The sequence below is a fragment of the Pseudolysinimonas sp. 10J20-29 genome, from assembly GCF_055809595.1.
Genome location: NZ_CM147917.1, coordinates 2,089,285 through 2,146,206 on the forward strand (window position 1 = coordinate 2,089,285; position 56,922 = coordinate 2,146,206).

The 56,922-nt window shown below is 71.0% G+C and carries 50 protein-coding genes, 2 pseudogenes and 1 riboswitch (2 of these 53 cut by a window edge); of the genes and pseudogenes, 19 read left to right on the forward strand and 33 right to left on the reverse strand.

The window, feature by feature from the left end:
* The 5 genes from AC0L6Y_RS10085 to AC0L6Y_RS10105 all read left to right on the forward strand — a co-directional run.
* Positions 1-811, forward strand: partial view of a pyridoxal phosphate-dependent aminotransferase gene (locus AC0L6Y_RS10085; RefSeq protein WP_473551741.1) — the 3' portion only. 380 nt of this gene lie to the left of the window's left edge; 811 of the gene's 1,191 nt are visible here — the last part of the coding sequence; the start codon falls outside the window, past its left edge; its stop codon occupies positions 809-811.
* Between the two features lie 82 nt (positions 812-893).
* Positions 894-1,769 carry an ABC transporter ATP-binding protein gene (locus AC0L6Y_RS10090; RefSeq protein ID WP_473551748.1) on the forward strand — a complete coding sequence of 292 codons (876 nt, stop codon included), beginning with the start codon at positions 894-896 and terminating at the stop codon, positions 1,767-1,769.
* Complete coding sequence (locus AC0L6Y_RS10095; protein WP_473551754.1) at positions 1,766-2,602, forward strand: ABC transporter permease; 837 nt, start codon at positions 1,766-1,768, stop codon at positions 2,600-2,602. The genes AC0L6Y_RS10090 and AC0L6Y_RS10095 overlap by 4 nt, the downstream gene beginning before the upstream one ends.
* 1 nt (position 2,603) lies before the next feature.
* Complete coding sequence (locus tag AC0L6Y_RS10100) at positions 2,604-3,755, forward strand: sensor histidine kinase (protein WP_473551759.1); 1,152 nt, start codon at positions 2,604-2,606, stop codon at positions 3,753-3,755.
* On the forward strand, positions 3,752-4,375 hold the full coding sequence (locus AC0L6Y_RS10105) for a response regulator (RefSeq protein ID WP_473551765.1): 624 nt from the start codon (positions 3,752-3,754) through the stop codon (positions 4,373-4,375). The genes AC0L6Y_RS10100 and AC0L6Y_RS10105 overlap by 4 nt, the downstream gene beginning before the upstream one ends.
* A gap of 10 nt (positions 4,376-4,385) precedes the next feature.
* Here AC0L6Y_RS10105 and AC0L6Y_RS10110 read toward each other — a convergent pair whose 3' ends face one another.
* The 10 genes from AC0L6Y_RS10110 to AC0L6Y_RS10155 all read right to left on the reverse strand — a co-directional run bounded on the left by AC0L6Y_RS10110 (position 4,386) and on the right by AC0L6Y_RS10155 (position 15,125).
* Positions 4,386-5,273, reverse strand: coding sequence for a ribokinase (locus AC0L6Y_RS10110; protein WP_473551769.1), 888 nt, complete (start codon positions 5,271-5,273; stop codon positions 4,386-4,388).
* Positions 5,274-5,291: 18 nt separating this feature from the next.
* Complete coding sequence (locus AC0L6Y_RS10115) at positions 5,292-6,470, reverse strand: UDP-N-acetylmuramate dehydrogenase (protein ID WP_473551771.1); 1,179 nt, start codon at positions 6,468-6,470, stop codon at positions 5,292-5,294.
* Complete coding sequence (locus AC0L6Y_RS10120) at positions 6,467-6,895, reverse strand: MaoC/PaaZ C-terminal domain-containing protein (protein ID WP_473551774.1); 429 nt, start codon at positions 6,893-6,895, stop codon at positions 6,467-6,469. Before AC0L6Y_RS10120 ends, AC0L6Y_RS10115 begins: the two co-directional genes overlap by 4 nt.
* On the reverse strand, positions 6,892-7,341 hold the full coding sequence (locus AC0L6Y_RS10125) for an FAS1-like dehydratase domain-containing protein (RefSeq protein WP_473551777.1): 450 nt from the start codon (positions 7,339-7,341) through the stop codon (positions 6,892-6,894). Before AC0L6Y_RS10125 ends, AC0L6Y_RS10120 begins: the two co-directional genes overlap by 4 nt.
* A gap of 405 nt (positions 7,342-7,746) precedes the next feature.
* A complete protein-coding gene (locus tag AC0L6Y_RS10130; protein WP_473551781.1) occupies positions 7,747-8,988 on the reverse strand; it encodes an ROK family protein in 1,242 nt (413 codons plus the stop codon).
* On the reverse strand, positions 8,985-10,565 hold the full coding sequence (locus AC0L6Y_RS10135; RefSeq protein WP_473551785.1) for a glycoside hydrolase family 5 protein: 1,581 nt from the start codon (positions 10,563-10,565) through the stop codon (positions 8,985-8,987). Before AC0L6Y_RS10135 ends, AC0L6Y_RS10130 begins: the two co-directional genes overlap by 4 nt.
* A gap of 32 nt (positions 10,566-10,597) precedes the next feature.
* Positions 10,598-11,476: a carbohydrate ABC transporter permease gene (locus tag AC0L6Y_RS10140; protein WP_473551789.1), complete on the reverse strand. Its 879-nt coding sequence runs from the start codon at positions 11,474-11,476 to the stop codon at positions 10,598-10,600.
* Entirely contained in the window at positions 11,466-12,347 is an 882-nt protein-coding gene (locus AC0L6Y_RS10145; protein ID WP_473551795.1) for a carbohydrate ABC transporter permease, read from the reverse strand. Before AC0L6Y_RS10145 ends, AC0L6Y_RS10140 begins: the two co-directional genes overlap by 11 nt.
* Positions 12,348-12,439: 92 nt before the next feature.
* A complete protein-coding gene (locus AC0L6Y_RS10150; RefSeq protein WP_473551800.1) occupies positions 12,440-13,681 on the reverse strand; it encodes an extracellular solute-binding protein in 1,242 nt (413 codons plus the stop codon).
* A 76-nt stretch (positions 13,682-13,757) separates the two neighbouring features.
* Positions 13,758-15,125, reverse strand: coding sequence for a GH1 family beta-glucosidase (locus AC0L6Y_RS10155; protein WP_473551805.1), 1,368 nt, complete (start codon positions 15,123-15,125; stop codon positions 13,758-13,760).
* Between the two features lie 219 nt (positions 15,126-15,344).
* Between AC0L6Y_RS10155 and AC0L6Y_RS10160 the strand changes: the two genes are divergently transcribed.
* The 3 genes and pseudogenes from AC0L6Y_RS10160 to AC0L6Y_RS10170 form a co-directional block, all read left to right on the forward strand.
* A complete protein-coding gene (locus tag AC0L6Y_RS10160; protein WP_473551810.1) occupies positions 15,345-16,082 on the forward strand; it encodes a 5-oxoprolinase subunit PxpA in 738 nt (245 codons plus the stop codon).
* On the forward strand, positions 16,079-16,693 hold the full coding sequence (locus AC0L6Y_RS10165; RefSeq protein ID WP_473551813.1) for a 5-oxoprolinase subunit B family protein: 615 nt from the start codon (positions 16,079-16,081) through the stop codon (positions 16,691-16,693). The genes AC0L6Y_RS10160 and AC0L6Y_RS10165 overlap by 4 nt, the downstream gene beginning before the upstream one ends.
* Positions 16,690-17,454: pseudogene (locus tag AC0L6Y_RS10170) on the forward strand (5-oxoprolinase subunit C family protein); the annotation flags it as partial. The gene AC0L6Y_RS10165 and the pseudogene AC0L6Y_RS10170, both read left to right, overlap by 4 nt.
* Positions 17,455-17,580: 126 nt before the next feature.
* Here the strand turns inward: AC0L6Y_RS10170 and AC0L6Y_RS10175 are convergent.
* From AC0L6Y_RS10175 to AC0L6Y_RS10185, 3 genes are all read right to left on the reverse strand, one after another.
* Positions 17,581-18,456, reverse strand: coding sequence for a bifunctional methylenetetrahydrofolate dehydrogenase/methenyltetrahydrofolate cyclohydrolase (locus AC0L6Y_RS10175; RefSeq protein ID WP_473551816.1), 876 nt, complete (start codon positions 18,454-18,456; stop codon positions 17,581-17,583).
* Positions 18,453-19,745, reverse strand: a complete 1,293-nt coding sequence (gene glyA / locus AC0L6Y_RS10180) for a serine hydroxymethyltransferase (protein WP_473551820.1) — start codon at positions 19,743-19,745, stop codon at positions 18,453-18,455. The genes AC0L6Y_RS10175 and glyA overlap by 4 nt, the downstream gene beginning before the upstream one ends.
* 41 nt (positions 19,746-19,786) lie before the next feature.
* Positions 19,787-19,872, reverse strand: a riboswitch (ZMP/ZTP riboswitch).
* Positions 19,873-19,875: 3 nt separating this feature from the next.
* The gene (locus tag AC0L6Y_RS10185; protein ID WP_473551824.1) at positions 19,876-21,102 is read right to left on the reverse strand and encodes an MFS transporter; all 1,227 of its coding nucleotides are present in this window, start codon (positions 21,100-21,102) and stop codon (positions 19,876-19,878) included.
* Positions 21,103-21,284: 182 nt separating this feature from the next.
* Here AC0L6Y_RS10185 and purU point away from each other — a divergent pair, with 182 nt between their 5' ends.
* The 5 genes from purU (at position 21,285) to AC0L6Y_RS10210 (ending at position 26,247) form a co-directional block, all read left to right on the forward strand.
* Positions 21,285-22,139 carry a formyltetrahydrofolate deformylase gene (gene purU, locus AC0L6Y_RS10190; protein ID WP_473551829.1) on the forward strand — a complete coding sequence of 285 codons (855 nt, stop codon included), beginning with the start codon at positions 21,285-21,287 and terminating at the stop codon, positions 22,137-22,139.
* Between the two features lie 16 nt (positions 22,140-22,155).
* Positions 22,156-23,304 (forward strand): N-acetylglucosamine-6-phosphate deacetylase, encoded by a 1,149-nt coding sequence (gene nagA / locus AC0L6Y_RS10195; protein WP_473551835.1) that lies wholly within the window; start codon positions 22,156-22,158, stop codon positions 23,302-23,304.
* Between the two features lie 122 nt (positions 23,305-23,426).
* A complete protein-coding gene (locus AC0L6Y_RS10200) occupies positions 23,427-23,837 on the forward strand; it encodes a hypothetical protein (RefSeq protein ID WP_473551840.1) in 411 nt (136 codons plus the stop codon).
* Between the two features lie 98 nt (positions 23,838-23,935).
* Positions 23,936-24,706, forward strand: a complete 771-nt coding sequence (locus AC0L6Y_RS10205; protein ID WP_473551846.1) for an FAD:protein FMN transferase — start codon at positions 23,936-23,938, stop codon at positions 24,704-24,706.
* Positions 24,703-26,247, forward strand: a complete 1,545-nt coding sequence (locus AC0L6Y_RS10210; RefSeq protein WP_473551851.1) for a ferredoxin--NADP reductase — start codon at positions 24,703-24,705, stop codon at positions 26,245-26,247. The genes AC0L6Y_RS10205 and AC0L6Y_RS10210 overlap by 4 nt, the downstream gene beginning before the upstream one ends.
* On the opposite strand, the gene AC0L6Y_RS10215 is transcribed toward AC0L6Y_RS10210, so the two are convergent.
* Positions 26,167-28,080 carry a heavy metal translocating P-type ATPase gene (locus AC0L6Y_RS10215; protein WP_473551856.1) on the reverse strand — a complete coding sequence of 638 codons (1,914 nt, stop codon included), beginning with the start codon at positions 28,078-28,080 and terminating at the stop codon, positions 26,167-26,169. The two genes, AC0L6Y_RS10210 and AC0L6Y_RS10215, sit on opposite strands and share 81 nt — an antisense overlap.
* 187 nt (positions 28,081-28,267) lie before the next feature.
* On the opposite strand from AC0L6Y_RS10215, the gene AC0L6Y_RS10220 reads away from it, so the two are divergent.
* Positions 28,268-28,693, forward strand: a complete 426-nt coding sequence (locus tag AC0L6Y_RS10220; RefSeq protein WP_473551858.1) for an Hsp20/alpha crystallin family protein — start codon at positions 28,268-28,270, stop codon at positions 28,691-28,693.
* A 97-nt stretch (positions 28,694-28,790) separates the two neighbouring features.
* On the opposite strand, the gene AC0L6Y_RS10225 is transcribed toward AC0L6Y_RS10220, so the two are convergent.
* Together AC0L6Y_RS10225 and AC0L6Y_RS10230 are read right to left on the reverse strand one after the other, a co-directional pair.
* On the reverse strand, positions 28,791-29,435 hold the full coding sequence (locus tag AC0L6Y_RS10225) for an SDR family oxidoreductase (protein ID WP_473551863.1): 645 nt from the start codon (positions 29,433-29,435) through the stop codon (positions 28,791-28,793).
* Between the two features lie 161 nt (positions 29,436-29,596).
* Positions 29,597-30,760, reverse strand: coding sequence for an NADP-dependent isocitrate dehydrogenase (locus AC0L6Y_RS10230; protein WP_473558446.1), 1,164 nt, complete (start codon positions 30,758-30,760; stop codon positions 29,597-29,599).
* Positions 30,761-30,938: 178 nt separating this feature from the next.
* On the opposite strand from AC0L6Y_RS10230, the gene AC0L6Y_RS10235 reads away from it, so the two are divergent.
* A complete protein-coding gene (locus AC0L6Y_RS10235) occupies positions 30,939-31,394 on the forward strand; it encodes a GNAT family N-acetyltransferase (RefSeq protein ID WP_473551868.1) in 456 nt (151 codons plus the stop codon).
* 22 nt (positions 31,395-31,416) lie between these two features.
* A complete protein-coding gene (locus tag AC0L6Y_RS10240; RefSeq protein ID WP_473551874.1) occupies positions 31,417-31,731 on the forward strand; it encodes an MGMT family protein in 315 nt (104 codons plus the stop codon).
* Here AC0L6Y_RS10240 and AC0L6Y_RS10245 read toward each other — a convergent pair.
* From AC0L6Y_RS10245 to AC0L6Y_RS10290, 10 genes are all read right to left on the reverse strand, one after another.
* Entirely contained in the window at positions 31,728-33,536 is a 1,809-nt protein-coding gene (locus AC0L6Y_RS10245; RefSeq protein WP_473551880.1) for an ABC transporter ATP-binding protein, read from the reverse strand. The genes AC0L6Y_RS10240 and AC0L6Y_RS10245 overlap by 4 nt on opposite strands.
* Positions 33,533-35,437 (reverse strand): ABC transporter ATP-binding protein, encoded by a 1,905-nt coding sequence (locus AC0L6Y_RS10250; protein ID WP_473551883.1) that lies wholly within the window; start codon positions 35,435-35,437, stop codon positions 33,533-33,535. Before AC0L6Y_RS10250 ends, AC0L6Y_RS10245 begins: the two co-directional genes overlap by 4 nt.
* A gap of 113 nt (positions 35,438-35,550) precedes the next feature.
* Positions 35,551-37,176, reverse strand: coding sequence for a bifunctional phosphoribosylaminoimidazolecarboxamide formyltransferase/IMP cyclohydrolase (gene purH / locus AC0L6Y_RS10255; RefSeq protein WP_473551888.1), 1,626 nt, complete (start codon positions 37,174-37,176; stop codon positions 35,551-35,553).
* Positions 37,176-37,760: a phosphoribosylglycinamide formyltransferase gene (purN, locus tag AC0L6Y_RS10260; protein WP_473551892.1), complete on the reverse strand. Its 585-nt coding sequence runs from the start codon at positions 37,758-37,760 to the stop codon at positions 37,176-37,178. Before purN ends, purH begins: the two co-directional genes overlap by 1 nt.
* 235 nt (positions 37,761-37,995) lie before the next feature.
* Entirely contained in the window at positions 37,996-39,213 is a 1,218-nt protein-coding gene (locus AC0L6Y_RS10265) for a cell division protein PerM (RefSeq protein WP_473551895.1), read from the reverse strand.
* A gap of 232 nt (positions 39,214-39,445) precedes the next feature.
* Entirely contained in the window at positions 39,446-40,996 is a 1,551-nt protein-coding gene (locus AC0L6Y_RS10270) for an alpha/beta hydrolase (RefSeq protein WP_473551899.1), read from the reverse strand.
* Between the two features lie 65 nt (positions 40,997-41,061).
* Positions 41,062-43,476 (reverse strand): phosphoenolpyruvate--protein phosphotransferase, encoded by a 2,415-nt coding sequence (gene ptsP / locus AC0L6Y_RS10275; RefSeq protein WP_473551906.1) that lies wholly within the window; start codon positions 43,474-43,476, stop codon positions 41,062-41,064.
* Positions 43,477-43,479: 3 nt separating this feature from the next.
* Positions 43,480-44,121: a dihydroxyacetone kinase subunit DhaL gene (gene dhaL / locus AC0L6Y_RS10280; RefSeq protein WP_473551911.1), complete on the reverse strand. Its 642-nt coding sequence runs from the start codon at positions 44,119-44,121 to the stop codon at positions 43,480-43,482.
* Between the two features lie 31 nt (positions 44,122-44,152).
* On the reverse strand, positions 44,153-45,151 hold the full coding sequence (gene dhaK / locus AC0L6Y_RS10285; protein ID WP_473551916.1) for a dihydroxyacetone kinase subunit DhaK: 999 nt from the start codon (positions 45,149-45,151) through the stop codon (positions 44,153-44,155).
* The gene (locus AC0L6Y_RS10290) at positions 45,148-45,909 is read right to left on the reverse strand and encodes an MIP/aquaporin family protein (RefSeq protein WP_473551920.1); all 762 of its coding nucleotides are present in this window, start codon (positions 45,907-45,909) and stop codon (positions 45,148-45,150) included. Before AC0L6Y_RS10290 ends, dhaK begins: the two co-directional genes overlap by 4 nt.
* Positions 45,910-46,089: 180 nt before the next feature.
* On the opposite strand from AC0L6Y_RS10290, the gene AC0L6Y_RS10295 reads away from it, so the two are divergent.
* The gene (locus AC0L6Y_RS10295; protein ID WP_473551923.1) at positions 46,090-46,887 is read left to right on the forward strand and encodes an IclR family transcriptional regulator; all 798 of its coding nucleotides are present in this window, start codon (positions 46,090-46,092) and stop codon (positions 46,885-46,887) included.
* Here AC0L6Y_RS10295 and AC0L6Y_RS10300 read toward each other — a convergent pair.
* From AC0L6Y_RS10300 to sucC, 3 genes are all read right to left on the reverse strand, one after another.
* Entirely contained in the window at positions 46,877-47,353 is a 477-nt protein-coding gene (locus AC0L6Y_RS10300; RefSeq protein ID WP_473551929.1) for a hypothetical protein, read from the reverse strand. The genes AC0L6Y_RS10295 and AC0L6Y_RS10300 overlap by 11 nt on opposite strands.
* Before the next feature lie 60 nt (positions 47,354-47,413).
* On the reverse strand, positions 47,414-48,304 hold the full coding sequence (gene sucD / locus AC0L6Y_RS10305; protein WP_473551934.1) for a succinate--CoA ligase subunit alpha: 891 nt from the start codon (positions 48,302-48,304) through the stop codon (positions 47,414-47,416).
* A 66-nt stretch (positions 48,305-48,370) separates the two neighbouring features.
* The gene (gene sucC, locus AC0L6Y_RS10310; RefSeq protein WP_473551940.1) at positions 48,371-49,534 is read right to left on the reverse strand and encodes an ADP-forming succinate--CoA ligase subunit beta; all 1,164 of its coding nucleotides are present in this window, start codon (positions 49,532-49,534) and stop codon (positions 48,371-48,373) included.
* A gap of 178 nt (positions 49,535-49,712) precedes the next feature.
* On the opposite strand from sucC, the gene AC0L6Y_RS10315 reads away from it, so the two are divergent.
* Positions 49,713-50,477, forward strand: a complete 765-nt coding sequence (locus AC0L6Y_RS10315) for an oxygenase MpaB family protein (RefSeq protein ID WP_473551945.1) — start codon at positions 49,713-49,715, stop codon at positions 50,475-50,477.
* Here the strand turns inward: AC0L6Y_RS10315 and AC0L6Y_RS10320 are convergent.
* Positions 50,456-51,049 (reverse strand): PadR family transcriptional regulator, encoded by a 594-nt coding sequence (locus tag AC0L6Y_RS10320; protein ID WP_473551950.1) that lies wholly within the window; start codon positions 51,047-51,049, stop codon positions 50,456-50,458. The two genes, AC0L6Y_RS10315 and AC0L6Y_RS10320, sit on opposite strands and share 22 nt — an antisense overlap.
* Positions 51,050-51,146: 97 nt before the next feature.
* On the opposite strand from AC0L6Y_RS10320, the gene AC0L6Y_RS10325 reads away from it, so the two are divergent.
* The gene (locus tag AC0L6Y_RS10325; RefSeq protein WP_473551956.1) at positions 51,147-52,406 is read left to right on the forward strand and encodes an MFS transporter; all 1,260 of its coding nucleotides are present in this window, start codon (positions 51,147-51,149) and stop codon (positions 52,404-52,406) included.
* A 299-nt stretch (positions 52,407-52,705) separates the two neighbouring features.
* On the opposite strand, the gene AC0L6Y_RS10330 is transcribed toward AC0L6Y_RS10325, so the two are convergent.
* The 3 genes and pseudogenes from AC0L6Y_RS10330 to AC0L6Y_RS10340 all read right to left on the reverse strand — a co-directional run.
* Entirely contained in the window at positions 52,706-55,078 is a 2,373-nt protein-coding gene (locus AC0L6Y_RS10330) for an ATP-dependent helicase (protein WP_473558449.1), read from the reverse strand.
* Between the two features lie 143 nt (positions 55,079-55,221).
* On the reverse strand, positions 55,222-55,956 hold the full coding sequence (locus AC0L6Y_RS10335) for a hypothetical protein (protein ID WP_473551958.1): 735 nt from the start codon (positions 55,954-55,956) through the stop codon (positions 55,222-55,224).
* A 121-nt stretch (positions 55,957-56,077) separates the two neighbouring features.
* Positions 56,078-56,922, reverse strand: a pseudogene (locus tag AC0L6Y_RS10340) (glycerophosphodiester phosphodiesterase family protein) (it continues 179 nt past the right edge of the window).

The window sequence follows — 56,922 nt, forward strand, 5'->3', positions numbered from 1 at the left end:
CACCTATCCGGAGGCGATCGCGCTGGCCGGCGGCGTGCCGGTCGAGGTGTTCGCGGGAGCCGACCAGAACTACCTGGTGACCGTCGAGCAGCTCGAAGCCGCGCGCACCCCCCGCACCAAGGTGCTGCTGTTCGTCTCGCCGTCGAACCCGACCGGCTCCGTCTACTCGCCCGAGCAGGCGGCCGCGATCGGCGCCTGGGCCGAAGAGCACGGGCTCTGGGTGATCAGCGACGAGATCTACCAGAACCTCGTCTACGACGGCGTGCGCGCCGCCTCGATCGTGGAGGCGACGCCCGCGCTCGCCGACCGCACCATCCTCGTCAACGGCGTCGCCAAGACCTACGCGATGACCGGCTGGCGGCTCGGCTGGATGGTCGGACCGAAGGACGCGATCACCGCGGCGGCGAACCTGCAGTCGCACCTCAGCTCGAACGTCTCCAACATCTCCCAGCGCGCCGCGCTCGCCGCCCTCACCGGGCCGCAGGACGCGGTGGACGAGATGCGCCTGGCGTTCGACCGCCGTCGCCGCGCGATCGTCGCCGGGCTCGGCGCGATCAACGGCGTCACCGTTCCGCTCCCGCAGGGCGCCTTCTACGTGTATCCGGATGTCTCGGGTCTGCTCGGCCGCGAATGGTCCGGCGTCACGCCGACCACGAGCCTCGAGCTCGCCGACCTGATCCTGGAGAAGGCGGAGGTCGCCGCCGTCCCCGGTGAGGCCTTCGGACCCAGCGGCTACCTGCGCTTCAGCTACGCGCTCGGCGACGCCGACATCGCCGAGGGCGTCGCGCGCCTGCAGGAGCTCTTCGGCTAGACCGCGCATCCACCGATCGGTGGAGGTGAGAACCCACCGGTCCGTCGTTGTCGGCGCTGCGCTCTGCGAGCAGAGTGGAGGCATGACAACGGACACAGTGGTGGAGGTGCGCGATCTCCGCAAGGTGTATCGCGGCGGCGCGGTCGCGCTGCGCGGCCTCGATTTCGACATTCATCGCGGCGAGACCTTCGCGCTGCTCGGCCCGAACGGGGCCGGCAAGAGCACGACCATCGAGATCCTCGAGGGCTACCGCGACCGCACCGGCGGGGAGGCGCGCGTGCTGGGCGTCGACCCGCAGCACGGCGGGCTCGCCTGGAAGGCCCGCCTCGGCATCGTGCTGCAGAGCAGCGGCGAGACCGGCAACGCGACCGTGCGCGAGCAGCTGCGGCTGTTCGCCGGGATGTACCCGAACCCGCGCGACGTCGAGCAGGTGATCGCCGCCGTCGGCCTCGAGTCGAAGGCGGATGTGCGGATCAAGAAGCTCTCCGGCGGCCAGCGCCGCCGCGTCAACGTCGCCCTCGGCGTGATCGGGCGCCCCGAGCTGCTGTTCCTGGACGAGCCGACCACCGGATTCGACCCCGAGGCGCGCCGCCAGTTCTGGGAGCTCATCCGCGACCTCAAGCGCGAGGGCACCACGATCCTGCTCACCACCCACTACCTCGACGAGGCCGCCCAGCTCGGCGACCGGGCCGGGATCGTCGCGGGCGGGCGCCTCGTCGCGCTCGGCCGCATCGACGAGCTCGGCGGCGCCGAGGCGCGCGTGCCGATCGTGCGCTGGATGGAGCACGGCCAGGTGCGCGAGGAGCACACCGACCGTCCCGCCTCGCGCGTGGCCGAGATCGTCGCCGCCAACGGCGGCGCCGAGCCGGACCGTCTCGAAGTGATCCGTCCCAGTCTGGAAGACATCTATCTCGGTCTCGTCGGCGAGACCGCGCTGCAGGAAGAGGCCCTCGCATGACCATCGCCACCGCACCGCTTCACCCGGGTCGCACCGTCCCGCTGGGACTCGCGCGCATCCGCTACGAGATCGCCATGTACTTCCGCCAGGGCGACACCGTCTTCTTCACGTTCCTGTTCCCGCTCGTGATGCTCACGATCTTCTCGGTCGCGTTCAGCGAAGCCAGCTTCGGGCTCGACCCGGACGGCGAGTCCGTCACCGCGGCCGCCTACTACCTGCCCGGCATGCTCGCCGCGGGAGTGCTGCTGTCGGGGCTGCAGAACATGTCCATCGACATCGCCATGGAGCGCAGCGACGGCACGCTCAAGCGCCTCGCCGGCACGCCGCTGCCGATGATGAGCTACTTCGTCGGCAAGATCGGCCAGGTGCTCGTCACCGGCATCCTGCAGGCGGCGCTGCTGATCCTCGTCGCCGGCGTCGCGTTCCAGGTGCCGCTGCCGACGGATGCGGAGAGCTGGGCGACCTTCGCCTGGGTGTTCTTCCTCGGCGTCGCCACCTCGGCGATCCTCGGCATCGGGCTGGCGAGCCTGCCGCGCAGTGGCAAGAGCGCCACCGCCGTCATCATCCCGATCGTGCTCATCCTGCAGTTCATCTCCGGCGTCTACCTGCGGTTCAGCGACCTGCCGGACTGGCTGCAGAACGTCGCGAGCGTGTTCCCGCTGAAGTGGCTGGCTCAGGGCATGCGCGCCGTGTTCCTGCCGGAGAACTTCGAGGCCTTCGAACCGGGTGAGAGCTGGAACCTGGTCGGCGTCGCGCTCGCCACGGGCATCTGGCTCGTCGTCGGTCTGGTGCTCGCGCGCCTCACCTTCCGCTGGATCCGGAAAGATAGCTGACATGAACAACCCGCGGTGGTGGGATCTCGCGATCCTCGGCACGAGCGCTGTGCTCGCCGTGATCGTCGCGTTCGCCGCCCCCGCGGGTCCTCGGCAGCTGGTCGGATTCCTGATCCTCGTCGCCTTCGCGGCCGCCTGGCTCGCGATCGGGCGCCCCGCGTATCGTCGCGAAAGCTATGCGCAGCTGTCGCTGTTCATGGCGGTCACCGTGCTCGTCGCGGGCGGGCTGACCGCCGTCCACCCGACGCTCGCGCTCAGCCAGTGCATCGCCTACCCGATCGTCTGGGCGCTCGCCCCGTCGACGCGGCGCTCGGTCATCGCCAACTTCGGGATCGCGCTCTCGGTCGGCGCCGGGTTCATCGTCAGCCTCGGCGCGAGTCCGGGCATGCTGCTGCAGACCGCGGTGACCGTCTCGGCATCGCTCGCCTTCAGCCTCGCCCTCGGCCTCTGGATCACCCGGATCGCGCAGTTCGGCGAGGAGAAGGCGCGCCTGCTCGAACAGCTCACCGACGCGCAGCGCGAGTTGGAGGTGCTGCACCGCGACCGCGGGGTGACCGCCGAGCGCGAGCGCTTCGCGCGCGAGCTGCACGACACGATCGCGCAGAGCCTCACCGGCCTCGTGCTGCTGACGCAGCGGGCCCGCCGCGAGTTCCGCACCGGACGCCTCGACGACGCGACGCTCGAGCTGCTCGAGACCGCGGCGCGCGACACCCTGACCGAGACCCGCTCGCTCGTGGCCGGCACCGCCCCGGTCGACCTCGGCGGCGGGATCGCCGCCGCCCTCGCCCGGCTCGCCGTGCGCTTCGAGCGCGAGACGGGGATGACCGTCACCATCGAGGCCGCCGAGGGCATCGCGCTGGACCGCGACGTCGAGGTGGTGGTGCTGCGCTGCGCGCAAGAGGGGCTGGCGAACGTGCGCAAGCACTCCGCGGCCTCGCACGCCCGCATCGAGCTGAGCATCGACGACGGCGCCGCCCGGGTGCGCGTCATCGACGACGGCGTCGGCTTCGACCCGACCGTGCGCCGCGGCGCCGGCTTCGGCCTCGACGGGCTCACCGCCCGAGTCGAGCTCGTCGGCGGCACGGTTTCCGTCAACGGAACCCCGGGCGCCACGACGCTCACGGCGCGCGTCCCGCTGGGAGCCGCCTCATGATCCGCATCCTGGTCGCCGACGACCACCCGATCGTGCGCGCGGGCCTGGTCGCCCTGCTGGAGGCCGAGGACGACATCGAGATCGTCGGCACCGCGACGACGGGCGTCGAAGCGGTCGAGCAGGCGCTGGCGACGCGACCCGATGTGGTGCTGATGGATCTGCGGATGCCGGAGCTCGACGGCGACGCCGCGACGGCCAAGATCCGGGCCGGCGCCCCCGAGGTGAAGGTCGTCATCCTCACCACCTACGAGTCGGACGACGCGATCCTGGCGGGTGTCGAGGCGGGCGCCAGCGGCTACCTGCTGAAGGCCGCCCCCGAGCAGGAGCTGCTGGCCGGGTTGCGCGCGGTCGCCGCCGGCGAGGTCGCCCTCGCGCCGCGCGTCGCCGCCATGCTCGTCACCCGGGTCTCGCGTCCGGCCGAACCGGCCGCGGCGCTCAGCCCGCGCGAGCTCGACGTGCTGCGGCTCGTCGCCGACGGCCTCAGCAATCGCGCGATCGGCGAGCGGCTGTTCGTCGGCGAGTCGACCGTGAAGACGCACCTGCTGCACGCGTTCGCAAAGCTCGACGTCGCCGATCGCACGCGCGCCGTCACGCGCGCGATGGAGCTCGGGATCCTGTAGCGCCCCGCGCTCAGAGCGCGGCCGCGACCTCGTCCCAGGTGGGGATGGAGCTGGTGGCGCCGGGTCGCGTCACCGCGATGGAGGCGGCCACGGTGGCCGTGCCGACCGCCTCCTCGAGCTCATCCCCGGCCACCAGCCGGGCCACCAGGGCCCCGACGAAGGTGTCGCCCGCCGCGGTCGTGTCGACCGGGGTCACCTTCCGCGCCGGAACCTCGGCCACGATCTCGCCGGCCCGCGCGATCACGGAGCCGTGCTCGCCGCGCGTCATGATCACGGTCGCCGCCTGCTGGCTCAGGGCGCGCGCCGCGGCGAGCTCGTCGTCGACGCCCGCCAGTTCGCACGCCTCCCCGGCGTTCGGAACCAGGATGTCGACGAGACCGAGCAGCTCGGCCGTCAGCGGGCGCGCCGGCGCCGGGGTGAGGACGGTGCGCACCCCGGCCGCGCGGGCGAAGGCGAGCGCCTCCGCGACAAGCTCCAGCGGGCGCTCCAACTGGAGCACGAGCGCGGCGGCCCCGGCGATGTGCGAGCGCGTCGTGTCGTCGAGCTCCGTGACGGCGGCGTTCGCGCCCGGGACCACGACGATCGAGTTCTCGCCGTCGTCGACGACCGCGATGTGGGCGGTGCCGGTGGGGCCGGAGACCTCGAGGAGCCCGGCCAGGTCAATGCCCTCACCCGCGAGGCACTCGCGAAGCACGCGACCCGCGTCGTCGGCGCCGACCGCGCCGAGGAAGGTGACATCGCCGCCGGCGCGGGCCGCCGCGACGGCCTGGTTGAGGCCCTTGCCGCCGGGGACGGTGACGAAGTCGTGGCCGAAGATCGTCTCCCCCGGTTTCGCGAGTCGCGGCTGGGTCACCACGAAGTCGAGATTGGCGCTTCCGAGCACGGCGATGTGAGGCATTGTTCGAGCGTAGCGGGACTAGAGGTGCACGCCGACGAGCACCGGCTCGGGATGCAGCACCACGCCGAACTGCGAGAGCACGCGCGTCTGGACGTAGCTCGCCAGCTGCACGATCTCGGCCGCGGTGGCGCCTCCGCGGTTGACGATCGCCAGGGTGTGCTTGCTCGAGATCGCCGCCCGGGAGCCCGGCAGCGCGAACCCGCGCGTCACGCCGGCCCGCTCGATCAGCCAGGCGGCGGAGAGCTTGACCAGGTACTCGCCCGAGGCCGGCTTCGCCAGGCTCGGCACCTCGGCGCCGAGCGGCAGCACGCGATCCGGCTCCTCCGGTGCGGTCGGCCAGCGCGGCGCGTCGCTCGGCAGGCCGCGCGCGAAGTGCTCGCTCACGACCGGGTTCGTGAAGAACGACCCGGCGCTGCGCGAGTCGAGGTCGCTCGGGTTCCAGAGCATTCCCTTGCTCGCCCGCAGCTCGAGCACCGCGGAGCGCACCTCGCGCACCGGGATGCGGTCGCCGAGGCGCACGCCGAGGGCGTCGGCAAGCTGCGGGTAGGCGATCGGCTGCGAGAGCGCCGCCTGCCCGGGCGCCGGCTCGAAGAGCGCGAGCTCGAGGGAGACCACCAGCCCCAGCCGTCCGCGCTTGAGCGCGCTCGTGCGGTAGCCGAGGCCGAGCGCCGCCGCGGGGATCCGCGACAGCTCGCCGGTCTCGAAGTCGAGGAACTCGATCGCGGTCAGGCTGGAGGCGAGCTCCTGCCCGTACGCGCCGATGTTCTGCACCGGCGCGGCCCCCGCACTGCCGGGGATGCCGGAGAGCGCCTCGATGCCCGCCCAGCCCTGCCCGACGGTGTGCGCGACGACGTCGTCCCAGCTCTCGCCCGCCTCCACCCGCAGCCGCACGGTGCGCTCGCGCGCCCCGTCACCGGCGTGGTGCTCGGGGGCGCCGGGCTCGCGCAGCCGCGGCGGTTCGCCGGGGAGCCGTTCGATGCCGCGGCTGGCGACCCGTACCACGGTTCCGTCGAAGCCGTCATCGGCGATGACCACGTTGGAGCCGCCGCCGAGCAGCAGCCAGTCCTCCGGCTCCGACCACGCGGACTGCACGGCGTCGAGCAGCTCGGCGCGGGTCGCGGGCGTGACCAGCTGCGCGGCCGCGCCGCCGACCCCGAGGGTGGTCAGCGCGGCGAGCTCGGTCACGTCGGCGGTCACGCGGGCAGGGCGACGACGGCCTGGGCCTTGCCGAGCACGGTCTGGCCGTTGTAGCTCACCGTGAGGTCGATGCGCACTCCGGCGTCATGGAGGGCGCCCACCTTGGCGCTGACGCTGACGACGGCGCCGGTCTCCGGATCCACGACGACCGGGCGGGTGAAGCGCACCTGGTAGTCGAGGATCTTGCCGCTGTCGCCGCCGAGCCACTCGACGACGGGCTGCACCGCGAAGCCCATGGTGAGCATCCCGTGGGCGAGAACCCCGGGAAGCCCGACGCTCGCGGCGACGTCGTCGCGGTAGTGGATCGGGTTGAAGTCGCCGGAGGCCCCGGCGTAGCGCACCAGGTTGTCGCGGGTGAGGCCGAAGCTCGACTCGGCGACGACATCGCCGACGGCGAGGGCGGAACGATCGGGCAGGGCGCTCATGACTCATCTCCTCGGACGACGAGCGTCGAGATGGCCGTGACGACGTGCTCGCCCTCGGCATCCACGATCTCGGATGACGCGGTCACCATGCTGTTGCCGCCGAGCGACTTGACGCTCGTCACCGTCATGGTGGCGCGCAGCTCATCCCCGGCGACGACGGGGCGCGTGTAGCTGAAGCGCTGGTCGCCGTGCACGACGCGCGAGAAGTCGATGCCCGCGTCCTCGTCGGCGAGCAGCTGCGCGAGCGTGTGCTCCTGCACCACCACCGGGAAGGTGGGCGGCGCCACCACGTCGGCGTAGCCGGCCGCACGCGCGGCCTCGGGGTCGAGGTTGATCGGACTCGTCGACAGCACGGCGCGAGCGAACTCGCGCACCTTCTCGCGACCGACCAGGTACGGCTCGGTCGTCGGGTAGCTGCGACCCTGGATTTCGGGGTTCACGGACACGCGTCACAGCCTACCGGCGCGCGCCGCACGGTTCGGAGGCCGGCGGCCCGGCGGGAACGACCGAAGCCCCGGGGCCCTGCGGCGCCCGAGGCTTCGGAATTCTCGTTCCCGGCCGTGGCCGGGGTCAGTGGTGTGCCTTACTGGCAGCTCTCACACTGCAGGTCGTCCATCGGATCGACCGGGACAGCGTAACCACCAACGGTGTCGACGTCGTTCATGTGAGCCTCCTCATTTCAGCGGTTCCCCTACGCCGTCCGGAGCTGGAAAAGCCTCGACCGGTGAGTTGGTCCTTCACTATATACCGGGAATTCCACTGATGTAATTACCTAGATGTTGTGATTTCGGCGTGTCGCCGGTTTCTTGCGCCTCGACGCGCAATTCTGCCGGCGGCGCGGGGTCGCAGCGTTACTCCGCCGAGACGGCGGCGGCTCCGCGCGGCTCGCGGATGAGCGTCTCCAGCGGCAGAATGGCCGCTCCGAGCGCGACCGAGTCTCCCCCGAAACGCGTCGGAAGCAACTCGAATTGCCCCGCTGGCCGGTCGAGAGCGTTCGCGCGAATCGCGGCGGCGATTCGCGGGCCGAGCGTCTCCATCAATCGAAGCCCGACCCAGCCGCCGACGATGACGCGACGCGGATTGGTGAGGTTGACGAGGCCGCCGAGTCCCGCACCGAGGGTGAGAACGATGTCATCAACGACGCCTGCCGCGACCGGATCGCCGGCCTCGGCGGCGCTCAGGAGCTCGCCAAGGGCTCCCCATCCCGTGCCCTCGAACACGCCGCCCGCGGCAGACCACGAGGCGAGGATCGCATCGGCGCCGATGTAGGCCTCGATGCACCCTCGCCCGCCGCAGCGGCACAGCCGGCCGGCACGTTCGATCTTGGTGTGCCCCCACTCCCCCGCGCTGCTTGTCGCGCCGCGCTGCACTTCGCCGTGGGTCACGAGCGCGAGGCCGACGCCGCGGCCCAAGAGCGCGATCACCGCATGATCAACGCCGCGCGCCGCACCGAACCAGAGCTCCGCCCTGGCCAGCGCCTTCGCGCCGTTCTCGGCGAACACGGCAACCGAGTGGGTGACGAGCTCTGTGATCGGCGTCGCGGGCCACCCCTGGCTCTGCGCGTACAGGATCTGCCGACCATCGTCCTCGGTCTCGACGATGCCAGGAAGCCCCAGGCCGACCCCGAGCAGGTTGGGCCAGGCGTGGGGATTGCGTGCGCCCAACGCATCGAGGGCGCCGTCCAGGTCGTCGCGAAGCAGCTCCGGAGTCTCCTTTGCGCGGCCGCCACGAAACTCACGGTCGATCAGCTTCAGCCGAAGGTCGAAGAGCTCGACCGCGACGCCTCGCTCGCCGACGTCCGCACCGATGACGTAGGCGCCCTCGGGACGAGGTTCAAGCACTGCGATGGGGCGGCCGCCCCGCGAGGCGACCAGGCCCGCTTCCCGCACGAGACCTTCGGCCATCAGATCAACGACGATCTTCGTCACGGAGGCCAGCGAGAGCCCCGTAGCGCGGGCGATCTGGGAGCGGTTCGTCTGCTGCGCCAGGATGATCTCGGTCAGCACGACCGCGCGATTGCGCTGCCGGAGCGAGCTCACCGTCGCTGATTCGGGAGCGGATCCGGTCCCGATGCGGGACGCGCCAGTGGTCATGGTGCTCTGACGATACCAATCACGTCGCGGACTCGGCGCAGCACCGCGACCCACGCTGGAGACTCCGCCGTGACGCGCACGCCGCGCGCGCTCGGCTCGATTCGCACCGGTGCCCGCTGACCCTCGCCGTCGAGCGCCACCATCCGCTCGCGGTCCGCGCCGGCATCGAGTTCGAACTCGAGCCACTGGCCCGGCTGCAGCTCGACGATGAGTCGCTCCTCGGGCCGATAGGGGCGACCGTCGGCCTGCTCGAACGGATTGATCGGGTTGGCACCCGGATGCGCGAAGCGCACGGTGACGCCGTCTCCCTCGCGAAATCCCTCCGGCGTCGTCGAGATCCCCGACCCCCCGCCGGACGACTCTCCCGGCCCACGAAATCCAAAGCCCCATGCGGGAATGACCGACGGCGATACCGCCGTGATCGCTTCGACGATCTCGGGCTGCCAGCGCGCGTTCTCGATCCGGATGTTGTCCAGCAGCGCGTCGAAGCTGGCACGGGCCTCGTCACGGCTCAGACGCGTCGAACCGTCGAGGCTTTCGATCACCCGGTCCCAATGCGGCGGCACCGCCACCGAAACAGGCGAAGTGCGGGTGTCGACCTTCTTCCACGGCCAGAAGTTCCAGCCGATGTCGTGCGATTCGTAGAGCCGGAACGCTGCGTAGAGCCACTCGCAGGTGTTCTCGCCGCCTTCCCCCATGTAGATCGGCAGCCCCAACCGCTCGCGCGCCTCGAGGAATCCGGTAATGCTCGCGCGATCCGCGGGAGACCAGTACTTGTGAAACTGCAGCGCCGAGTTCGCGTCCCACACCTCGGTGAAGACATCCCAGTTGGTCGCCCAGTGCGCACCTTCGTACATGATCAGGTGGTGCGGGTCTTCGGCCCGGACCGCCGCGGTGAGGTCGCGATACAGGGCTCCGAGGTCGTCGCGATACGCGTGCTGCCATTCGTTGGGGAGCGGCTCGTTGAGCAGGTCGTAGCCGAGCACAACTGTTTCATCGCGGTACCGCCGCGCCAATTCGGCCCAAAGCGCCACTGTGAGTTCGCGGTACCTGGCGTCCAGGAAAAGGTCGGGGCGGCCGTGCGGTGAGTCGTCAATGTTCGTGCCGGTCTGCCCCCCGGGCGCGCCATGCAGATCCAAGAGGACCCAGAGACGGTGCGTCCGGCACCAGGAGATGAGGCGATCGATCAGGGCATAGCCTTCCTCGATCGGGCCCCCGAACTCGTCCTGGACGACGCGGGAGTTGATCGGAAGCCGGACGTGATCGAAGCCGCTCGCCGCGATCCGTTCGATGTCCGCCTCCGTGATGAACGCATCACGGAATCGCGGCCAGAAATCGGCCGCGTACTTCGCACCCGCGAGTCGCGCGACGAGCGCCTCGATCTCGCGAGGCGACTCTCCGCCCGGACCGAAACGCCACATGTAGCCCTCCGGCAGCAGCCAGTTGCCGAGGCCCACACCGCGCAGCAGCAGCTCGCGTCCAGAACCGTCAACGAGGCGCCCCGCCTCGGCTCGTACGTATCCGTCGAAATTCGCCGGTCGCGGCGCAAACGTCGAGGTGGTCGGGCTGGTGGTCACGAAGTCTCTCCCGGTGCTGAGTGGCGCGTCGGTCATTTCAGCCCCGACAGGGCGAAGCCTTGAACGACGAAGCGTTGGAACGCGATGAAAACAAGCAGCGTCGGGATCACCATGACGCTCGCCGCCGCCATCTGCAGCGACGGATTGACGGTGATCTGCTGATTGAGAAGCGACAACCCCACCGACAGTGTGTAGAGCTTCTGGTCGCTCGCGATGATGAGCGGCCACAGGAAGCTGTTCCACCCGGTGATGAACGCCAGGACGGCCTGCACGGCAAGGATCGGCTTGGACATGGGCAGCACGATCCGCCAGAACGTCCGGAACTCTCCCGCACCATCCAGTCGCGCCGCCTCCAGCATCTCGGTCGGAATCGTCGACATGAACTGCCGGAACAGGAAGATGCCGAACCCGCTGACCAGGGTCGGAAGCGCGATCCCGAGCAGCGTGTTCGTCAGCTTCATGCCGTTCAGGATGAGGTAGGTCGGGATCATCGTGACCTGGACCGGAATCATGAGTGTCGCGAGCACGAGAAAGAACATCACTCGTTTGCCGCGGAAGTCGAATTTGGCGAAGGCGTATCCGGCCATCGCCATCAGCAGCAGGCCGACCGCGCCGATCAGCACAACGATCACCGTATTGACGAGGTAACGGCCGAAGTCGAGCTCCGTGAACAGCCGGGCGAAGTTGTCGAGCGTCGGCTCCTGCGGAAGGAGCGTCGGCGGAAAGTCGAGCGACTCGCGCTGCGGCTTGAAGGCTCCGCTGAGCATCCAATAGAGCGGAAACGCGGTCGCGACGGCCCCCGCGCTCAACGCGACCATCACAAGAGCGGACACGGCGCGGCGCGCGGAGCGGCGCGACTCGGGCGTCGTGGGACGCGACCGGCGCGCCTGACGCGTGAACTCAGTACTCATCGTCGCTCCTTCGGACGCGCAATTGGACGACCGTCACGATCGCGATGATGATGAACAGCACGAGCGATCCGGCGCTGGCGTAGCCGAACTGGTTGAGGCGGAATCCCTCCTTGTAGAGGAAGATCGACATCGAGGCCGTGGCCCCCAACGGACCGCCGTCCGTCAGGACGAACGGCTCGTCGAAGAACTGCAGCCAGGCGATCGTCGTCGTCACACTGACGAAGAAGATGGCGAACCCGAGCAGCGGCAGAATGATCGACCGCGTCATCCGCCATTCACCCGCCCCATCGATCGCCGCCGCCTCCTGGTATTCGCGCGGAATCCCCTGCAGCGCCGCGAGGAAGATGATGATGTTGAGGCCCGTGCCACGCCAGATCGCGACGAGCGCGACGGAGAACTTGGCGAGGACCGGATCCGACAGCCACTGCACCTGATCGACACCGATCAGCGAAAGCAGCCAGTTGAACAAGCCGAACTGCGTGTTGTAGAGGTAACCCCACACCAACGAGATGGCGACGATTCCGGTGATCGCCGGGACGAAGTAGAAGGTCCGCAGTGCGCGCGCGAAACGTCCTTCGCTTCGGTTCAGCAGCAGCGCGACCGCGAGGGAGAGCACGACGATCGCGGGCACGCCGACAACCACGAACACGCCGGTGTTGCCGAGTGCGCGCCAGAAATCGGGATCGGCCGCGAGGGCCGCGTAGTTGGCGCCGCCGACGAACGTGACATTCGACCAGTTGGCGAGCCCCGAGATGTTCATGTCGGTGAGGCTGACGAGCGCCGCGACCACGATGGGGAAGACGCCGAAGGCGACGAGGAGCACGAGCGCGGGCGCAGCAAGCACGTACGGAGCAAGACGAGTTCGGCGCACCCGACGCGTCCTTCCTGGTTGATGGGAGTCGGCACCGTTGGGGCGCCTCGGGAAGGGGTGCCGGCGCAGCGCGCCGGCACCCCCGATACGGGCTAGTTGATTGACACGCCGGCAGTCTTGGCGATCAGCTCGGCAATCGCCGCGTCGCGGTCCATGCCCTGCAGCACGATCGAGTTGAGCGCCGTGAGCAGGTCGGAACCGGTGCCCCCGTCCCAGTTGGGCACCATCGGGAGGACTCGCGAGGTCGCGAGCTGTGAGGCGTAGACCTGGACCAGCGGGTCACTCGTGAGTGCGGGGTCAGCCAGCGCCGCGGACGCGGACGGCAGCTCACCGTTGATCGCGAACCACTCAACCTGAGTCTCGGGCGTCGACAGGAACGCCAAGAGGTCGAGCGAGGCGTCCACCTGATCGGTGTTGTGCCAGACCGCCATGTTGGAGCCAGCGAACAACGATACGGCGCCCTCGGCGCTCGGCACCGTCGACACTGCCCACTGCCCCTCGAGTTCCGGCGCGGCGTCCGCAATCGCGCGAGCCAGGTACGGGCCGCTGATCAGCATCGGCGCGACACCGGAGATGAAGCCCTGCGCCTGATCGAAGTCGCCGTTGGTCGGCACGCTTCCGTCGGCGTAGAGCCCGGTGTAGAGGTCGACGGCGTCCGCGAACGCCGCAGTGTCGAAGTCGACGTTCCCGTCAGCATCGATGATGTCCCCACCATGCGACCAGGTCATGATCACCGGCAGGGGGCTGTCCCACTGCGGAATGTAGTAGCCGTACAGGTCGTCGCCCCGTGCCGACAGCACCTTGGCATCCGCCCGAAGTTCATCCCAGGTTGCGGGCGGGGCATCGATCCCGTGCTCCGCGAGGATATCCGTCCGCGTGAACAGGACGCGCGTGTCGCTCACCCAGGGAACGCTGACGATCTCGCCGCCGACCGCCGTCAACGCACCGCCGACGCCGTCCGGGAAGTTCGACGGGTCAAGCGCGGGGTAGTCGGCGAGGTGGTCGTCGAGAACCAACAGGGCCCCCGCATCCGCGAACGTGCGGAGCTTCGACAAGCCAACCTGAATCAGATCCGGGCCCGAGCCCGACGCGACGGCTGTGGTGAGGCGTTCATCGATCGAGTCCCAGGGAATTGCGACGACCTCGACTTCGGTGCCGCTCTCGTCGACGTACGGCGCGACCAGTTGTTCGAAGTTGGCGCCCGAGTCGCCCATGATCCAGACCGTCAAGGGGCCGCCATCCGTGGCGCCGGTGTCGGCGGCGCAGCCGGCGAGGCCAGCGACAAGCCCCGCCGAGGTAAGGACGGCGAGTGCCGTCGTGGCTGTTCTCTTCATTGAGATCTCTTTTCTTTGCTGGTGTGATTCGCGGAGGTGCGGGGAGCGGGTCGCGAACAACCGACTCCCATTGTGGTCACGTCGCGGCGTCAAGGAGACGCGACGCGGTGCGGTGCTCGGCGACCAGGCGCCGATACCAGTGCGCGCTCAGTTTCGGAATGCGCTCCTGAGTGCGGTAGTCGACGTAGACGAGGCCAAAGCGCTTGCTGTAGCCCTCGGCCCACTCAAAATTGTCAAGAAACGACCACGCGTAGTAGCCGCGCAGATCAACGCCAGCACGGATCGCGGTGGCTGCCGCGGTCAAGTACCCGCGCAGGTAGGCGACCCGTTCCAAATCGACGACGTCCCCGTTCGGATCGACATAGTCGTCGTAGCTCGCTCCGTTCTCGGTGACGTAAACCGGAAGCGCGGTCACGCTCGCCACTCGCTTCAGCACTGCCGCCAACGAGTCGGGGATTACCGACCAGCCGAACGAGGTCGTCGCCGGGTCCGCCGGGCACTCGCCGACCCGCAGGCGCCCACCGTCCGGATCGTGCCATGCCACCACGCGCTGGTAGTGGTTGACGCCGGCAAAGTCGGTGGGCGCCCCGATGAGCTCAAGGTCACCGGCATGGATCAGGGACCGCAAGCCCAGCTCGTCGAACGCGGCATGCACGGCGGAGGAGTACTCCCCGCGATAGACAGGATCCAGGAACAGGCGGTTGCTGCTCGCGTCCAGCCGCTCCGCGGCGGCTCGATCGGCCTCGGAGCCGGAACGGGGCACGATGTCGGTGACGATGTTGGTGATTCCGACGATTGCGGAGGGTCGCTCGGTTCGAATCTCGGCGAGGGCGAGGCCGTGGGCCAGGTTGAGGTGGTGTGCCGCGGCGAGCGCCGCGCGTTCGTCGCGACGCCCCGGCGCGTGTGCGCCGGTGCCATAGCCCAGGGTCGCACTGCACCACGGTTCGTTGAGAGTGATCCACTCGTCGGCGAGGTCGCCGAGCGCGCGGACGGTTCGACGCGCGTAGTCGGCAAATCTGGTCGCCGTCGCCCGGCTCGGCCAACCGCCCGCGTCTTCGAGTGGCTGCGGCAGATCCCAGTGATAGAGGGTGACGAGCGAACGGATGCCGCGTGCGCGAAGACCGGACAGGACGTTGCGGTAGAAAGCCACCGCCTCCGGGTTGAGGTCGCCCTCCCCGCGCGGCTGCAGTCGAGACCAGGAGACCGACAACCGGTAGTCGCTCACGCCGAGCTCACTGAGCAGATCGAGATCTGACTGCCACAAGTGATAGTGGTTGCAGGCAACGTCACCGGTGTCGCCGTGGAGGGTCAACCCCGGCGTGGTGGCAAAAGTGTCCCAGATGCTCGGCCCCCGGCCTCCATCTCGCGCCGCGCCCTCGATCTGATAGGCCGCCGTCGCGAGACCCCACCTGAACCCGTCAGGGAACGCATCAATGTCTCCCACGGAGGGCTCCGTGGCGAGGAGGGCTGCTACCCGGGATTCGGTCATCGTCGATCGCTTCGGTTGCGGGGAGCGTGAACTCATCACGCTTATTTCACGCCTAACTATATGTCGCACGAAAACAGGGCGCAAGCCCCTTTTCCGAACGGCGCGAATCCGCGCCGCTCCGGACCCGGCCGGCGGCTCGGCGACACCGCTCCGCGCCTGCCTAGACTGGCGCGCATGGCACCGATCGACCTCAACGCCGATCTCGGCGAGGGCATGAGCGAGGACGCCGAGCTCACCGCCCAGGTCACCAGCGCCAACGTCGCCTGCGGCTTCCATGCCGGCGATGTCGAGACGATGGCGGTCACCGTGCGCCGGGCGCGCGAGCACCGGGTGTCCGTCGGCGCGCATCCCTCCTACCGGGATCGCGAGAACTTCGGCCGCAGCCCGATGAACCCCTCGCCCGCCGAGCTGCGGGCCGACCTGGAGCTGCAGATCGCCGCCCTGATCGAGGTGGCCGCCGAGGCGCGGGTCAAGGTGCGCTACCTGAAGCCCCACGGGGCCTTGTACAACCGCATCGCGGTCGATCCCGGACAGGCCGAGGTGGTGGCGCGCATCGCGGCCGCCGCGGGGCTGCCGCTCGTCGGCCTTCCCGGGAGCGCGATCGAAACGGCCGCCGATCGGCGCGGGGTGCGCTTCGTGCCCGAGGCGTTCGCCGACCGCGGCTACCTTCCGGATGGACGACTCGCCCCGCGCGGGGAGCCCGGCGCGGTGCTCACCGACCCGGACGAGGTCGCCCGCCGGGCCGTGCGCCTGGCGCGGGAGCACGTGGTCACCGCCCTCGACGGCACCGAGGTGCTGATCGATGCGGCCTCGCTCTGCGTGCACGGCGACACCCCCGGCGCTGCGAGGCTGGCCCGCGCGGTGCGCGCCGCCCTCGAAGCCGAGGGCATCGGCCTGCGGGCATTCACGTGAGGATCCTGCCGTTCGGCGACCGCGCGCTGCTCGCCGAGTACGACACGCTCGAGCACACGATGGCCGCGACGCAGCGGCTTCAGCGCACCGCGCCGCCCGCGGTCGTGGAGCTCGTTCCGGCGGCCCGGACGGTGCTCGTGCGGGTGACGCCGGGGGCGTCGCTGCGCGCGATCGAGACCTGGCTGCGGGAGGTCGGCGATCCGGAACCGGCGCCCGGCGGCGAGGACGCGCCCCTCGTCGCGATCCCGGTGCGCTACGACGGGCCGGACCTCGCCGAGGCGGCCGCAGCCGTCGGGCTCTCCGCCGAGGAGCTCGCGGAGCGCCACGCGTCGAGCACGTGGGTGTGCGCGTTCACCGGCTTCGCGCCCGGCTTCGGCTACCTCGTCTCGCCCGACTTCGGCCTCGAACTGCCCCGCCGCGCCACCTCCCGCCCGCGCGTCGCCCCCGGCTCGGTGGCGCTCGCGGCGGAGTTCTCGGGCGTCTACCCGCGCGCCTCCCCCGGCGGCTGGCAGCTGATCGGCAGCACCGACGCGGTGCTGTGGGATGCCGAGCGCGAGCCCGCCGCCCTGCTCACCCCGGGCACCCGCGTCCGCTTCGAGGCGGTGCCATGAGCCTTCAGATCCTCGATCCGGGGCCGCTCGCCCTCGTGCAGGACCGCGGCCGGCCCGGTCACCTCCGGGACGGGGTGGGCGTCTCCGGCGCCATGGACCGCGGCGCTCTTGCGCTCGGCAACCGACTGCTCGGCAACCCGGCGAGCGCCGCGGGTCTCGAGCTCCTGCTCGGCGGGGCACGCCTGCGCTTCACGACTCCGACCTGGTTCGCCCTGACCGGCGCCTGGCTCGACGCCGACCTGGACGGGGTGCGCGTCGAACCGCACACCGCGACGCACGCCGAGGCGGGGGCCGAGCTCCGGCTCGGGGTCGCCACGCACGGCGTGCGCGGCTACCTTGCGATGCGCGGCGGGGTCGCGGCGCACCCCGTGCTCGGCTCTCGCTCGCGCGACACCCTGGCCGCGCTCGGCCCGGAGCCGCTGGCCGCCGGCGACGTGCTGCCGCTCGGCCCGGAGCCTGACGCCCCGATCCCCGCGATCGACTTCGTTCCCGTCGACCCGCCGAGCCCGGAGGCGCGCGCGATCGCCCTGCGCCCGGGACCCCGGCAGTCCTGGTTCACCGCCGCCGCGTGGCAGGCGCTGTTCGCCGAGGGGTGGGTGGTGTCCGCGCGCGCCGACCGCACCGGCATCCGCCTGGACGGTCCCGCGCTCACCCGGGTCGACGACCGCGAGCTGCCGAGCGAGGGGATGCTGCCCGGCGCCATCCAGGTCTCCCCCGACGGCGCTCCGACGATCCTCGGCCCCGACCACCCGGCGACCGGCGGCTACCCGGTGATCGCGGTCGTCACGGAGTCCGACCTCGACGCCCTCGCGCGCTGCGCCCGGGTCAGCCGGTGCGCTTCACCCTCGCCACCGGCGCCGCCTGACGCCAGCCGAACCGGCCGCGGTTCAGAGCCGCTCGGCCGCCTCGACCACGTTCTGCAGCAGCAGCGCGCGCGTCATCGGCCCGACCCCGCCGGGGTTCGGCGACAGCCAGCCCGCCACCTCGGCCACGTCCGGGTGCACGTCGCCGTGCAGGCGGGCGCGCCCCGAGTCGGTGGTGCCGACGCGGGTGACCCCGACGTCCAGCACCGCCGCGCCGGGCTTGATCCAGTCCGGCTGCACGAAGTGCGGAATGCCGAGCGCCGCCACGACGATGTCGGCGCGGCGCACCTCGGCGGCCAGGTCGACCGTGCGCGAGTGCGTGAGCGTCACGGTCGCATCCACGCCCTTGCGGGTGAAGACGAGCCCGAGCGGACGGCCGACCGTGAGGCCGCGGCCGATGATCGTGACGTGCTTGCCCGCGATCGGCACGTCGTGGCGGCGCAGCAGCTCGACGACGCCCGCCGGGGTGCACGGCAGCGGCGAGTTCATCTCGCTCGCCACGCCGAGCACGAGCCGGCCCAGGTTGGTCGGGTGCAGGCCGTCGGCGTCCTTCGCCGGATCGATCAGCTCGAGCATCGCGTTCTCGTCGATGCCCTTCGGCAGCGGCAGCTGCACGATGTAGCCGGTGACGGCGGGGTCGGCGTTCAGCCCGGCGATCGCGGCGCGAACCTCGGCCTCGCTCGCCGTCTCGGGAAGGTCCACCCGGATCGACTCGATGCCGACCTCGGCGGAGTCGCGGTGCTTGCCGCCGACGTAGGAGACGGATCCGGGGTCGCTGCCGACCAGCAGCGTTCCGAGTCCGGGCACGATGCCCGCCGTGCGCAGCGCCGCCACCCGCTCCGCGAGCTCCGCCTTGATCGCGGTCGCGGTCGCGACGCCGTCGAGCCGGATCGCGGTCATCGCCAGGTGCCCGGCGAGGAGAGGCCCTCGTACAGCGGGAAGGCGTTCGCGAGGGTCTCGACGCGGGTGCGGAGCGCCCCCAGGTCCGAGCCCGGGATCAGGGTCAGCGCGATGATGTCGGCCACCTCGGTGAACTCGGCGTCGCCGAAGCCGCGGGTCGCGAGTGCGGGCGTGCCGATGCGGACGCCGCTGGTCACCATCGGCGGGCGCGGGTCGTTCGGCACCGAGTTCTTGTTGACGGTGACGCCGACCTCGTGCAGACGGTTCTCGGCGTCCTGGCCGGTCATCTCCGAGTGGCGGAGGTCGACCAGCACGAGGTGCACGTCGGTGCCGCCGGAGAGGACGTCGATGCCGGCGGCCTTCGCATCCGGCTGGGTGAGGCGGTCGGCGAGGATCGCCGCGCCGCGCATGGTGCGCTCCTGGCGGTCGCGGAACTCCGGCTCGGCCGCCAGCTTGAACGCGGTCGCCTTCGCCGCGATCACGTGCATGAGCGGGCCGCCCTGCTGGCCGGGGAAGACGTTGGAGTTCATCTTCTTGGCGATGTCGGCGTCGTTGGTGAGGATGAAGCCCGAGCGCGGGCCGCCGATCGTCTTGTGCACCGTCGAGGAGACGATGTGCGCGTGCGGCACCGGCGAGGGGTGCAGGCCCGCGGCCACCAGACCGGCGAAGTGCGCCATGTCGACCCAGAGCTTGGCGCCCACCTCGTCGGCGATCGCGCGGAACGCGGCGAAGTCGAGCTGGCGCGGGTAGGCCGACCAGCCGGCGATGATCACCTGCGGCTTCACCTCGAGCGCCTTCTCGCGCACCGTCGCCATGTCGATCTTCATCGTCTCGGGGTCGACGCCGTAGGCGTGCGCCTCGTAGAGCTTGCCCGAGAAGTTGAGGCGCATGCCGTGGGTGAGGTGACCGCCGTGCGCCAGCTCGAGGCCCAGGATGCGGTCGCCGGGCTGCGCGATCGCGCTCAGCACCGCGGCGTTCGCGCTCGCGCCCGAGTGGGGCTGCACGTTGGCGAACTCGGCGCCGAACAGCGCCTTGGCGCGCTCGATGGCGAGAGTCTCGACGATGTCGACGAACTCGCAGCCGCCGTAGTAGCGACGACCGGGGTAGCCCTCGGCGTACTTGTTGGTGAGCACCGAGCCCTGCGCCTCGAGGATGGCGCGCGGCACGAAGTTCTCGCTCGCGATCATCTCGAGCGTCGAGCGCTGGCGGGCCAGCTCGAGCTCGAGGGCCTCGGCGACCTCCGGGTCGACCTCAGACAGCGGCGAATTGAAAGTGGAGGGGATGGACACGGGCGCTCCTAACGTTCACGAGAAAACTACCTGGTTGATGCAGGGGCGGCCCAGGCGTACGGCCGCCGTTCACGTGATCGTCGCTCCCCGATGGTGACCCATCCGAACGCCAGTCGCGACGCGCCCCAGTCTACGCGACGCTGCGCTGCTCACCCGAATGCGGAGCCAGACGGATCCGATCGGTGAGCAGCACGAAGACGAGGGCGCCGACGAACAGCAGCACCGCAGCCCACGGCAGCACCTCGATGCCGACCTCGTCGAGCAGCAGGCCGCCGACGAGCGCCCCCACGGCGATCGCGACGTTGAACGCGGTCGTGAGCCACGCCGCCCCGATGTCGCGCAGCCGCAGTGAGGCCGTGTGCAGGATGCGCGCGTGCATGATGGCGGGGATGCCGCCGAACGAGACGCTCCACACTGCCAGCAGGATCATGGCGGCAACGAAGCCGTTGCCCCAGATGGAGACGGCCGCCATGCTCGCGCCCACGCCGATGAGCATCGCGATGAGCGTCGCCTGCGGCGCGCGGTCGCCGAACGCCGCGGCGAGCGCGAGTCCGAGCGCCCCGCCGATCCCATTGACCAGCAGGATGACCGGGACCAGGTCCGGCACGACCCCCGCGACCTCGATCGACCATGGCGCGATGTAGGTGGAGAACACGTTGTAGCCGGTGACCACGAGCACGACGGTGAGGCAGACGATGACGATGCCGGGCAGCGTCGGATCCTTGCGCGCCGACGTCGCGATCTCGCCGGTGGCCAGCGGTACGCGGTGCTCGACCGGCGGAAGGTAGAGCACGACGAGCGCCGCGAAGACCACCACGACGAGCGCCATCACGATGAACGCGGCGCGCCAGCCGAGTGCGTGGCCGAGCGCCGTGCCGACCGGCACCCCGAGGATGAACGCAGCCGTGCCGCCGGCGTTGGTGATCGAGATCGCCTTGGCGAGCTGCGTGCGCGGAACGAGCCGGGAGGCGTAGGGCCCGGTGACGGCCCAGAACAGCCCGTGGGCGAGACCTCCCAGGATGCGCGCTCCGACCAGGAGCTCGTAGCTCGGCGCGATGCCGGCCAGCACGTTCGCCACCGCGAAGATCCCGAGCAGGACGACCATCAGCCACTTGCGCGAGTACTTGTGGGTGATCGCCGCGAGCGGGGCGGTGCTGACGACGACCGTGAGCGCGAAGATCGTGACCAGCAGGCCGACGCGGGACTCGGAGACGTCGAGATCGCGCGCCATATCGGGCAGCAGACCGGTCGGCAGGAACTCGCTCGACACCGAGACGAAGATGGCGCCGGTCAGGACGAGCAGCCGCCCGAGCGGGAAGGGTGCCGTGGCCGTGGTGGGCGCAGCAGAAGTCGACATAACAGAACTCTCGAGAACGAGGGGGTGGCGCGTATCGCCGGCCGCGGGAGCGCGCGTGACGCGGGCTCCGGACGAGTCTATGTAGTCGTCGCCGTTTGCGCTCGTCCGACTCCCTGCCGCGCCGCGGCCGGACACGTCGATCTCTGCACGACCCGGCCGAACGCCTGCCCTACGCTGGAAGCGTGACCACCCCGACCCACTGGATCCTGACACTCGTCTGCGAAGACAAGCCCGGCATCGTCCACGCGATCAGCGGCGCCATCGTCGCGGCCGCGGGGAACATCACCGAGTCGCAGCAGTTCTCCAGCGACGACACGGGCACGTTCTTCATGCGACTCCAGGTCGAGTCCGCGGCCAGCCGTGACGAGTTCGAGGCGGCCCTCGCGCCGGTGACCGAGCACTACCAGATGCAGTGGCAGCTCGACGTCGTCGGCCGTCCGCTGCGCACGCTCGTGCTGGCCTCGAAGTCCGGCCACTGCCTCAACGATCTGCTGTTCCGCCAGCGCGCCGGCCAGCTCGCCGTCGACATCCCGCTCGTCCTCAGCAATCACCCCGATCTGGGCGAGCTCGCCTCGTTCTACGGGGTGCCGTTCGAGTCGCACCCGGTCGTGAGCCCGGGCCAGAAGCTCGCCTTCGAGCAGCGCGTCCTTGAGGTCGTCGAGGAGCACGACATCGAGCTCGTCGTGCTGGCGCGCTACATGCAGATTCTCTCGCCCGAGCTGTGCGAGGCGCTCGCCGGTCGGGTGATCAACATCCACCACTCCTTCCTCCCCGGCTTCAAGGGCGCCAACCCGTACAAGCAGGCGCACGCCCGCGGGGTGAAGATCATCGGCGCCACGGCGCACTTCGTGACGAGCGACCTCGACGAGGGCCCGATCATCGAGCAGAACATCGTCCGGGTCGACCACACCCGGACCGTCTCCGAACTCGTCGCCATCGGGCAGGACGAGGAGAGCCGAACCCTCACCCAGGCCGTCAAGTGGTTCAGTGAGGATCGCGTGCTGCTCGACGGCGCGCGGACGATCATCTTCCGCTGACCTCCGGGAGGAACGCATGCCCCTGCTCTTCGAGAACGCCCGACTGCTCGACCTCGACGGCGAGCGCCGGGGCTGGCTGCTGATCAACGACGAGACGATCACCGCCACCGGAGCCGGCGCACCGCCGGACGATGACATGGTCGCCGGCGTCGAGCGCGTCAACGTCGGCGGCGCCTGGCTGACGCCCGGCTTCATCGACCTCCACGGGCACGGCGGCGGCGGGTACGCCTTCGACGACGGGCCCAAGTCGATTCGCACCGCGCTCGCCACGCATCGCGCCCACGGCACGACGCGGAGCGTGATCTCGCTCGTTGCGAATCCGCTCGACACCCTGACCACCAGCCTGCGCACGGTCGCCGAGCTCGCGGCGCAGGATCCGCTCATCCTCGGCTCGCACCTCGAGGGCCCGTACCTGGCGGTGCGGCGCCGCGGCGCCCACGCGCAGGAGTTCCTCATCCCGCCGGACCCCGAGGTGGACGCTCGGCTGATCAACGCCGCCCAGGGGACGCTGCGCCAGATCACGATCGCGCCCGAGCTCCCCGGCGCCCTCGAGTCGATCGACCGCTTCACCGCGGCCGGCACCGTGGTCGCGATCGGCCACACCGAGGTCGACTACGAGACCGCGCGCCAGTCGTTCGCGCACGGGGCGCGACTGCTGACGCACGCCTTCAACGCGATGCCCGGGATCCACCACCGCGAGCCCGGACCTCTGGTGGCCGCCTTCGACGACCCGAACGTGGCGATCGAACTCGTCGCCGACGGCATCCACGTGCACCCCGGGGTGCTCGAGATGACCTTCCGCGCCGCCCCCGAGCGGATCGTGCTCGTCACCGACGCGATGGCGGCCGCGGGCAGCGCCGACGGGTTCTACTCGATCGGGTCGCTCAACGTCGTGGTCAAGGACGGCCGGGCCGTCCTCAACGGCACCGACACGCTCGCCGGCTCGACGCTGACGCTCGATGTCGCCCTGCGCACCGCCATCACCGCCGCGCAGGTGCCTCCCGCCGATGCGGTCGCCGCGCTTACCTCGACCCCCGCGCGCGTGCTCGGTCTGGACGGCACCCTGGGACGCCTCGCCCCCGGATTCGCCGCCGATCTGGTGGTGCTGGACGAGGACTGGAATGTCGACGCGGTCTGGGCGCGCGGGGAGCGCATCCCCGCCTGACCTCGCCGCCGGATTCATCGGCAGCCCATAACAGCCTCGCGGCCTCCGCACAGCGAACCGGGGCGCCGGACTGAAAGGCTGGTGCCCGTACACCAGAGCCCCCGACCACCCCAGGAGCCCCGATGACCTCCCACCCCCGTCTCGCATCCGTCGGCGTCGCCGGCCTCGGCATCACCGTCGCCCTCAGCGGATGCGCGACCGCCAGCGACGCGGCCACGACGACCGGGTCCGGCGGCTATGCCGACGGCGAGTACACGGCGACCGGCGACTACCAGGCTCCCAGCGGCGCCGAGTCGATCGTCGTCACGGTGTCGCTGTTGGACGATGTGGTGACCGCGGTCAACGTGACCGGCGACGCGACAGACCCGCAGGCCGAGGAGTTCCAATCGCAGTTCGCCGCGGGCATCGCGAGCGAGGTCGTCGGCGTCGCCCTCGACGAGATCTCCGTCTCGCGGGTGGCCGGCGCCTCCCTCACGACCGAGGGCTTCATGACGGCCCTGGACGCCATCAAGTCGGAAGCGCTCGACAGCTGATCGTCGACCCGCTCCCCGTCGCCTGGCGGTTCGAGGCGATCGGCACGGCGTGGCGCATCGACACGCGCGCGCCGCTCCCGGAGACGCTCGCCGCCGCGGTGTCGACGCGCATCGACCGGTTCGATCGCGACTGGTCGCGGTTCCGGATGGACTCGCTCGTGCACCGGATCGCGACCGCCGCCGGCCGCTACCGGCTGCCCGCCGACGCACCGCCGCTGATCGGCCTCTACCGCGAGCTGTACGAGGCCACCGCGGGGCGGGTGTCGCCGCTCGTGGCCCGGCAGCTCGACCGGCTCGGCTACGGCGCCAGCTCCGAGCTGCGCCTGGCAGCGGAGACCGCCGTGCCCGCCTGGGATGACGTCCTCGCCTGGGACGGCGAGCACCTGGAGACCGCGGCGGGCGCGCTGCTGGATGTCGGCGCCGCCGGCAAGGGCTACCTCGTCGACCTGGTGGCCGAGCTGCTGGACCTCGCCGACATCGCCGAGTACCTGATCGACGCCAGCGGCGACCTGCGCGGCCGCGGCGACCTCGAGCTGCGGATCGCCCTCGAGCACCCCGCCGATCCGCGGCGCGCGGTCGGCGTCGCGGAGCCCGGCCGCCGCGCGCTGTGCGCCAGCGCCACCAATCGTCGGCGCTGGGCCGACGTGAACCATCACGTGCTGGACGCGATCACGGGCCTGCCGACCCCGCACGTCGTGGCGACCTGGGCGATCGCCGATTCGGCGCTCGTCGCCGACGGCGCCGCCACCGCGCTGTTCTTCGACGTCGACCCGGACTTCCTCCGGCGCCACCGCGTGGAACACGTCAGACTGTTCGCCGACGGACGCTTCGACGTCTCCGCCGACTTCCCCGGAGAGCTCTTCCTGTGATCACCCCCCTCGATCGACTTCTCGGCCACCTGACGACCTACCGGCTGGTGATCGCGAGCCTCAGCGTGCTCGTGATCGCGGCGCTCGGACTCGCCGCGTTCGGCGAGCTCGCCTTCACGCCGCTCGAACTGCTCGGCTCGCTCGCGGTGCTGCTCGTCGCCACCCACGCCGCCAACCTCGCCGCCGCCCGCATCGCGCGCGTGAGCCCGCACTACGACTCGTCGACGATCACGGCCCTGCTGGTGTTCTTCATCCTTCCGGCGAGCCTGGACCCGTGGAGCCTGGCGGCGAGCGCGGGCGCCGGGGTGATCGCCGCGTCCAGCAAGTACCTGCTGGCGGTGCGCGGGCGTCACCTGTTCAACCCCGCCGCGACGGGCGTCTTCATCGCCGGCGTGTTCGGGCTCACGACGGCGACCTGGTGGGTAGGCACGCCGCCGCTGCTGCCGCTCGTCGCGATTGCGGCGGCGCTCATCCTGTTCCGGACGCGCCATCTGCCCCTCGGCGCGGTCGCCGTGGCGGTCGCCACCGCGATCCTGCTGACCCGGTACCTCAGCGCCGGCTCGGACCTCGGCACCGCGCTCGGCTTCGCGCTCGCCTCGTCGCCCCTGATCTTCTTCGTCGGCTTCATGCTGAGCGAGCCGCTCACGCTGCCGCCGCGGCGGCGCCAGCAGGTCGTCATCGGCGCGCTGGTCGCCGTGATCCTGAGCGTGCCCTTCTCGACGGGCTCGCTCGAGCTCGGAGCGCTCACGCTCGGCCCGATCAGCTCGACGCCGGAGTTCGCGCTGATCGTCGGCAACGCCGTCTCGTTCCTGCTCGGCCAGCGCCGCGGAATCCGCCTGGAGCTCCTGTCCAAGCGCCAGCTGACCCCGACGAGCTGGGAGTTCGAGCTGCGGCCGCTCGCGCCGGTGCGCTTCACGGCGGGTCAGTTCATCGAGCTCGCTCTGCCGCATCGGCGGGCCGACGGTCGCGGCGATCGACGGATGTTCAGCATCGCCTCCGCCGCGGACGATCGGCTCAAGATCGGCGTGCGCGTGACGCCGCCCGCCTCCAGCTTCAAGCAGCGCCTGCTCGCGCTCGAACCGGGCGCGCGCCTCGGCGCGACCTCGGTCGGCGGCGACTTCGTGCTGCCCCGCGACCCCGCCGCGCCCCTGCTGCTGGTCGCGGGCGGGATCGGCATCACGCCGTTCATCGGACACCTGGAGCAGCTGGCGGCCGACGGTCGGGCGCGCGGTGTCGCGCCGGACGTCGTCGTGGTCTACGCGGTCTCCGACAGCGCGGAGCTCGCCTACCTGCCCGAGCTGGAGCGCAGCGGCGCGCGCGTCGTCATCGCCTCCCCCGACGAGCCCGCCGAGCTGCGGCCGGGGTGGAGCTGGATCGGCCCGGATCGCCTGAGCGCCGAGGCGATTCTGGCCGCCGTGCCCGACGCCCCCGCGCGCACCGCGTACCTGTCGGGCCCGCCGTCACTCGTGGGAGCCCTGCGCCGCACCCTCCATCGCGCGGGTGTCCGACACCCCCGCACGGACGTGTTCCTGGGCTACTGACTTCTCGCGCTGTCCGGGTCGCAGGGCGCGCAGCGCCGCCAGGATGGCGACGAGGTCGACGACCTCCTGGAGCCCCGCCCCGACGATCGCGGGCAGCGAGCCGGTGAGCGCGAACAGCATGAGCCCGATGCTGATCGCGATGCCGATCCAGATGCTCTGCAGCGCGATCGACACGGTGCGCTGGCCGATCGCGACGGCGCGCGCGACGCCGTGCAGGTCGTCGAGCAGCAGCACGATGTCGGCGGACTCGCTCGCGACGGTCGTGCCGCGCGCGCCCAGCGCGATGCCCACCTCGGCGACGGCGAGCACCGGCGCATCGTTGACGCCGTCGCCGGTCATCATGACGGGACGCTCGGGAAGCTCCCGCAGGATCCGCACCTTGTCCTCGGGGCGGCACTCCGCGTGCACCTCCCCGATGCCGACCTCGGCGGCGATCGACTCGGCGGTGTCGCTCACATCGCCGGTGACGACGAGGGTGCGTTGGATGCCGAGCGCCGCCAGCGTGGCCAGCGTCTCCCGCGCCTCGGGTCGCGGCCGGTCGCGCAGAATGACGGCCCCCGCGAACGTGCCGTCGACGCCGACGTAGACAGCCGCCTCGCCGGGCTCGAGGGTCGCCCGCTCCAGGCCTACGACGCTCTCCGCCACGAAGGCGGGCTTGCCAACGAGGACCGTGCGGCCGCCGACGATCGCCCGCACCCCGGTCGTCGCGACCTCCTCCGCCTCGCCGACCGGCGGCTCGGCGATGCCGCGCGCCGCGATCGCCGCACGGAGCGCCTGCGCCAGCACGTGACTGGAGGCGCGCTCGGCGGCGCCGACCAGCCCGAGGAGCTCCCGCTCGGAGAGCTCGCCGGCGAGCTCGACGCGCACCAGCTCGGGCATCCCGCTTGTCAGCGTGCCGGTCTTGTCGAAGACGGCCGTGCGCACGCGGGCGAGGGTCTCCAGCGAGCCGGCGGACTTCATGACGATGCCCTCCTTGGCCGCCCGGCCCATTCCGCCCATGAACGCCACCGGGGCCGCGATCAGCAGCGGGCACGGGGTCGCGACGACAAGCACCTCGGCGAAGCGCACCGGATCGCCGGAGATCGCCCAGCCGAGCGCGGCGAGGCCCAGCGAGACGATCGTGAACGGCACCGCGTAGCGGTCCGCCAGTCGCACGAGCGGCGCCGTGCTGGCGGTCGCCTCGCGCACGAGCGCGACGATGCGCTGGTACTGGCTGTCGGCGGCGAGCGTCGTCGCCTCGATCTCGACCACGCCGGCGCCGTTGACGGCGCCGCTCGACACCGCCTCACCGCGCTGCCGATCGACGGGGAGGCTCTCCCCCGTGATCGACGACTCGTCGAAGGTTCCCGAGGCGCTGATCAGCACGCCGTCGACCGGGATCACCTCGGAGGGGCGCACGAGGATGCGGTCCCCCACCCGCACGTCGTCGGCCGCGACGTCGACAAGCGCGTCGCCGTCGACCCGGTGGGCGATCTGCGGGCTGCGGTCGAGCAGCGCCTTGAGCTCCCGGTTCGCGCGTCCCGCGGCGAAGTCCTCGAGCGCCTCGCCGCCGGTGAGCATCAGCACGACGATCAACGCGGCCCAGTACTCGCCCACGGCGATCGTGCTGACGATCGCGATGAGCGCCAGCAGGTCGAGTCCGAACTCGCGGCGCAGCAGGCTTCGCACCATGCTGATGCCTTCGCGCAGCGCCACGAGCGCCGCGAATCCGCCGACGAGCCACGGCACCGCCGCGCTCAGCGGTGTCGCCAGCAGCACGAGTCCGACGACGCCCACGGCCAGGGTGACGCCCACCAGCGGGTACCGGACGAAGAAGCCCACGACGCGTCTCATGCTCCTTGTCTACGCCTCTCCGGCCCCGACTGCCAGTAAGCGCAGGCTCCCCTGACCAGGGTTTTCGCCGCCCGCGTCCACGGCAGATCCCAAGCCGACTCGGCTGGCACTCTCAGGCGGAGAGTGCTAATTTATGAACAGTTGAGTCACGGTGACTCAACTCTTCAGTTATCTGCAGGAGGACCCGATGACACTTCTCTTCGACCCCTTCCGTGAGCTGGACCGCGCGACCGAGCGACTGCTCGACAGCCGCCAGGGCCCCCGCCTCATGCCGATGGATCTCTACCGCGACGGCGACCACTACGTGCTCACCGCCGACCTTCCCGGCGTCGACCCGGGCAGCGTCGACATGGACGTCGATGGCCAACTGCTGACCATCCGCGCCGAGCGCACCCCGCGCTCGCAGGAGGGCGTCAAGTGGCTCACGCGCGAGCGTCCGGCCGGCAGCTTCCTGCGCCAGCTGAACCTGGGACAGGGCATCGACACCGCCAAGATCTCGGCGAGCTACGAGAACGGCGTGCTGAGCGTGCTGATCCCGGTGGCGGAGGAGGCCAAGCCGCGCAAGATCGAGATCCAGGCCAAGCACTCGGGCAAGGCCGAGGTCAAGGCCTAGGCCGAGGTCGCGGCCGCGGCCGCCCCCTCACGCGGACCCGGATGCTCCCCCCGCATCCGGGTCCGTTTCCGTTCGCGCCGGTGCGGGTCGCGGCAGATCAGGCCTGCAGCGCCTCGGCGATCGGGGTGCGGCCCGTGTTGAACCGGATCGTGCGGTGGATCGTGCGCGGCTCGACCAGGGTCTGAGCGATCACCGCGGCGACATCGCCCCGGCTCACCGACCCGGCGCTCTCGGCCTCGGCGTCAATCTCCCCGGTCGGCTCGTCGAGGGTCAGGCTGCTGGGCGCCAGAATCGTCCAGTCCAGCGCGCTCGCCCGCAGGAACTGGTCGGCGGTCGACTTCGACTCCGCGTATGCGAAGAAGGGGTTGTCGTCGGGCACTCCATGATCGGCTCCGGCCCCGAAGTACGAAACCATCACGAATCGGGAGACGCCCGCGGCGAGCGCAGCGTCCATCATGCGGATCGCCGCATCCCGATCGACGGCGTAGGTGCGCTCCGGATCGCCGCCGCCCGCGCCCGCCGACCAGACGACCGCGTCGTGTCCCTGCGCGAGCGCGGCCAGTTCGTCGACATCCGCCGCCTCGATGTCGCAGACGACCGGGGTGGCTCCGCGCGCCTCCACCTCGCCCGCGTGCTCCGGGTTGCGGATCACCGCCGAGACGGCGTCGCCGCGCTCCGCCAGGATCGGCGCGAGCAGCAGCGCCACCTTGCCGTGACCGCCGATCACCAGGATGCGTGCCATGAGAACCTCCGCGAATCGGTCGTCGTCTCCGCAGCACGTCCGCGCTGCGGATGCCTCGACGCTACTCGGGTTCCCGGCGGCACGCCGGGGCGCGGCGTCGTTAACGGCGTCAGCGCCCGCGCGGAGGCACGGGCGCTGACGACGAAGCCGTCGCGGGGCGACTAGCCCAGGCGGGCCTTGAGGTTCTCGTCGAGCGTCGCGAGGAAGTCCTCGGTGGTCTGCCATTCCTGCTCGGGGCCGACCAGCAGCGCCAGGTCCTTCGTCATCTTGCCGCTCTCGACCGTCGTGATGACGACGTTCTCGAGCGTCTCGGCGAAGGTGATCAGCGCCTGGTTGCCGTCGAGCTTGCCGCGGTGCATGAGGCCCCGCGTCCACGCGAAGATCGAGGCGATCGGGTTGGTCGAGGTGGGCTTGCCCTGCTGGTGCTGGCGGTAGTGACGCGTGACGGTGCCGTGCGCCGCCTCCGCCTCCACGATCGCGCCGTCGGGCGTGGTGAGCACGCTCGTCATCAGGCCGAGCGAGCCGAAGCCCTGCGCGACGGTGTCGGACTGCACGTCGCCGTCGTAGTTCTTGCAGGCCCAGACGTAGCCGCCCTCCCACTTCATGGCCGAGGCGACCATGTCGTCGATGAGGCGGTGCTCGTAGGAGATGCCGGCGGCCTCGAACTGGTCCTTGAACTCGGCGTCGTAGATCTCCTGGAAGATGTCCTTGAACCGGCCGTCGTAGGCCTTCAGGATCGTGTTCTTCGTCGAGAGGTAGACCGGGTACTTGCGGGCCAGGCCGTAGTTCAGCGAGGCGCGCGCGAAGTCGCGGATCGACGCATCCTGGTTGTACTGCACCTGCGCGATGCCGTCATCGGGCGCGTCGTAGACCTCGAACTTCATCGGCTCGGAGCCGTCCTCGGGCGCGAACTCGACCGTGAGCTTGCCCTTGCCCTTGAACACGAAGTCGGTGGCGCGGTACTGGTCGCCGAAGGCGTGGCGGCCGATGATGATCGGCTTGTTCCACCCGGGAACCAGTCGCGGGATGTTCGAGATGATGATCGGCTCGCGGAAGATGACGCCGCCGAGGATGTTGCGGATCGTGCCGTTGGGGCTGCGCCACATCTTCTTCAGGCCGAACTCCTCGACGCGCGCCTCGTCGGGCGTGATCGTCGCGCACTTGACGCCGACGCCGTGCTTCTGGATCGCGTGCGCCGCGTCGACCGTGACCTGGTCGTCGGTGGCGTCACGGTGCTCGATGCCGAGGTCGTAGTATTCGAGCTCAATGTCGAGGTAGGGGTGGATCAGGCGGTCCTTGATGAACTGCCAGATGATCCGCGTCATCTCGTCGCCGTCGAGTTCGACGACCTTGCCTTCGACCTTGATCTTGTCGACCACGCCGCGTCCTTTCGGGAGACTGTCAGGGGACCGGAACCGGCCCATCACAGACTACCCGCTCTCAGAACTATCTCGACATCGAGAGATTCCACCGCGAATCGTCGCGGGGCGTTACCCTGTCGTTATGGCAGAGCTGAGACTGCATGACCTGACCGCCCAGACCATTGCGGCGGCGAACAGCCTCACGCTCAAGCCCGGTCAAGAGGCGTTCATCGAACCCGAGACCTACACCGCCGCCGAGGACAAGCTCGACGCCTCCGGCTCCTGGCCCCGCGTCGTGCTCGACGAGGACGACCACGTCGTCGGCTACATCATGGGCGCCTTCGACGCCGACGCGAGCGAGGAGTACCTGCGCGCCGCGCTGTGGCGCGTGCACGTCGCCGCCGAGGCGCAGGGAAAGGGCGTCGGCCGGTTCGCCGTGAAGGCGTTCGCCGACGAGGCGCGCAGCCGCGGCTTCGACCACGTGACCGTCGTCTGGGCGAGCGGCGACGAAGGCCCCGAGGAGTTCTTCAAGGCGGTCGGCTTCGAGATCATCGGCGAGACCCCGTACGGCGAGAAGCTCGGCGCGCTCAAGCTCTAGCCGCGCCCTCCTGAGCCTCCGCGTGACCCACCCGCAGCCCGACTTCGCGTCGGCCGTGCTCGACCTGGTGGCCGAGATCCCGCCCGGGAAGGTCATGAGCTACGGCGACATCGCCGCCGCGCTCGGCTCGCGCGGGGCCCGAACGGTCGGCACCGTCCTGGCCCGCTCGGGCGCCGACGTGCCCTGGTGGCGTGTCATCCGCTCCTCCGGTCATGCGGCGGCCGGGCACGAGGAGCGCGCCCTCGAGCACTTCCGCGCCGAGGGCACGCCGCTCATCTGGGCGGCCGACGGCAGCGCGTACCGCGTCGCCCCGTCCGCACGCTGGGCGCCGCGCTAGACCAGCGAGTCGCGCCAGGCGGCGTGCAGCTTCGCGAAGCGCCCGCTGCCGCCGATCAGGTCGGCGGGGGCGCCATCCTCGACGATGCGGCCGTGCTCCATCACCAGCACCCGGTCGGCGATCGCGACCGTCGACAGCCGGTGCGCGATGATGATCGCCGTGCGGTCGGCCAGCAGCGTCGTCAGCCCCTCCTGCACGAGCCGCTCGCTCGGGATGTCGAGCGAGGCGGTCGCCTCATCCAGAATCAGCACCGCCGGGTTCGCCAGGAACGCGCGCGCGAACGACAGCAGCTGGCGCTGGCCCGCCGAGACGCGGCCGCCGCGCTTGTTCACGTCGGTGTCGTAGCCGTGGGGCAGCTCCTCGATGAACTGGTGCGCTCCGACCGCCTTCGCCGCCTGGATGATCTCGTCGAAGGTCGCGCCGGGCTTGCCGAGCGCGATGTTCTCGGCCACCGTGCCGCTGAACAGGTAGGCCTCCTGCGTGACCATCACGATCGCGCGGCGCAGATCCTTCGGATGCAGCCGGCGCAGATCGACGCCGTCGAGCGTGATCCGGCCCTCGCTCGGGTCGTAGAACCGCGCCACCAGCTTGGCGAGGGTCGACTTGCCCGCCCCGGTGGAGCCGACGAGCGCGATCGTCTGCCCCGCGGGGATGTGCAGGTCGAACTCGGGCAGGATGACGCGATCAGCCCGGTAGGCGAAGCGCACCTTCTCGAAGTCGAGCTTGCCCTCGGCCTCCCAGAGATCGACCGGGTCCACCGGATCCGGAACGCTGGGTCGCTCCTCGAGCACGCCCGAGATCTTCTCCAGCGCCGCCGCGGCCGACTGGTAGGAGTTGTAGAACATCGCCATCTCCTCCATCGGGTCGAAGAAGCGGCGCACGTACAGCAGCACGGCGAGCAGCGCGCCGACCGCCAGGTTGCCGTCGATCACCCGGAAGCCGCCGAACAGCAGCGCGACCGCGACCGCGACGTTGCCGATCAGCACCAGCCCCGGGTCGAAGATGCCGAACAGCTGGATCACCCGGGCGTTGGATTCGCGGTAGTCCTCGACATGCGCGCCGAACTCGCGCGCGTTGCGCGGCTCCTTGCGGAACGCCTTCACCGCGCGGATGCCCGTCATCGTCTCCACGAAGTGCACGATCACCTTCGCCGAGGCGACCCGGGTGCGCCGGAACGCGCGCTGCGAGCGGGTCTGGAACCAGCGCGTCAGCAGCAGCAGCGGCGGCAGCGAGCCGGCCAGCACGAGCCCCGAGACGGGGTCGAGGATGACGAGGGCGGCCGCGATGAACACCATGTAGAGCACGCCGCGCACGAGGCCGTTGACACCCGAGTCGAGCAGTTCGCGGATCGAGTCGAGGTCGCTCGTCTGGCGCGCGATGATGCGGCCCGAGGTGTAGCTCTCGTGGAACTCCAGGCTCAGCCGCTGGGCGTGCAGGTACACCCGGCGGCGCAGGTCGAACAGGATCGCCTGGCTGATCCTCGCCGAGAGCACGGTGTACTGCGCGATGAGGATCGCGCCGATCAGCCCGGTGATCAGATACGCGGCCACGATGAGCAGCACGGGCATCCAGTCCTGGTTCTCGAGCAGCGCCGGCAGGCCCCGGTCGATGCCGAACGCGATCAGCGCGGGACCCGCGACCTGCGCGCCGGTGCTGACCACGACGACGAGCATCGTCAGGGCGACCCGCAGCTTCAGCGGGGCGAGCAGCGAGCCGAGCAGGCGCAGCGAGCGCTGGCGGATCTCGCGGGACTCCGCCTTCGTGTAGTCGTCGCGCTCCTCACCGGTGACACCGCTGACACTCATCGCGCACCTCCCCCGGGGATCGTGATGGTGCCGGTCTCGGTCGAGATCGGCGCGGTCGTCGTCGGCACGACCTCCTCGGGCAGCGCACGTTCGCGGCCCGGCGGGATGTCGTCGTCGAGCGACGAGATGACGTAGCGGTAGTGCTCGTTGTGCGCGATCAGCTCCGAGTGGGTGCCGACGGCCGTGACCCGTCCGTCCTGCAGCAGCGCAACCCGGTCGGCGAGCTGCACGGTCGAGGGCCGGTGCGCCACGATGAGCGCCGTCGTCGTCGCGAGCACGCGGCGCAGGCCCGCCTCGACGCGCGCCTCGGTGTCGACGTCGAGCGCCGAGAGCGGGTCGTCGAGCACGAGCACCGCCGGCGCGGCGGCGACCGCGCGGGCGAGCGCGAGCCGCTGACGCTGACCTCCCGAGAGGCTGAGCCCCTCCTCGCCGATGAGCGTGCCGACGCCCTCCGGCAGCTCGTGCACGAAATCGGCCTGCGCGATCTCGAGCGCCTCCGCCATGACGGCGTCGCCCTCCTCGCGTCGCGCGCCCTCGTCGAACTCGGGCCGCCCGAGCAGCACGTTGTCGCGCACCGAGGCCGAGAACAGGGTGGCGTCCTCGAAGCCCATCGCGATGTGGCGGCGCAGCTCGTCGCGGGTCAGGTCGCGGATGTCGACACCGTCGAGCAGGATGCGCCCGCCGGTGACGTCGTACAGCCGGGTCGCGAGCGCGGTCAGCGTCGTCTTGCCCGAGCCGGTGAGCCCGACCAGCGCCATCGTCTCGCCGGGTTCGAGCTCGAGCCGGATGCCGTCGAGCAGGTCGCGGGCGCCGTCCGGCGCATCCTGATACCGGAAGTGCACGTCGTCGAAGACGAGCCGGCCGTGCGGCTCGGCGACCGTCGCGGGCGCCTCCGGGTCGGTGATCGTGTTCGTCTCGTCGAGCACCTCGAACAGCCGGTCGACGGCGGTGCGGGTGTCGAAGGTCATCGACAGCAGGAAGCCGATCGACTCGATCGGGAAGCGGAGCACGGTCGCCGTGGCGAAGAAGGCGAACAGCTCGCCCACGCTCAGCTCGCCGATCGAGGCGAGCCACACGCCGCCGAGCAGCGACAGCGCGAAGGCGACATCGGGCACCAGCAGCAGCCAGAACCAGATGCCCGCGACCGCGCGGGCCTTCTCCAGCTCGGTGCCGCGCAGCTCCTCCGCCTGACGGGTGAACTTCTCGAGCGAGTACTTGCCGCGCCCGAACGCCTTCAGCACGCGGATGCCGTGCACGCTCTCCTCGACCGCGGTGGCCAGATCGCCCTGCTGATCCTGGCTGCGCCGCGCCACGATCGAGTACTTCTGCTCGAACAGGTAGCCGGTGATCCAGAGCGGGATCGACAGCACCAGGAACAGCACCCCGAGCATCCAACTCCAGTAGATGAGCACGCCGAACCCGATCACGATCGTGACCACGTTGACGACGAGCAGCACCAGGCCGAACGACAGCCAGCGGCGGATGTGCCCCAGGTCGCTCATCGCGCGCGAGAGCAGCTGTCCCGACTGCCAGCGGTCGTGGAAGGCGACCGGCAGGTCCTGCAGCTGGGCGTAGAGCGTGTTGCGCATGGTCGCCTCGACGTGGGTGCCGGGGGTCAGCACGAACCAGCGGCGCAGGGCGATGAACACGGCCTCGAGCACGCCGAGGCCCAGCACGGCGAGCGCGGCCGGCCAGATCAGCCCCGGATCGCCCGCCGCCAGCGGACCGTCGACCAGCCCCTGCAGCACGACCGGGATCACGAGCGCGACCACGCCGGCCAGCAGTGCGGCGGCGCCGCCGAGCCCGATCCGCGGAATGGCGGGGCGCACGAACGGCACCAGACGCAGCAGCGTCGCGACGGTGCCGCGCGGGCGCGACGTCGCGGGGGACGAAGAAGGCATTGCAGTGGTCCTTTGGGAACGCCGAAGCGTCAACGTAGCTGAGAGGAAGTCGAAGCCCTGGTGGGCAGCCTTCCAGAGTAGGCGCGCGATCGGCGCCCGGCAAGTGGTGCGGCCTAGTGGAAGAAGTGCCGCTCGCCGGTGAAGTACATGGTCACGCCTGCGGCGTTCGCCGCCGCGATCGTCTCCTCGTCGCGCACCGAGCCGCCCGGCTGCACGATCGCGCGCACGCCCGCGTCGAGCAGGATCTGCGGACCGTCGGCGAACGGGAAGAACGCGTCGGAGGCGACGACGCTGCCCGCGGCGCGCTCACCGGCGCGCTCCACGGCCAGCTTGCATGAGTCCACCCGGTTGACCTGGCCCATGCCGACGCCGACGCTCGCGCCGTTCGTGGCCAGCAGGATGCCGTTGCTCTTCACCGCGCGGCAGGCGCGCCAGGCGAAGTCCAGGTCGGCGAGGGTCGCCTCATCGGCCGCGGGGCCCGCGGCGAGGGTCCACTCGGTCGCGGACGCGAAGTGGGCGTCGACCTCCTGCACGAGCAGTCCGCCGGAGATCTGCTTCAGCTCGGCGGGCTCGCGGCGGTAGTCGGCCGGCAGCTGCAGCAGGCGCAGGTTCTTCTTCGCCTGCAGCACCTCCAGGGCGCCGTCCTCGAAACCGGGCGCGACGATCACCTCGGTGAAGATCGGGGCGATCGACTCGGCCGCCTCGCGGGTGATCGGCCGGTTGGAGGCGATCACGCCGCCGAAGGCCGACACCGGATCGCAGGCGTGCGCGAGCGCGTGCGCCTCGGCGATCGTCTCCGCCGTGGCGATGCCGCACGGGTTCGCGTGCTTGATGATCGCGACGGTCGGCGTCTCGTGGTCGTAGGCGGCGCGCAGGGCGGCGTCGGCATCCACGTAGTTGTTGAACGACATCTCCTTGCCGCCGAGCTGCGTTGCCTGGGCGATGCCCGCCGAGTGCGCGACCGTGTAGAGCGCGCCCGCCTGGTGGCTGTTCTCGCCGTAGCGCAGCGTCGCCGCGCGCTCCGCCGACAGGGTGAAGGTGGGCGCGAACTCGATCGCGGCGCTCGCGGCGGGCACGGTGCCGTCGGCGACGGCCTCCGCCTCCGCGAGCAGCGCGGTGCTCTCGAACCAGGCGGCCACGGCGGCGTCGTAGTCGGCCGTGTGCCGGAACGCCTCCCGGGCGAGCTCGAAGCGGGTGGCCAGCGTGGTGCCGCCGGCGCGCACCGCCTCGACGAGGGCGTCGTAGCGGGCGGGGCTCGTGACGACAGCGACGTTGGCGTGGTTCTTGGCGCTCGCGCGCACCATCGCCGGGCCGCCGATGTCGATCTGCTCGACCACGGCGTTCGGCTCGGCGCCCGAGGCGACCGTCTCGCGGAACGGGTACAGGTTCACCACGACCAGCTCGAACGGGGCGATGCCGAAGCTGGCCAGCTCCTTCTCGTGCCGCTCGAGTCGCAGGTCGGCGAGCAGGCCCGAGTGCACGGCGGGGTGCAGGGTGCGCACGCGACCGTCGAGGTGCTCCGGGAATCCGGTGACGTCGCCGATCTGGGTGACGGGGAGTCCCGCATCCGCGATCGCCTTCGAGGTGCCGCCGGTGGAGACGATCTCGACGCCCGCCTCGACGAGCGCGGTCGCGAGCTCCACCAGTCCGGTCTTGTCGCTCACGGCGATGAGGGCGCGTCTCACCGGAACGACATCGCGGTCACGGTACTCGGCGGGGTCGATGGCGGGGCCGGACATCACAGTTCCTTGAGGTCGATGTGCGAATTGGCGATGTCGAGCACGACCTGCACCAGCAGTTCGCGCTCGACCCGCTTGATGCGGTTGTGCAGGATCTCTTCCGTGTCGCCGGGCTGAATCGGCACGCGCTCCTGCGCGATCACGGGGCCGGAGTCGACACCCTCGTCGACGACGATGACGCTCGCCCCGGTCTGGGTGGCCCCCGCGGCGAGCGCGTCGCGCACCGCGTGCGCGCCGGGGAACTCGGGCAGGTAGGCCGGATGCGTGTTGATCAGGTTGGGCGCCAGCGCGCGCACCGCGCTCGCGGGCAGCAGGCGCATGAAGCCGGAGAGGATCACCAGGTCGGCATCCCACTGGTGGATCTGCTCGACGAGCGCCTCGCCCCACGCCTCGCGGTCGGGGTACGCCTGGAAGGGCACGACGAAGCTGGGGATGGCGTAGTGCTCGGCGTGCTCGAGGCCGTCGGCGTCGCGGTCGGCGCCGATCGCGACGACCCGCGCCGGGAATTCGGCGTCGTCGCTGGCGTCGAGCAGGGCCCGGAGATTGGACCCGCCCCCCGAGATGAGGACGACGAGGCGGAGCACGCCCCAAGCCTACTCGCGCTCGCGTGCGACGTCGCTCCGAGCTCGCGCCCGGTTCCCGCGCCCGGTTCCCAGCGCCCCGGTTCCCCGCTCCCCGTTCCCCGCTCGCCGCTCGCCGGGTGTGACGTTTCTCCGGAGGTCTTCGTGCCGCAGCCCGGGATGCCGGGGAGGCATCCGCTCTCAGGCGCACTTTCTCCGGAGAAGCGGCACACTCACGGTGCGGAAGAGCCGGGGCGGATCAGTCGCGGCGGCGGCGGTCGGCGACGAGGAAGCCGAGTCCGATCGCCACCGTGAACTCGATCAGCGCCACGATGCCGACGGTGAGGGCGTCAGGGCCGACCTCGGCCAGCCGCCCCGGGCCCGCCGCGCCGGCGGAGGCGGCGGCGAGCCCCGCCATGACCAGCGCACCGAGGACTCCGGCGGCGAGCACGGTCGCCGTCAGCGACAGCACGCCGCGGACGGGCGCCGCGCGATCCTCGGCCGCGTCGCGGAGCATCCGCCGCCGCGCCGCAGCGCCGACCAGGAACGCGGCGACGACCGGCACGAGCAGTCCCAGGTAGCCGAACGCGCCGATCTCGGGCGGGATGGCTCCGAGGATCGGGAGCGCGGGGACCGGTCCGAGCACGGTTCCGAGCGGCGAGACCGCCGACCCCATCCCGACCGCGAAGCCGGGCCCGAGCAGCCAGCTGGCGGTCCAGATGACGAGGTTCGGCAGGATCGCGAACTCGGCGGCGGTGACGACCGCCCCGCCGAGCACCTCGCCGTGCAGCGACTCATACAGGCGAATCACCTCGGCGTAGCGCAGCAACAGCGCCGCGGCGAACACGACGGCGGAGGCCGCGAGGGTCAGCGCGGCCGCGCCGAGACCAGCCCGGGCCGCGCCGAGCGCCGCGGCGCGCAGGCTCGGGTCGATGCGCCCCACCCATCGCACCCCGGGTGCCGGGCGGCGCCGGGCGCGCTCGCGGAGCATCCCGATCACGAGACCGAGGGCGTAGACCAGGGCGGGCAGGATCGCGGCCTGCACGAGCGAGGGGCGGGCATCAGGGTGCAGGCTCACCGCCGTGAGACCGAAGCTGAGGAGCGCGACGGCGAGGATCGCGCCGAGGGCGCCGAGCATCCGATGCCCCGCCTCGGCGATGCGATGTCCGGCGCGCGCCGCCAGCAGCACCGTCAGGAGCGCGCCGCCGAGCAGCGAGATCGTGACCGGCACGGCGACCTCGGCTCCGGCGATGCCCAGCACGGATGCGGTCACCTCGTCGAGCCGGAACGTCACGTCGACACCGTGCCCGAGCAGCCACACGTCGAGGGCGCCGCGCCAGAAGACGAGCCAGTCGACGCCGAAGCCGAAGTAGGCCGCCCACAGGATCGTGAGCGGAACCAGCGGCAGCGCGATGCCGATCGCGACCGTGAGCGCCGCCTCGAACATCGAGAACAGGACGGTCAGGCGGCGGCTCACGGTGCGACCCTACCGCCGAGCCGCGGCCGGACCGGGGCGCCTCGCGCGCATCCCGCGTGCCGTCTCGTCGCGCACGCGTTCACGGCCCCGCCACCTCCCACGGCCCCGCCATTCGACGAAATGCAGGAGATTCTGCGTGGGCGAGGCCGCGCCGCCCCCTGTCCGCAGGGGAGAGCCTCAGCGACTCCTGCATTTCGTGAGGAGAGGGACGGCGGCGAGACCGCCGCGCGCCTCAGCACATCGGGTCGGCGGCGGGAACCTCGTCGCGCAGCAGATACGCATCCACGGTGTCGTCAATGCAGGAGACACCCTGCGCGTAGATGGTGTGCCCCTCCCCCTCGTAGCTGATGAGCACCCCGCTCGACAGCTGTTCGGCGAGCGAGACCGCGTTGGCGTACGGGGTCGCCGGGTCGTTGGTGGTGCCGATCACGAGGATCGGCGGCGCGCCCGCCGCGCTGAACGAGGTCGGCAGGTCGGCAACCGGCACCGGCCAGTTCGAGCAGACCACGTCGAGCACGGCGTAGTCGTCGTAGGCGAAGTAGCGGCCGAGGATCGGCGCGCGGTCGTCGATGATCTCGACACCCTCCAAGGGGGTCACCCCGTCGGTGCCAAGGTCGCCCTCGTTGCAGGTGACGGCGGTGTAGACCTCGTTGCCGTTGCCGTCGTACCACCCGCCGTAGCGGCCGTAGTAGGCGTCGGCATTGTCGAAGGCGGGATCCGGATCGCCGACAGCGAGCGCCGCGAACATCGCGGTCAGCGACGGCCAGCTCCACTCCGAGTAGAGCGTGTACGCGATGCCGGTGCCGACCGTGGCGGAGTCGAGCTGGCGTCCGTCGCTTGCGACCAGTTCGAGGTCGTCGATGCGGTCGAGCAGGTCGCGCACCTGCAGCAGCCCGTTGTCGACGCTGCCGGTGAACGGGCAGTCGCTCTCGGACAGGCACCACGCCATGTAGGACGCCAGCGCGCTGTCGAATCCGGCCATCTGGGTGGCGAGCGCCTCAAGGTCGCTCACCTGCGGATCCACGGCCCCGTCGAGCACCATCCGCCCCACCTTCTCGGGGAACAGCTCCGCGTACACGGCGCCGAGGTAGGTGCCGTAGGAGTAGCCGAGGTAGTTGAGGGCGCTGTCGCCGAGCAGCGCGCGGATCACATCCATGTCGCGCGCGACGCTCGCGGCGTCGAGGTGGCCGAGAAGCGGGCCCGTGTTCTCCAGGCACGCGTTCGCCCAGTCGAGCTCGCGCTCGGTGAGCTCGTCGATCCACTCCGGCGTGCCGTAGTCGACGTCGTAGGTGCCGTAGAGCAGCTCGTCCTGGTCGGCGGGATCGGTGTAGCAGACGACGGGGGTCGAGCTGCCGACGCCGCGGGGGTCGAAGCCGATGACGTCGTAGCTGGCGAGCACGTCATTGGTGACGACGTAGACGGCCGAGTTGACGACGAAGTCGAAGCCGGAGCCGCCGGGCCCACCCGGGTTGATCAGCAGCGAACCGGTCGGCGTGCCGGGGGCGCTGTGGCGCGAGACGGCGATCTCGATCGTGGCGCCGCCGGGGTCGCTCCAGTCCAGCGGCACCGTCACGCGCGTCTCATCGACGCGGGTGTCGATGTACGACCAGGTCAGCTCCTGCGTGTAGTACTGCGCGAGCTCGGCCGCCACGTCCTCACCGGTCGGCTCGTTGCCGCCGCTGGTGGTCTGGCCGCCGAACAGCGAGATCAGCGAGCATCCGCTCAGGACCATGCCGACGGCCGCCACGACGGCGGTGGCGGCGACGATGCGCGGTCGATACACGGAGCCTCCTCGCGGGCGGCGCGCATCTCGCACAGCCCGCGACCAGCCTAGGCGGGGTTCCCCGCTCAGCCGAGGACCGCGCGGGCCGCCTCGCGCGCCGCGGCCGGGCTGGACGCCCCCGCGGCGGCGTCCGCCAGCCGACGGCAGTCGTCACGCGTCAGACCGCCGAGCTTCTGGGCGACGCGCGGAATCGCGCGCACCGACATCGACAGGGAGGTCACCCCGAGTCCGACGAGCACCGCGGCGAGCGCCGGGTCGGCCGCCGCCTCGCCGCAGACGCCGACCGGCGTGCCGGTCGCCTCGCCCGCCGCCCCGACGGTGCGGATGAGGCGGAGCACGGCCGGCTGCCACGGGTCGTTGAGCTCGGCCAGCTCGCCGAGCTGCCGATCGGCGGCCATCGTGTACTGGGTGAGGTCGTTGGTGCCGAGGCTCACGAAGTCGACCACCTCGGCGAGCTCGGGCGCGCTGAGCGCCGCCGCCGGGGTCTCGATCATGATGCCCGCGCGCTCGATGCCGTGCTCGCGGCAGAGTGCCACGAACGCGGCGGCCTCCTCGACGGTCGCGACCATGGGCGCCATCACCTGCACCTCGGCGCTCTCCGCGGCCGCGGCCTCGGCGATCGCCCGGAGCTGGTCGGCGAGGATCTCGGGCCGGCGCCACGAGGTGCGCAGCCCCCGCACGCCGAGCGCCGGGTTCTCCTCCCCCGCCGCCGTCACGAAGGGCAGCGGCTTGTCGGCGCCCGCGTCGAGGGTGCGCACGACGACCTTGCGGCCGGGGAACGCGGCGAACACCTCGCGGTAGGCGGTGCGCTGCTCCTCGACACTGGGCGCCTCGGCGCGGTCGAGGAACAGGAACTCGCTGCGGAACAGTCCGATGCCTTCCGCCCGGCCCTCCGCCGCCGCGCGGGCGTCGGCGCCGCCGCCGACGTTCGCCAGCAGGGCGACCGGATGCGCATCCGCCGTCGCGCCGACGCCGGAGAACTCGGGCACCGCGGCGGTCTCGCGAACGCGCGCGACCTCCTCGGCATCCGGGTTGGGGCTGACCTCGCCGGTCTCGCCGTCGACCAGCACGAGCATTCCCTCGGGCAGGTCGAGGGCGCCGCGCGCGGCGACGACCGCGGGGATCCCGAGCGAGCGGGCGATGATCGCGGTGTGCGAGGTCGGTCCGCCCTCCTCGGTCACGAGCGCGAGGCAGGTGGCGGGGTCGAGCGTCGCGGTGTCGGCCGGGGCGAGGTCGCGCGCGACGAGGATGAAGGGCTCGTCCCGCTCCGGGATTCCCGGAACCGGCAGGTCGAGCAGCGCGGCGACGATGCGATCGCGCACGTCGCGCACGTCGGCGACACGTTCGGCGGTGCGCCCGCCGAGCCCCGCGAGCATGTCGGCGAGGTCGCCGGCGGAGGCCCACAGCGCGTTCGCGGCGGGGGTTCCGGCGGATTGGATCGCGGCGACGGCGGGGTCGATGAGCCCCGGGTCGGTCGCCATGAGCGCGGTCGCCTGCAGGATCTGCTGAGCCTCTCCCGAGGCGGCCTCGGAGCGCGCCGTGAGCTGCGACGCGATCTCGGTCGCGGCCTCCCGCAGCCGCTTTGCCTCGGCGGCGCGGGCGGATTCGGCCAGCGCCTCGCCTGGCGCGGGTTCGGAGATCGGCGCCGCCACGTGCACGACGTGGCCGACGGCGCGGCCGGCGCTGACGCCGAGAGGCCCGGCGGCCCGGGCGGGCGCCGGCGCGGCGGCGGGCGGCGGCGCGTTCAGCTCGCCGAAGCCGTCGTCGACGAGCGTCTGGATGCGGTCGAGCACGGCAGCGGCGTCCGGTCCGGCGGCCGAGATCTCGATCTCGTCACCGCCGCGGCTTCCGAGCCCGATGAGGGCGGTGGGGCTGGCGGCGGCGACCGTCGCGCCGGTGCGCAGCAGGGCGAGGCGCGCGTTCTCGGCGCGACCCGCCTCGGTGGCCAGCAGCGCCGCGGGGCGGGCGTGCAGGCCGAGCGGGTTGCGGAGCGTCAGCCGCCGGGTGACTCGGTCGGACTCGGCCGCGCTGGGCGCCTCCGGCGTCGCCGCGGGGGCGGCCTCGGCCTCTCCCAGCTGTCCGCTCTTCGGGGCGAGCGCGCCGCGGGCTTCGGCGACGACCTCGGCGAGCGAGGCGCCTCCGGCCGCGCGCACCACGGCGGCGAGCAGGCCTTCGACAAAGGGCGCCGCCGACAGCGTCACCTCGACGTCGCTCATCCGCAGCTCGAGCGCAAGTTCGGCGCTCAGCACCGCGGAGCCGAGATCCATGAGCACCAGGACACCGTCGGTGTCGGCGAGGTCATCGATCGCGGTGGCGACCTTCATCGCGTCGGTGCCGATGATCGGGGTGCCGTCGGCATCCGTCCCGGCGCCAGCGGCGAGCACCACCCGCGGTGCCCCGTTCGGCACCATCGCGAGGGCAAGTTCGAGGGCCGTCTCGGCCAGTTTCAGACTGTGCGAGACGACGACGAGGCCGATCATGTTCTAGCTCTCGAGTGTCTGTGCCAGGCAGCGCAGCAGGAGCGCGCTCGAGGCGGCGCCCGGGTCGAGGTGGCCGGCGCTGCGCTCCCCGAGGTAGCTCGCGCGGCCCTTGCGGGCGACGAGCGGCTCGGTGGCGTCGCGCCCCTTCTCGGCGGCGTCCGCCGCGGTCGCGGCCGCGTCGGCGGGGCTCTTGCCCTCGGCCAGCGCGGCGTCGAAGGCGTCGAGGGCGGGAGCGAGCGCGTCGAACATGGTCTTGTCGCCGAGCTCCGCCTTGCCGCGCGCGACGATGCCGTCGAGCCCGGCCCGCAGGGCCGCCGCGAGCGCCGCACCGTCGAATTCGGTGACGGCGCCCGCGGTCATGCCCATCCGGAGGAAGAACGTGCCATACAGCGGACCGCTCGCGCCGCCGACCGAGGTGACCAGGGTCATCCCGACGCTCTTGAAGAGCTCGTCAGCGGTGGCGGGAGTGCCCTCGTCCAGCTTCGCCATGACCGCGGCGAAGCCGCGAGCCATGTTGGCTCCGTGGTCGGCATCGCCGATCGCGGAGTCGAGCTCGGTGAGATAGGCGCGCTGCTCCGTCACCTGAGTGCGGTAGTTCTCGAGCCATGCCACCAACTGGGCGAGGGGGACCGTGCTGTTCGTCATGTCAGTTCTTCCGTTTCCTTGCGTGTGTAACTCAGACGCCCCAGCGAAGGCCCGAGGTGTTGACGGGAGCATCCCACAATCCGAGCAGCTCGTCGTCTGCCTTGAGCACCGTCACCGAGCAGCCCGCCATGTCGAGCGAGGTGATGTAGTTGCCCACCAGGTTGCGGGCGATCTTCACCCCCGCCTTCTCGAGCAGCTTGGCGACCTCGCCGTACATCAGGTACAGCTCGATGAGCGGCGAGCCGCCCATGCCGTTGAGCATCACGATCGACGGCCCCGACGTGAAGTCGAGGTCGGCGAGGATCGGCTCGACGAGCTGCTGGGCGATCTCGTGCGCCTCGGCGAGCGGCACGCGGTGGCGTCCCGGCTCGCCGTGGATGCCCACGCCGATCTCCATCATGTCCTCGGGCAGGTCGAAGGTCGGCTTGCCGGCCGCGGGCACCGTGCAGCTGGTGAGCGCCATGCCCATCGAGCGGCCGGAGTCGTTGACCTTGTTGGCGAGGGAGACGATCAACGCGAGGTCGCGGCCCTCCTCCGCCGCGGCACCGACGATCTTCTCCATCAGGACGGTGACGCCGACACCGCGGCGACCCGCGGTCCAGGTCGAGTCCTGCACGGCGACGTCGTCGTTGGTGACGACCGTCGCGACCTCGACGCCAGCTTCCGCAGCGGCGAGCTCGCCCGCCATCTCGAAGTTCATGACGTCACCGGTGTAGTTCTTCACGATGTGCAGCACGCCAGCACCGCGGTCGACGACCTTGGTCGCCTCCTGCATCTGGTCGGGCGTCGGCGAGGTGAATACCTCACCGGCACATGCCGCGTCGAGCATGCCGAATCCGACGAATCCGCCGTGCAGCGGCTCGTGGCCGGAGCCACCGCCGGAGACGAGCGCCACCTTGCCGTCGGCCTTCGGGGTCGCGCGGTAGATGATCCGGTTCTTGTGGTCGACCGTGAGGTCGGAGTGCGCGGCCTCGACGCCGACCAGGGCGTCGGCGAGAACCGCCTCGGGGGCGTTGATCAGCTTCTTCATGCGTTGGCCTTCTCTTCCGTGAGGGCGGTCTTCAGGCCGGTCTTGTCGGCCTGGGTCTTCGAAATGGCACCGAACAGCAGCGCGGCGACGATTCCGCCGAGCACCTCAGCGAGGATGTACACCCAGTACTGCTCCCAGGCGACGTCGCCGCCGAGAATCGACTGCACGATCATCGGGCCGGTGGTGCGCGCGGGGTTGATCGAGGCGCCGGTCGCCGGGGCGACGGGGATGATCGCCGCGAAGACGACGAGGCCGATCGCGAGGCCCGCCCAGCCGGGCGCTGCCTTGCGGTGGATGACACCGAACACGGCGAAGACCAGCAGGAAGGTGCCGATGAACTCGGCGAACAGCGCCTGCGGAACAGACACGACCTCCGGGTCGAACGCGGCAACGCCGAGTCCGAGCTCACTCGCGCGCATGCCGAGAACGCCGACGATGGCGAAGGCGCCGGCGGTCGCGCCGAGCACCTGGGCGATGAGGTAGCCGGGCACCGACTTCCACGGGAACTTGCCGGTGACGGCGAGGCCGAGGGTCACAGCCGGGTTGATGTGGTTGCCGGAGATGTAGCCGAACACGTACACCGTGACGACGACGATCGTGGCGAACGACAGCGAAATGAAGCCCAGATCGCCACCGGTGAACGGTCCGTCACCTCGCGCGATCGCGAGCGCCGGCACGGAGCCGACGCCGACGAAAACGAGGAAGGCGGTGCCGAGGAACTCCGCGGCAAGCTTTTGCCACGTGCTGTTCTCATCCATATGTACTCCTTTGGACATGCGGTTTTCTCTCGATGCGGCGGATCCGCAAGCGTTTCTTTTCGGAACGCTATTCGATAATGTCGAATATGCTCCGGTATTGAGGGTGTTGTCAAGCCCGAGGAGTGAACGGCAAGGGCGCCGACCGCGCCCATAATGGAGACCTCATCGAAAGGGGTGGCGGTGATTCAGGCCATCGACCGCGCAGCGAAGGTGCTGAGCTCGCTGCAGGGCGCGCGGCACCTCGGCATCACCGAACTCGCCGCCGCACTCGAGCTCCCCCCGTCGACCGTGCACGGCATCGTGAAGTCGCTGCAGCAGCACGGACTGGTCGCGAAAGAGCGCGGCAGCAACCGCTACATGCTCGGCCCGGCGCTGCTCAAGCTGAGCAACGTCTACCTCGACACGCTCGACGTGCGCGCTCGCGCGATGCGCTGGACCCGCGAGCTCTCGCGGCGCACCGGGCTCGCCGTCCGACTCGGCGCGGAGCTCTTCGACGAGGTGATCGTCATCCACCACAACCGCCGCCCCGACGGCAGCCAGCAGATGCTCGAGACCGGGCTCACCATCCCGGCGCACGCCTCCTCGATGGGCAAGATCCTGCTCGCCTACGACGCCGACTACGCGGCCGAAGTGCTCAGCAAGCCGCTGCGGAGCCTCACCGGCGACACCGTGACGGATGCCGCCAAGCTCTCGCTCGGACTCGCCCAGATCGCCAGTCGCGGGCTCGCGACCGAGGAGGACGAGGCCGTGCTCGGCGAGTCGAGCGTCGCCGCCCCCGTCTCGGATGCCTCCGGCAACGTGGTCGCGGCCGTCGCCGTGGTGGTGCCGACGAGCGAGTGGCCGCCCGAGGATCCGGTGCTCAACGACCTGCGCGAGACCGCGCGCAACATCTCGCGCGAGCTGGGCGCGTCAACCTGGCCGCCGCGCGCCCCCGACGGCCCCGTCATCGCGGACGAGGACGACGACCTCAGGCCGTGAGCGCCGTCACCCCGACGGCGGCGAGCGCCCCGAAGACGACGCCCCACATCACGATCGAGACGATCTGCCACACGATCACCTGGCGCTGCGAGGCGCCGAACCCGACCATCGCGGCCGACGTGATCTGGCTGGGCAGCACGGTCTGACCCAGCAGGCTGACCCCGGGCACAGCCCAGCGATCGAAGCTCCGCTTCAGCCGCTCGCGACGGGGTGAAAGGGGCTTCGCGCCGACGCCGGCCTTGGCGCGCGCCGACGCGGCGACCGCCACGAACACGATCATCGATCCGACATTGCCGACGACGGCCGCGAGGATCGCGACGACCGGCGATACCCCCGCGAGGACGCCGATGGCGGAGCCGAAGTACGACTCCACGAATGGAATCGCGCTTGCCGCCATGATCGCCAGCCATTGCAGAACCGACGGCGCGCCATCGACCCAGCCCTGGAGCCCCTCCAACAACGTCACCCTCCCCGTGGTCGTCGTCGAATGCCGCGACGCGGCCTGCGCCGCGGCTGCGGACGTGCTCTAGAGCCCCGCGATGATCTCGCGCATGAGGGCCGCAGCCTCGCTCGGCGTCTTGCCGACCTTGACGCCGGCCGCCTCGAGGGCTTCCTTCTTGGCCTGAGCCGTTCCGGCCGAACCGGAGACGATCGCGCCCGCGTGGCCCATGGTCTTGCCCTCGGGCGCCGTGAAGCCGGCGACGTAGCCGACGACCGGCTTCGTCACGTTCGCCTTGATGAAGTCGGCCGCGCGCTCCTCCGCGTCGCCGCCGATCTCGCCGATCATGACGATCGCCTTGGTCTCGGGGTCGGCCTCGAAAGCCGCGAGCGCGTCGATGTGCGTGGTGCCGATGATCGGGTCGCCGCCGATGCCGATCGCGGTCGAGAAGCCCAGGTCGCGCAGCTCGAACATCATCTGGTAGGTCAGGGTGCCCGACTTCGACACGAGGCCGATCGGTCCCTTGCCGGTGATGTTGTTCGGGGTGATGCCGACGAGCGACTCACCGGGCGTGATGATGCCGGGGCAGTTCGGGCCGATGATGCGGGTCTTGTTGCCCTTCGCCTTGGCGTGGGCCCAGGCCTCCGCCGTGTCGAGCACGGGGACGCCCTCGGTGATGACGACGAGCAGCGGGATCTCGGCGTCGATCGCCTCGACCATCGCGTCCTTCGTGAATGCCGGCGGCACGAACGCGATCGAGACGTCGGCGCCGGTGGCCTCCATCGCCTCCTTGACGGTGCCGAAGACGGGCAGGCTCACGCCGCCGTCGTGCTCAACCGTGGTGCCGGCCTTGCGCGCGTTGACGCCGCCGACGATCTGGGTTCCGGCCTTGAGCATGAGGGCGGTGTGCTTGGTGCCTTCGCCGCCCGTGATGCCCTGCACGATGACCTTGGAGTCCTTGTTCAGGAAGATCGACATTCTGTTTCTCGATTCTGGAGTTCGATACGCCGCGAACGGCTACTCAATCAGCGGGATACCGGCGGGCTAGGCCGCGGCGAGTTCGGCGGCCTTGTCGGCGCCCTGGTCCATGTTCTCGGCGATCGTCACCAGCGGGTGGTTGGCCGCCGCGAGAATCGCCCGGCCCTCCTCCACCTGGTTGCCATCGAGGCGCACCACGAGGGGCTTGGTCGCGGCGTCGCCGAGGATCTCGAGCGCCTTCACGATGCCGTCGGCCACCGCGACGCACGAGGTGATGCCGCCGAAGACGTTGACGAAGACGCTCTTGACCTGCTCGTCACCGAGGATCACGTCGAGCCCGGCCGCCATGATGGTCGCCGAGGCGCCGCCGCCGATGTCGAGGAAGTTGGCGGGCTTGACGCCGCCGTGGTTCTCGCCGGCGTAGGCGACGACGTCGAGGGTCGACATGACGAGCCCCGCACCGTTGCCGATGATGCCGACCTGGCCGTCGAGCTTCACGTAGTTGAGGTCGTGCTCCTTGGCCTTCGCCTCGAGCGGGTCGGTGGCGGCCGCATCCTCGAGCTCTTCGTGCTCGGGGTGACGGAACGCCGCGTTCTCGTCGAGCGAGACCTTGCCGTCGATGGCGAGGATCGCGCCGCCGCCGGTGAGGATCAGCGGGTTGACCTCGACGAGCGTCGCATCCTCCTTCACGTACACGTCGTACAGGGTGACGAAGACGGGAGCGACCTGGTCGACCAGCTCGGCGGGGAACTTCGCGGCGATCGCGATCTCCTTCGCCTTGGCCAGGTCAAGTCCCTCGCCCGGGTCGACCTCGACGCGCGCGAGGGCGTCGGGGCGCTCTTCGGCGAGCTGCTCGATCTCCATGCCGCCCTCGTAGCTCGAGAGCGAGAGGTAGGAGCGGTTGGCCCGGTCGAGCAGGACGGAGAAGTAGTACTCCTCCTTGATGTCGGCGCCCGCCGCGACCATGACGCGCTTGACGACGTGGCCCTTGATGTCGAGGCCGAGGATCGCCTCCGCGGCGGCCTCCGCCTCATCGGGCGTCTTGGCGACCTTGACGCCGCCGGCCTTGCCGCGGCCTCCGACCTTCACCTGCGCCTTGACGACGGTCACGCCGCCGAGCTTCTCCGCGGCCGCGCGGGCCTCGGCGGGGGTGTCGGCAATGATCCCGGGGAGTACGGGAACCCCGTACTTCTCGAAGAGGTCACGGGCCTGGTACTCAAAAAGATCCACGCTTTTGCTTCTTCCGTTGCAGTGGAGGGATGCGGTGCCGCGTTGCCGAGATAGTTCGATATCGAGACAGTTGGGCCAACAGGCACTCTACCTGCTCCGGCTGGAGCGTTTTCTCGACGGCGCCGATCCGGGCCGGGAAAGTTCAAGGTTTCTTGCCGCCCGGGTGCGACCATGAGGCATGCCGAGGCGCGATCGCGAGCTGGACCGCTACACGCGGGAGGGCGCGCTGCTGTTCGGCGGGGTGCTCGCGATCCTGCTGCAGCTGGGCGATCCGGTGGTCGCCCGCGGCGTCGCCGCGCACAGCTCGTTCGCGACGGATCCGCTCGGCCGCCTGCGGCGCACGCTCGAGTACGTGTACGCGATCCGACTCGGCCGCGACGAGCATGAGCGCCTCGCCCGCCAGCACGTCAACCGCGCCCACGCGGGCGTGCCGGGGGCCCGCGAGGCGGAGCACCAGCTCTGGGTGGCGGCGACGCTCTACGCGGTCGGCGTCGAGACCCACGAGCGCCTCGTCGGGGGCATCGCCGACGCCACGCGCGACGAGATCTACGCGGCGAGCGCGCGGCTCGGCACCGCCCTGCAGCTGCCCAAGGATGCCTGGCCGGCCACGCGCGACGCGTTCGAGGAGTACTGGGCCGAGCGCGTCGCGCGGCTGGAGTTCACGCCCGAGGCGCTGATCGTCGCCGAGCAGCTGATGCACCCGTCCGGCCCGTGGTGGCTGCGCCGCGCGATGCCGTTCGTGGTCGAGGTGACGGCGGCGCTGGCGCCCGCGGCGGTGCGCGCGCCGCTCGGCCTCACCGAGGATCCGGCTCGGCACGCGCGGGCGCTCCGGCGAGCGCGCACGCTCGTCCGGGTCACGCCGGGGCCGCTGCGACGCCTGCCGTCACGCCTCCTGCTGCGCGGACTGGTCGCCGGGCGACCTCACTCCGCGAGGATGCCGTAGAGCGACTTGCGCAGCGCCTCCATCTCGGCGATCGCGCGCGTGCGCTGCTCGGCGGTGGCCTCGTGCGGGAACTGCCAGAGCGCGCGCATCAGCCGACCCGCCGCGTCGCGATACTCGCGCAGCTCGGCTCGGGCGTCGGCGCGGTCGGCGCCGACGTTCCACGCCGCGGCGATCTCGTCGGCGTGCTCGTCCACGTAGGTGCGGCCCTCGTCGGTGAGCGCGAACTCGCTCGCGCGACCGCCGCCGCCGGTCGAGGCGATGAGCTCCTCGTCGACGAGCTCCTGCAGGGTCGGGTAGACGGAGCCGGGGCTCGGCCGCCAGGCGCCCTCCGAGCGCTCCTGGATGCGCTTGATGAGCGAATAGCCCGAGCCGGCCTCCTCGGCGAGCAGCCCGAGGATGGCGGCGCGCACGTCGCCGCGCCGGGCGCGCCCGCCGGGGCCGCCACGGCGGCCGCGCGGGCCGAACGGGAAGTCGAAGGCCTCGGGACCGAAGCCCGGTCCGCCGCTGAAGCCGGAGTCGAATCCGGGGCGGCGTCCGCGGGATTCCCAGCCGGGGTGAGAGGAGTGGTTCATGGTTTCTCCTGAATGTCGCGGGATCGCGACGAAGTATTCGCGATAGCTCAACGATATATCGCTAATGCATCGCCCACAAGACCCCTAGGCTGTGCGCGTGAGATTCGCTGCGCTGCGCGCCCGCTGGTACAAGGGCTATCTCACCGGGGGAAGCCTGCTCATGGCGGGCGACAACGCCGAGCACGCCCTCACCTACTGGGTCATGTGGCAGCTGTTCGAGTCCCCGCTGCTCGCCGGCTTCGCCGTGGTCAGCCACTGGGTGCCGCACCTGTTCTTCTCGATCCCTTTCGGCGCGCTCGCCGACCGCTTCGACAACCGGCGCATCATCCAGATCTCCTGCGGCATGTTCATGCTCGCCTCGCTGATCTGGGGCGTGCTCATCCTGAACGATGCGCTCGAGGTGTGGCATTGCATCCTGCTGCTCCTGCTGCACGGCTTCGCCAGCGCCCTGTGGCGCCCCGCCGACCAGGTGATGATCTACGACATCGTCGGGCCGCGCGACCTGCCGAGCGCCGTGCGACTGATGGCGACCGGGCTGAGCCTCGGCCAGCTCGTCGGCCCCGCCTTCGGAGCGGCGATGCTCTTCACCGTCGGACCCGGCATCGGGATGCTGCTCAACATGGCGATGTACCTGCCGTTCGTCGTCTACCTCGCCCGCACCCCGCTCGACGGGCACCAGCACCGCACCACCCCGCGCCCGCGGGTCCACGTGCGCGACGTGTTCACGGTGGTGAAGAAGCTCCCGCGCTACCCGTCGATCTTGATCGTCATGATCGTGCAGGGCGCGACCGGGCTGTTCATCGGGGCTGCCCTGCTGCCGCTGTTCCCCGAGTTCGGCAACCTGCTCGGACTCGACGACTCGGGTCTCGGCTACGGGCTGCTGATCGTGTCGATGGCCGCGGGCGCGGTGATCGGCGGGCTCAGCCTCGAAGCCATCGGGCGCATCCGCACCGGCGTCGGCCTCGCCGTCGGCGCGGCGATCGTCTACGCCGCCTGCCTGCTGATCTTCGCCGTCTCGCGCGAGTACCTGGTCTCGCTGCCGATGCTCCTGCTGGCCGGATTCGCGCTCATCTGGTCCGAGTCCTCCGGCCAGACGGTCGTGCAGCTGGACGCGCCCACCGACGAGCGCGGTCGCTTCGTCGGGGCCTCGAGCGTCACCGGCTTCGGCTTCCGCGCCGGCAGCGGCGTGCTGGTCGGCATCCTCGGCGGCATCGTCGGGGTGAGCGGAGCGCTCGCCATCGATGCCGGGGCGCTGCTGCTGATCGCGGGCGCGCTCGGCATCGTCGTGCTGGCCCGCGGCATCCGCTCGCGCGCCGACGCGCCGCACGCGCCGGTGCTCGCCGATCCCGAGGACTGAGCCGCCGCGCGGGCCGCGGCCAGCGCGGCGCAACCCGCGCCGGCGCCCGCGCCGCCCCCCAGCGTGTCGCTTCCCCGGAGATTTCGCCGCGCCTTTCCCCGCCCCATTCCTCGCAGTGGGTCACTTCTCCGGAGTTTTCGGATGCGCGACACCCGACCGCCCCGGTATCGCAGGCATCCGGCGCAGAACCTCCGGAGAAACGACACACTCGCGCGGGGAGGGCCGGCGCGCGGCTCCGGAGAAACGACACACTCCGGATGCGCGGGGCGCGCGGGTCGCGGCAGCGCCGGACGGCCCGGCTAGAGCTTCTCGATCGGCGCGATCTTGATCAGCAGGCGCTTGCGCCCGGCCGACTCGAACTGCACCTCGGCCACCGACTTCGGGCCGGTGCCCGAGACGTCGGTGACGCGGCCCTCGCCGAAGTCGGCGTGACGGATGCGGTCGCCGACCGCGAGCGCCAGGTCGCCGTTGTCGCGCACCTTGTTGGTGACCGGGCTCGCCCACTCGGTCTTGGCCCGCGCCGGCGGCAGCGAGGTCGAGTAGGAGAAGCGGTCCTCGCGCGGGCTGCGCGCGTTCAGCGCGCGCGGGCGCAGGCCGCCGCGCGAGGTCGCGTCGCCCGGGCTCTGGCGCCACTCGATGAGGCCCGTGGGGATCTCCTGCAGGTAGCGCGAGGGCATCGCGACCGTCGTCTCGCCGAAGGTCGAGCGGCTCATCGCCAGCGACAGGTGCAGCTTCTTGCGCGCGCGCGTGATGCCGACATAGAACAGGCGCCGCTCCTCGGAGAGACCGCCCGGCTCCCCCGCCGACATCTGATGCGGCAGCAGCCCCTCCTCGACCCCGGTCAGGAACACCGCCTCGAACTCGAGGCCCTTCGCGGTGTGCAGGGTCATCAGCGAGACGGTGCCCGAGCTGTCGTCGAGGTCGTCGGCGGCGGCCACGAGCGCCACCTCGGTGAGGAAGTCGATCAGGCCGCCCTCGGCGTTGTTGCGCCCGAACTCCTTCGTCACGGCGACAAGCTCTTCGACGTTCTCGATGCGCGCCTCGTCCTGCGGGTCGCGGGTGGCGCGCAGCGCCTCCACGTAGCCGGTCTTGTCGAGCAGGAACGTCAGCACGTCGGCGGGAGCGCCGCCGGGTCGCCCGCCGCCGGGGGTCGTCGCGATGCGCGTCGCCTCGTCGAGGGTCGCCGCGAGGGTGAGGATCGCCGCGGTCACCTTCGGCCCGAGACCCAGCTGGTCGGCATCCCGCAGCGCGTCGCGCAGGGGAACCTCCAGGCGGTCGGCGTGCGCCTGCAGCGCCGCCTCGGTCGCCGGGCCGATGCCGCGCTTCGGGGTGTTCATGATGCGACGAAGCGCCAGGTCGTCCGCGGGGTTCGCGACCTGGATCAGGTACGCCATCGCGTCCTTGATCTCGGCGCGCTCGTAGAACTTGGTGCCGCCGAGCACCCGGTAGGGCAGCCCCGAGCGGATGAAGATCTCTTCCAGCGCTCGCGTCTGCGAGTTGGTGCGGTAGAACACGGCGATGTCGCTGTAGCGCATGCCCGCCGAGTGCAGGGTCGCGATCTCGTCGGCGACGAACTGCGCCTCGTCGTGCCCGGAGTACCCGGTGTAGCCGACGATCGGATCGCCCGCCCCGACGTCGGTGAACAGGTTCTTCGCCTTGCGGTCGAAGTTGTTCGAGATGACGGCGTTCGCCGCGTCGAGGATGTTCTGCGTGGAGCGGTAGTTCTGCTCGAGCAGGATCACCTTCGAGTCGGGGAAGTCGCGCTCGAACTCGACGATGTTGCGGATGTCGGCCCCGCGGAACGCGTAGATCGACTGGTCCGAGTCGCCGACCACGGTGAGCGAGGCGGCGGGGATGCCGCCGTCCGGCGCGAGGCGCATGCGGGTGTCGGCGGGCACGTGCTCGGGCTTGACCGCCCGCACCAGCTCGCGGATGAGCGAGTACTGCGCGTGGTTGGTGTCCTGGTACTCGTCGACCAGCACGTGCCGGAACCGGCGCTGGTAGAGCGCCGCCACCTCGGGGAAGGCCCGGAACAGGTGCACCGTCTCGCCGATCAGGTCGTCGAAGTCCATCGCGTTGGCGCGGCGCAGCCCCGCCGTGTAGCGGCGGAAGATCTCGAGGAACATGACCTCTTTGGGGTCATCGGCGTTGACGTTGCGCGAATACGTCTCGACGTCGGAGAGCTCGTTCTTGAGCTTGGAGATCTTGGCGCTCACGTTGCCGGGGGTGAAGCCGAAGGTGTCGGCATCCATCTCCTTGATGATCCGCTTGATGAGCGCGCGGCTGTCGGCGGAGTCGTAGATCGTGAAGCCCTGCGTCATGCCCATCACCTCGGCCTGACGTCGCAGGATGCGCACGCACGCGGAGTGGAACGTCGAGATCCACATGCCCTCGGCGGCACCGCCGACGAGCTGGTTGACGCGCTCGCGCATCTCGGCCGCCGCCTTGTTGGTGAAGGTGATGGCGAGGATCTGGCTCGGCCACGCCTCACGGCTCTGCAGCAGCCCGGCGATGCGGCGGGTGAGGACGCTCGTCTTGCCCGATCCGGCACCCGCGACGATCAGCAGGGAGGGGCCGCGGTGCAGCACCGCCTCGCGCTGGCGCGGGTTGAGCCCCTCGAGCAGCGCCTCGTCGACCGCGATCGGGCCGCCGGCGCTCTCGGCAGGGGGCATCCAGGCCTCCGGGTCGGAACCGAAGGGGACGGAGTCGGTGGGGAGGAAGCTCATGACCGGTCGAGTCTACGGCGGGCCGGCGACGAGGACAGCGGTCGGGCCCGCCCAGGAGGGAGCGGGACCGACCGCCGGGCCGTGTGCGGCTACGCCGCGGGCTTGAGCGTGATCGGGCTGCGGCCGACCGCGAGCCAGATGCCCGCCACGACGAGCCAGAGGCCGCCGACGAGCCCGCTGAGACCGGGCACGCCGGAGACGACGAACGCGCCGCCGACCAGGATCGCGAGGATGCCCGAGAACGCGCCGAGTCCGCGCGAGACGCTCCGCTCGACGAACGCCATCCAGGCGACCGCCGCCGCCGCGATCACGACGCCGAGCCACGGAAGGTAGGGGCCGAAGTCGGTCAGCATGTAGTAGACGAAGAGGCCCTCCTCGCCGTACAGGCCTGCCTCGGGGCCGTCGAAGCCGTAGTTGGCGAGGGCGCCCTTCCAGCCGTAGGCGAGCGTGAGCCCGGCCGCGGAGGCGAGCAGCCCGCCGCTGACGACGCGGGCGGCGATCGAGTTCGCGTAGGCGTTCTCGACGCGCACGCGCCACGCGCCGTGGAACACCAGCATCGCGGCGATCGCGGCGAAGCCGAGCAGGAAGCCGAGGTAGTTGTTGGTGCGGGTGATGTCATCCATGTCGCCCGGCGTCACCTCGTAGGGGATGCCGTCGGCGACCGCCTGCATCTCGGTGATCGGGCGCACGTCCATCAGAATCGTGGCGGTGAAGCCGAGCGCCCCCGCGAGCACGGCCCACAGCGGCCACAGCCGGTTGCGGTCGGGAGCCGGCGGGGCCAGTTCGGCGGGTGCAGGGTCGGGAGAAGTCGTCTCGGTGCTCATGGCAGTCCTTTCGCGGGGGAAGCGCACGTGTGCGCGGGCCGCGACAGCACGCGGGCCGAAGAGGACGCTACGAGCTTCGGGGGCCGCGAACGGCGGTTCCCGCGGGCCGATTACGCCGCGTTTACGTCCGAGGGCGCAGGGCGCGCGGCAGGTCGGGGTGATCCGCGAACACCCCGTCGAGTCCCGTGCCGATGAGAAGCTCGAACTCGCGCTGCCAGTCGCCCCAGGCGGCGGGCGACGACCCGCGGCGATGCGGCGGCGCGAGGAAGCGGTTCTCGGGGCGCAGCGTCCAGGTGTAGACCTCAAGCCCGGCATCGTGGGCGCGCGTCACGAGATCGGTGGCCCGCATCCCGTCGCCGTCCGTCTTCATCAGCAGCGCCTTGTTCACGCTGATCCCGTCGACCTCGGCGGCGAGGCGCGTGAGACCGGCGGTGGTCAGCTGCGTCGAGTAGGCCGGCGCCTGGCGGCCGAACCTCGCGCGCAGGTCGGGCGCGGCCCCCGACTTCTCGATCAGGTAGACGAATCGCGCCCGCAGCCCGAGGTCGCGCAGCTCGGTGAGCGCGGACTGCTCGAAGCACTCCACCGTGAGCTCCGGCCGCCCGCTCCAGGCGGCCAGCTCGCGGGCCACCGCGCGCTCGAGCGGCAGGCCGATCGAACGCGAAGTAGCTCGGATGCTTGACCTCGGCCACCAGCCCGATCGCGCGTCCGGTGCGCGCCCGCGCCTGCTCCAGCAGGTCGAGCAGGTCGACCAGTCGGAGGATCGGCTCGTGCCCGTCGAAGGTGGTCGAGCTCTGCCGGAGCTTCGGCAGACGTTCCCGGGTGCGCAGCGTCGCCAGCTCGGCCCAGTCGAAGTCCTCGGTGAACCAGCCGGTGAGCTTCTGCCCGTCGACGATCTTGGTGGCGCGCCGGTCGGCGAACTCGGGGCGCTCGGCCACATCGGTGGTGCCCGAGATCTCGTTCTCGTGA

Excerpts from the sequence above, each read along its gene's own strand:
- AC0L6Y_RS10250 (WP_473551883.1), bottom strand. The coding sequence starts at position 35,437 with ATGCCTTCTTCGTCCCCCGCGACGTCGCGCCCGCGCGGCACCGTCGCG.
- sucD (WP_473551934.1), bottom strand. The coding sequence starts at position 48,304 with ATGTCGATCTTCCTGAACAAGGACTCCAAGGTCATCGTGCAGGGCATC.
- AC0L6Y_RS10200 (WP_473551840.1), top strand. The coding sequence starts at position 23,427 with ATGACCTCCCACCCCCGTCTCGCATCCGTCGGCGTCGCCGGCCTCGGC.
- AC0L6Y_RS10245 (WP_473551880.1), bottom strand. The coding sequence starts at position 33,536 with ATGAGTGTCAGCGGTGTCACCGGTGAGGAGCGCGACGACTACACGAAG.
- AC0L6Y_RS10130 (WP_473551781.1), bottom strand. The coding sequence starts at position 8,988 with ATGACCACTGGCGCGTCCCGCATCGGGACCGGATCCGCTCCCGAATCA.
- AC0L6Y_RS10095 (WP_473551754.1), top strand. The coding sequence starts at position 1,766 with ATGACCATCGCCACCGCACCGCTTCACCCGGGTCGCACCGTCCCGCTG.
- AC0L6Y_RS10090 (WP_473551748.1), top strand. The coding sequence starts at position 894 with ATGACAACGGACACAGTGGTGGAGGTGCGCGATCTCCGCAAGGTGTAT.
- AC0L6Y_RS10160 (WP_473551810.1), top strand. The coding sequence starts at position 15,345 with ATGGCACCGATCGACCTCAACGCCGATCTCGGCGAGGGCATGAGCGAG.
- purH (WP_473551888.1), bottom strand. The coding sequence starts at position 37,176 with ATGTCCGGCCCCGCCATCGACCCCGCCGAGTACCGTGACCGCGATGTC.
- AC0L6Y_RS10230 (WP_473558446.1), bottom strand. The coding sequence starts at position 30,760 with ATGACGCGGATCATCTGGCAGTTCATCAAGGACCGCCTGATCCACCCC.
- AC0L6Y_RS10185 (WP_473551824.1), bottom strand. The coding sequence starts at position 21,102 with ATGTCGACTTCTGCTGCGCCCACCACGGCCACGGCACCCTTCCCGCTC.
- dhaL (WP_473551911.1), bottom strand. The coding sequence starts at position 44,121 with ATGACGAACAGCACGGTCCCCCTCGCCCAGTTGGTGGCATGGCTCGAG.
- AC0L6Y_RS10220 (WP_473551858.1), top strand. The coding sequence starts at position 28,268 with ATGACACTTCTCTTCGACCCCTTCCGTGAGCTGGACCGCGCGACCGAG.
- AC0L6Y_RS10105 (WP_473551765.1), top strand. The coding sequence starts at position 3,752 with ATGATCCGCATCCTGGTCGCCGACGACCACCCGATCGTGCGCGCGGGC.
- AC0L6Y_RS10100 (WP_473551759.1), top strand. The coding sequence starts at position 2,604 with ATGAACAACCCGCGGTGGTGGGATCTCGCGATCCTCGGCACGAGCGCT.
- AC0L6Y_RS10110 (WP_473551769.1), bottom strand. The coding sequence starts at position 5,273 with ATGCCTCACATCGCCGTGCTCGGAAGCGCCAATCTCGACTTCGTGGTG.
- AC0L6Y_RS10215 (WP_473551856.1), bottom strand. The coding sequence starts at position 28,080 with ATGAGACGCGTCGTGGGCTTCTTCGTCCGGTACCCGCTGGTGGGCGTC.
- AC0L6Y_RS10140 (WP_473551789.1), bottom strand. The coding sequence starts at position 11,476 with ATGAGTACTGAGTTCACGCGTCAGGCGCGCCGGTCGCGTCCCACGACG.
- AC0L6Y_RS10175 (WP_473551816.1), bottom strand. The coding sequence starts at position 18,456 with ATGACCGCGATCCGGCTCGACGGCGTCGCGACCGCGACCGCGATCAAG.
- AC0L6Y_RS10235 (WP_473551868.1), top strand. The coding sequence starts at position 30,939 with ATGGCAGAGCTGAGACTGCATGACCTGACCGCCCAGACCATTGCGGCG.
- AC0L6Y_RS10150 (WP_473551800.1), bottom strand. The coding sequence starts at position 13,681 with ATGAAGAGAACAGCCACGACGGCACTCGCCGTCCTTACCTCGGCGGGG.
- ptsP (WP_473551906.1), bottom strand. The coding sequence starts at position 43,476 with ATGATCGGCCTCGTCGTCGTCTCGCACAGTCTGAAACTGGCCGAGACG.
- AC0L6Y_RS10120 (WP_473551774.1), bottom strand. The coding sequence starts at position 6,895 with ATGAGCGCCCTGCCCGATCGTTCCGCCCTCGCCGTCGGCGATGTCGTC.
- AC0L6Y_RS10290 (WP_473551920.1), bottom strand. The coding sequence starts at position 45,909 with ATGGATGAGAACAGCACGTGGCAAAAGCTTGCCGCGGAGTTCCTCGGC.
- AC0L6Y_RS10225 (WP_473551863.1), bottom strand. The coding sequence starts at position 29,435 with ATGGCACGCATCCTGGTGATCGGCGGTCACGGCAAGGTGGCGCTGCTG.
- dhaK (WP_473551916.1), bottom strand. The coding sequence starts at position 45,151 with ATGAAGAAGCTGATCAACGCCCCCGAGGCGGTTCTCGCCGACGCCCTG.
- AC0L6Y_RS10335 (WP_473551958.1), bottom strand. The coding sequence starts at position 55,956 with ATGAGCACCGAGACGACTTCTCCCGACCCTGCACCCGCCGAACTGGCC.
- AC0L6Y_RS10330 (WP_473558449.1), bottom strand. The coding sequence starts at position 55,078 with ATGCCCCCTGCCGAGAGCGCCGGCGGCCCGATCGCGGTCGACGAGGCG.
- AC0L6Y_RS10315 (WP_473551945.1), top strand. The coding sequence starts at position 49,713 with ATGCCGAGGCGCGATCGCGAGCTGGACCGCTACACGCGGGAGGGCGCG.
- nagA (WP_473551835.1), top strand. The coding sequence starts at position 22,156 with ATGCCCCTGCTCTTCGAGAACGCCCGACTGCTCGACCTCGACGGCGAG.
- AC0L6Y_RS10320 (WP_473551950.1), bottom strand. The coding sequence starts at position 51,049 with ATGAACCACTCCTCTCACCCCGGCTGGGAATCCCGCGGACGCCGCCCC.